Annotated in this window: 55 protein-coding genes and 1 tRNA gene (1 of these 56 only partly in view); 30 read left to right on the top strand and 26 right to left on the bottom strand. The window is 70.7% G+C overall.

The genetic code is table 11. The features are described from left to right. On the top strand, positions 1 to 2,943 hold a 2,943-nt coding region (locus VFH10_RS01300; protein ID WP_325125220.1), incomplete at its 5' end, for an ATP-dependent DNA helicase. A gap of 4 nt (positions 2,944 to 2,947) precedes the next feature. On the opposite strand, the gene deoD is transcribed toward VFH10_RS01300, so the two are convergent. Then, positions 2,948 to 3,670 carry a purine-nucleoside phosphorylase gene (deoD, locus tag VFH10_RS01305; protein ID WP_325125221.1) on the bottom strand — a complete coding sequence of 241 codons (723 nt, stop codon included), beginning with the start codon at positions 3,668 to 3,670 and terminating at the stop codon, positions 2,948 to 2,950. Positions 3,671 to 3,706: 36 nt separating this feature from the next. On the opposite strand from deoD, the gene nudC reads away from it, so the two are divergent. After that, the gene (nudC, locus tag VFH10_RS01310) at positions 3,707 to 4,636 is read left to right on the top strand and encodes an NAD(+) diphosphatase (RefSeq protein WP_325125222.1); all 930 of its coding nucleotides are present in this window, start codon (positions 3,707 to 3,709) and stop codon (positions 4,634 to 4,636) included. A 64-nt stretch (positions 4,637 to 4,700) separates the two neighbouring features. On the opposite strand, the gene VFH10_RS01315 is transcribed toward nudC, so the two are convergent. Further along, a complete protein-coding gene (locus VFH10_RS01315; RefSeq protein WP_325125224.1) occupies positions 4,701 to 5,276 on the bottom strand; it encodes a hypothetical protein in 576 nt (191 codons plus the stop codon). A 166-nt stretch (positions 5,277 to 5,442) separates the two neighbouring features. Then, positions 5,443 to 5,694 (bottom strand): mycoredoxin, encoded by a 252-nt coding sequence (locus VFH10_RS01320; protein ID WP_325125226.1) that lies wholly within the window; start codon positions 5,692 to 5,694, stop codon positions 5,443 to 5,445. A gap of 64 nt (positions 5,695 to 5,758) precedes the next feature. On the opposite strand from VFH10_RS01320, the gene VFH10_RS01325 reads away from it, so the two are divergent. From VFH10_RS01325 to VFH10_RS01350, 6 genes are all read left to right on the top strand, one after another. Then, positions 5,759 to 7,837, top strand: a complete 2,079-nt coding sequence (locus VFH10_RS01325; protein WP_325125227.1) for an ATP-dependent DNA helicase UvrD2 — start codon at positions 5,759 to 5,761, stop codon at positions 7,835 to 7,837. A 181-nt stretch (positions 7,838 to 8,018) separates the two neighbouring features. Further along, entirely contained in the window at positions 8,019 to 8,267 is a 249-nt protein-coding gene (locus tag VFH10_RS01330) for a hypothetical protein (RefSeq protein WP_325125228.1), read from the top strand. A gap of 120 nt (positions 8,268 to 8,387) precedes the next feature. After that, entirely contained in the window at positions 8,388 to 8,678 is a 291-nt protein-coding gene (locus VFH10_RS01335) for a WhiB family transcriptional regulator (protein ID WP_325125229.1), read from the top strand. 134 nt (positions 8,679 to 8,812) lie between these two features. Beyond that, on the top strand, positions 8,813 to 8,977 hold the full coding sequence (locus VFH10_RS01340) for a hypothetical protein (RefSeq protein WP_325125230.1): 165 nt from the start codon (positions 8,813 to 8,815) through the stop codon (positions 8,975 to 8,977). A 50-nt stretch (positions 8,978 to 9,027) separates the two neighbouring features. Further along, a complete protein-coding gene (locus VFH10_RS01345; RefSeq protein ID WP_325125231.1) occupies positions 9,028 to 9,222 on the top strand; it encodes a hypothetical protein in 195 nt (64 codons plus the stop codon). 147 nt (positions 9,223 to 9,369) lie between these two features. Next, positions 9,370 to 9,549: a hypothetical protein gene (locus VFH10_RS01350; protein WP_325125232.1), complete on the top strand. Its 180-nt coding sequence runs from the start codon at positions 9,370 to 9,372 to the stop codon at positions 9,547 to 9,549. A gap of 59 nt (positions 9,550 to 9,608) precedes the next feature. On the opposite strand, the gene VFH10_RS01355 is transcribed toward VFH10_RS01350, so the two are convergent. From VFH10_RS01355 to VFH10_RS01365, 3 genes are all read right to left on the bottom strand, one after another. Further along, entirely contained in the window at positions 9,609 to 10,952 is a 1,344-nt protein-coding gene (locus tag VFH10_RS01355) for an AarF/ABC1/UbiB kinase family protein (RefSeq protein ID WP_325125233.1), read from the bottom strand. Between the two features lie 94 nt (positions 10,953 to 11,046). Then, positions 11,047 to 11,913, bottom strand: a complete 867-nt coding sequence (locus tag VFH10_RS01360) for a TOMM precursor leader peptide-binding protein (protein ID WP_325125234.1) — start codon at positions 11,911 to 11,913, stop codon at positions 11,047 to 11,049. A 127-nt stretch (positions 11,914 to 12,040) separates the two neighbouring features. Beyond that, positions 12,041 to 12,199 (bottom strand): DUF5679 domain-containing protein, encoded by a 159-nt coding sequence (locus VFH10_RS01365; protein WP_011754982.1) that lies wholly within the window; start codon positions 12,197 to 12,199, stop codon positions 12,041 to 12,043. Between the two features lie 264 nt (positions 12,200 to 12,463). Between VFH10_RS01365 and VFH10_RS01370 the strand changes: the two genes are divergently transcribed. From VFH10_RS01370 to VFH10_RS01380, 3 genes are all read left to right on the top strand, one after another. Next, positions 12,464 to 13,309: an enoyl-CoA hydratase/isomerase family protein gene (locus VFH10_RS01370; RefSeq protein ID WP_325125235.1), complete on the top strand. Its 846-nt coding sequence runs from the start codon at positions 12,464 to 12,466 to the stop codon at positions 13,307 to 13,309. Between the two features lie 370 nt (positions 13,310 to 13,679). Further along, entirely contained in the window at positions 13,680 to 14,732 is a 1,053-nt protein-coding gene (locus tag VFH10_RS01375) for a PHP domain-containing protein (protein ID WP_325125236.1), read from the top strand. Between the two features lie 10 nt (positions 14,733 to 14,742). Beyond that, positions 14,743 to 15,330, top strand: coding sequence for a M48 family metallopeptidase (locus VFH10_RS01380; protein ID WP_325125237.1), 588 nt, complete (start codon positions 14,743 to 14,745; stop codon positions 15,328 to 15,330). A gap of 22 nt (positions 15,331 to 15,352) precedes the next feature. On the opposite strand, the gene VFH10_RS01385 is transcribed toward VFH10_RS01380, so the two are convergent. After that, positions 15,353 to 15,907 (bottom strand): NUDIX domain-containing protein, encoded by a 555-nt coding sequence (locus tag VFH10_RS01385; RefSeq protein ID WP_325125238.1) that lies wholly within the window; start codon positions 15,905 to 15,907, stop codon positions 15,353 to 15,355. After that, a complete protein-coding gene (locus VFH10_RS01390) occupies positions 15,904 to 17,310 on the bottom strand; it encodes a zinc-dependent metalloprotease (RefSeq protein WP_325125239.1) in 1,407 nt (468 codons plus the stop codon). Before VFH10_RS01390 ends, VFH10_RS01385 begins: the two co-directional genes overlap by 4 nt. 258 nt (positions 17,311 to 17,568) lie before the next feature. On the opposite strand from VFH10_RS01390, the gene VFH10_RS01395 reads away from it, so the two are divergent. From VFH10_RS01395 to VFH10_RS01420, 6 genes are all read left to right on the top strand, one after another. Then, the gene (locus VFH10_RS01395; RefSeq protein WP_325125240.1) at positions 17,569 to 18,000 is read left to right on the top strand and encodes a molybdenum cofactor biosynthesis protein MoaE; all 432 of its coding nucleotides are present in this window, start codon (positions 17,569 to 17,571) and stop codon (positions 17,998 to 18,000) included. A 79-nt stretch (positions 18,001 to 18,079) separates the two neighbouring features. Beyond that, positions 18,080 to 18,352 carry a hypothetical protein gene (locus VFH10_RS01400; protein ID WP_325125241.1) on the top strand — a complete coding sequence of 91 codons (273 nt, stop codon included), beginning with the start codon at positions 18,080 to 18,082 and terminating at the stop codon, positions 18,350 to 18,352. A 46-nt stretch (positions 18,353 to 18,398) separates the two neighbouring features. Continuing rightward, on the top strand, positions 18,399 to 19,460 hold the full coding sequence (locus VFH10_RS01405; protein ID WP_325125242.1) for a YlbL family protein: 1,062 nt from the start codon (positions 18,399 to 18,401) through the stop codon (positions 19,458 to 19,460). Further along, positions 19,457 to 19,996: a PPA1309 family protein gene (locus VFH10_RS01410; RefSeq protein WP_325125243.1), complete on the top strand. Its 540-nt coding sequence runs from the start codon at positions 19,457 to 19,459 to the stop codon at positions 19,994 to 19,996. Before VFH10_RS01405 ends, VFH10_RS01410 begins: the two co-directional genes overlap by 4 nt. Positions 19,997 to 20,036: 40 nt before the next feature. Beyond that, complete coding sequence (locus VFH10_RS01415; protein WP_325125244.1) at positions 20,037 to 23,084, top strand: UPF0182 family protein; 3,048 nt, start codon at positions 20,037 to 20,039, stop codon at positions 23,082 to 23,084. A 130-nt stretch (positions 23,085 to 23,214) separates the two neighbouring features. Continuing rightward, positions 23,215 to 23,288, top strand: a tRNA-Met gene (locus tag VFH10_RS01420). Positions 23,289 to 23,343: 55 nt separating this feature from the next. Here the strand turns inward: VFH10_RS01420 and VFH10_RS01425 are convergent. The 7 genes from VFH10_RS01425 to VFH10_RS01455 are packed head-to-tail and all read right to left on the bottom strand — an operon-like array spanning position 23,344 to position 31,848. Next, positions 23,344 to 25,041, bottom strand: a complete 1,698-nt coding sequence (locus VFH10_RS01425) for an alpha-amylase family glycosyl hydrolase (protein WP_325125245.1) — start codon at positions 25,039 to 25,041, stop codon at positions 23,344 to 23,346. Next, entirely contained in the window at positions 25,038 to 26,393 is a 1,356-nt protein-coding gene (locus tag VFH10_RS01430) for a glycoside hydrolase family 36 protein (protein WP_325125246.1), read from the bottom strand. Before VFH10_RS01430 ends, VFH10_RS01425 begins: the two co-directional genes overlap by 4 nt. After that, complete coding sequence (locus VFH10_RS01435; protein WP_325125247.1) at positions 26,390 to 27,457, bottom strand: Gfo/Idh/MocA family oxidoreductase; 1,068 nt, start codon at positions 27,455 to 27,457, stop codon at positions 26,390 to 26,392. The genes VFH10_RS01430 and VFH10_RS01435 overlap by 4 nt, the downstream gene beginning before the upstream one ends. After that, positions 27,454 to 28,506 (bottom strand): zinc-binding alcohol dehydrogenase, encoded by a 1,053-nt coding sequence (locus tag VFH10_RS01440; protein WP_325125248.1) that lies wholly within the window; start codon positions 28,504 to 28,506, stop codon positions 27,454 to 27,456. The genes VFH10_RS01435 and VFH10_RS01440 overlap by 4 nt, the downstream gene beginning before the upstream one ends. A 50-nt stretch (positions 28,507 to 28,556) precedes the next feature. Next, positions 28,557 to 29,444: a carbohydrate ABC transporter permease gene (locus tag VFH10_RS01445; RefSeq protein ID WP_325125249.1), complete on the bottom strand. Its 888-nt coding sequence runs from the start codon at positions 29,442 to 29,444 to the stop codon at positions 28,557 to 28,559. Next, positions 29,441 to 30,451, bottom strand: a complete 1,011-nt coding sequence (locus VFH10_RS01450) for a sugar ABC transporter permease (RefSeq protein WP_325125250.1) — start codon at positions 30,449 to 30,451, stop codon at positions 29,441 to 29,443. Before VFH10_RS01450 ends, VFH10_RS01445 begins: the two co-directional genes overlap by 4 nt. Continuing rightward, positions 30,448 to 31,848: an ABC transporter substrate-binding protein gene (locus VFH10_RS01455; protein ID WP_325125251.1), complete on the bottom strand. Its 1,401-nt coding sequence runs from the start codon at positions 31,846 to 31,848 to the stop codon at positions 30,448 to 30,450. Before VFH10_RS01455 ends, VFH10_RS01450 begins: the two co-directional genes overlap by 4 nt. A gap of 139 nt (positions 31,849 to 31,987) precedes the next feature. Here VFH10_RS01455 and VFH10_RS01460 point away from each other — a divergent pair, with 139 nt between their 5' ends. The 5 genes from VFH10_RS01460 to VFH10_RS01480 all read left to right on the top strand — a co-directional run bounded on the left by VFH10_RS01460 (position 31,988) and on the right by VFH10_RS01480 (position 36,883). Then, complete coding sequence (locus tag VFH10_RS01460; protein WP_325125252.1) at positions 31,988 to 33,142, top strand: ROK family protein; 1,155 nt, start codon at positions 31,988 to 31,990, stop codon at positions 33,140 to 33,142. A gap of 58 nt (positions 33,143 to 33,200) precedes the next feature. Next, complete coding sequence (locus VFH10_RS01465; RefSeq protein WP_325125253.1) at positions 33,201 to 34,298, top strand: alpha/beta fold hydrolase; 1,098 nt, start codon at positions 33,201 to 33,203, stop codon at positions 34,296 to 34,298. A gap of 98 nt (positions 34,299 to 34,396) precedes the next feature. Further along, complete coding sequence (locus tag VFH10_RS01470; RefSeq protein WP_325125254.1) at positions 34,397 to 35,023, top strand: hypothetical protein; 627 nt, start codon at positions 34,397 to 34,399, stop codon at positions 35,021 to 35,023. A 56-nt stretch (positions 35,024 to 35,079) separates the two neighbouring features. Further along, the gene (locus tag VFH10_RS01475) at positions 35,080 to 35,643 is read left to right on the top strand and encodes an OsmC family protein (protein ID WP_325125255.1); all 564 of its coding nucleotides are present in this window, start codon (positions 35,080 to 35,082) and stop codon (positions 35,641 to 35,643) included. A gap of 61 nt (positions 35,644 to 35,704) precedes the next feature. Next, positions 35,705 to 36,883 carry an NAD(P)/FAD-dependent oxidoreductase gene (locus VFH10_RS01480; protein ID WP_325125256.1) on the top strand — a complete coding sequence of 393 codons (1,179 nt, stop codon included), beginning with the start codon at positions 35,705 to 35,707 and terminating at the stop codon, positions 36,881 to 36,883. 126 nt (positions 36,884 to 37,009) lie between these two features. On the opposite strand, the gene VFH10_RS01485 is transcribed toward VFH10_RS01480, so the two are convergent. Then, positions 37,010 to 37,408: an SHOCT domain-containing protein gene (locus VFH10_RS01485; protein WP_325125257.1), complete on the bottom strand. Its 399-nt coding sequence runs from the start codon at positions 37,406 to 37,408 to the stop codon at positions 37,010 to 37,012. Positions 37,409 to 37,615: 207 nt separating this feature from the next. Beyond that, positions 37,616 to 38,521, bottom strand: coding sequence for an alpha/beta hydrolase (locus VFH10_RS01490; RefSeq protein ID WP_325125258.1), 906 nt, complete (start codon positions 38,519 to 38,521; stop codon positions 37,616 to 37,618). Between the two features lie 60 nt (positions 38,522 to 38,581). Between VFH10_RS01490 and VFH10_RS01495 the strand changes: the two genes are divergently transcribed. Both VFH10_RS01495 and VFH10_RS01500 read left to right on the top strand, forming a co-directional pair. After that, positions 38,582 to 39,136, top strand: coding sequence for a TetR family transcriptional regulator (locus VFH10_RS01495; protein WP_325125259.1), 555 nt, complete (start codon positions 38,582 to 38,584; stop codon positions 39,134 to 39,136). A 75-nt stretch (positions 39,137 to 39,211) separates the two neighbouring features. Beyond that, on the top strand, positions 39,212 to 39,619 hold the full coding sequence (locus VFH10_RS01500; protein WP_325125260.1) for a hypothetical protein: 408 nt from the start codon (positions 39,212 to 39,214) through the stop codon (positions 39,617 to 39,619). Between the two features lie 46 nt (positions 39,620 to 39,665). On the opposite strand, the gene VFH10_RS01505 is transcribed toward VFH10_RS01500, so the two are convergent. The 3 genes from VFH10_RS01505 to VFH10_RS01515 form a co-directional block, all read right to left on the bottom strand. Then, entirely contained in the window at positions 39,666 to 39,845 is a 180-nt protein-coding gene (locus tag VFH10_RS01505; RefSeq protein WP_325125261.1) for a hypothetical protein, read from the bottom strand. A 97-nt stretch (positions 39,846 to 39,942) separates the two neighbouring features. Continuing rightward, on the bottom strand, positions 39,943 to 41,865 hold the full coding sequence (locus tag VFH10_RS01510; RefSeq protein ID WP_325125262.1) for an ABC transporter ATP-binding protein: 1,923 nt from the start codon (positions 41,863 to 41,865) through the stop codon (positions 39,943 to 39,945). After that, positions 41,862 to 43,721: an ABC transporter ATP-binding protein gene (locus VFH10_RS01515; RefSeq protein ID WP_325125263.1), complete on the bottom strand. Its 1,860-nt coding sequence runs from the start codon at positions 43,719 to 43,721 to the stop codon at positions 41,862 to 41,864. Before VFH10_RS01515 ends, VFH10_RS01510 begins: the two co-directional genes overlap by 4 nt. A gap of 221 nt (positions 43,722 to 43,942) precedes the next feature. Between VFH10_RS01515 and VFH10_RS01520 the strand changes: the two genes are divergently transcribed. Continuing rightward, positions 43,943 to 45,154, top strand: coding sequence for a DUF480 domain-containing protein (locus VFH10_RS01520; protein WP_325125264.1), 1,212 nt, complete (start codon positions 43,943 to 43,945; stop codon positions 45,152 to 45,154). 8 nt (positions 45,155 to 45,162) lie between these two features. On the opposite strand, the gene VFH10_RS01525 is transcribed toward VFH10_RS01520, so the two are convergent. Both VFH10_RS01525 and VFH10_RS01530 read right to left on the bottom strand, forming a co-directional pair. Then, positions 45,163 to 45,432, bottom strand: coding sequence for a zf-TFIIB domain-containing protein (locus VFH10_RS01525; RefSeq protein WP_325125265.1), 270 nt, complete (start codon positions 45,430 to 45,432; stop codon positions 45,163 to 45,165). 87 nt (positions 45,433 to 45,519) lie between these two features. After that, positions 45,520 to 46,563: a uroporphyrinogen decarboxylase family protein gene (locus tag VFH10_RS01530; protein WP_325125266.1), complete on the bottom strand. Its 1,044-nt coding sequence runs from the start codon at positions 46,561 to 46,563 to the stop codon at positions 45,520 to 45,522. Positions 46,564 to 46,666: 103 nt separating this feature from the next. Between VFH10_RS01530 and VFH10_RS01535 the strand changes: the two genes are divergently transcribed. From VFH10_RS01535 to VFH10_RS01545, 3 genes are all read left to right on the top strand, one after another. Continuing rightward, positions 46,667 to 47,743: an alpha/beta hydrolase gene (locus VFH10_RS01535; protein WP_325125267.1), complete on the top strand. Its 1,077-nt coding sequence runs from the start codon at positions 46,667 to 46,669 to the stop codon at positions 47,741 to 47,743. A gap of 141 nt (positions 47,744 to 47,884) precedes the next feature. Next, a complete protein-coding gene (locus tag VFH10_RS01540; RefSeq protein ID WP_325125268.1) occupies positions 47,885 to 48,646 on the top strand; it encodes a class I SAM-dependent methyltransferase in 762 nt (253 codons plus the stop codon). A 150-nt stretch (positions 48,647 to 48,796) separates the two neighbouring features. Next, entirely contained in the window at positions 48,797 to 49,465 is a 669-nt protein-coding gene (locus VFH10_RS01545; RefSeq protein ID WP_325125269.1) for a Type 1 glutamine amidotransferase-like domain-containing protein, read from the top strand. Between the two features lie 91 nt (positions 49,466 to 49,556). Here the strand turns inward: VFH10_RS01545 and VFH10_RS01550 are convergent, their stop codons facing one another. The 3 genes from VFH10_RS01550 to VFH10_RS01560 all read right to left on the bottom strand — a co-directional run bounded on the left by VFH10_RS01550 (position 49,557) and on the right by VFH10_RS01560 (position 52,792). Then, complete coding sequence (locus VFH10_RS01550) at positions 49,557 to 50,069, bottom strand: DUF4188 domain-containing protein (protein WP_325125270.1); 513 nt, start codon at positions 50,067 to 50,069, stop codon at positions 49,557 to 49,559. Positions 50,070 to 50,164: 95 nt separating this feature from the next. After that, complete coding sequence (locus tag VFH10_RS01555; RefSeq protein WP_325125271.1) at positions 50,165 to 51,580, bottom strand: alkaline phosphatase PhoX; 1,416 nt, start codon at positions 51,578 to 51,580, stop codon at positions 50,165 to 50,167. Between the two features lie 249 nt (positions 51,581 to 51,829). Next, positions 51,830 to 52,792, bottom strand: a complete 963-nt coding sequence (locus VFH10_RS01560) for a LysR family transcriptional regulator (RefSeq protein ID WP_325125272.1) — start codon at positions 52,790 to 52,792, stop codon at positions 51,830 to 51,832. 156 nt (positions 52,793 to 52,948) lie between these two features. Here VFH10_RS01560 and VFH10_RS01565 point away from each other — a divergent pair, with 156 nt between their 5' ends. Together VFH10_RS01565 and VFH10_RS01570 are read left to right on the top strand one after the other, a co-directional pair. After that, positions 52,949 to 54,298 carry an MFS transporter gene (locus tag VFH10_RS01565; RefSeq protein WP_325125273.1) on the top strand — a complete coding sequence of 450 codons (1,350 nt, stop codon included), beginning with the start codon at positions 52,949 to 52,951 and terminating at the stop codon, positions 54,296 to 54,298. Between the two features lie 139 nt (positions 54,299 to 54,437). Beyond that, positions 54,438 to 55,304, top strand: coding sequence for a hypothetical protein (locus VFH10_RS01570; protein ID WP_325125274.1), 867 nt, complete (start codon positions 54,438 to 54,440; stop codon positions 55,302 to 55,304). Between the two features lie 149 nt (positions 55,305 to 55,453). On the opposite strand, the gene VFH10_RS01575 is transcribed toward VFH10_RS01570, so the two are convergent. Next, positions 55,454 to 55,554, bottom strand: partial view of a hypothetical protein gene (locus VFH10_RS01575; protein ID WP_325125275.1) — the final stretch only. Its footprint extends 517 nt past the window's final position; the window shows 101 of its 618 coding nt (coding positions 518-618); the start codon falls outside the window, past its right edge — the gene reads right to left on this strand; the stop codon is at positions 55,454 to 55,456.

A 55,554-nucleotide genomic window follows, 5' to 3' on the forward strand; every position in this document is an offset into this window, starting at 1 on the left:
GGCGAGGTCGAGGACGAGCCCGAGGAGCCGACGGTCGCGACCTACAACGCCTACGCCGCCTCGCTGCTCACCGAGCACGGCCTGCGCATCGGCCACGAGCCGGACACGCGGGTCATCGCCGACGCGTCCCGCTACCAGCTCGCCGCGCGCGCTATCGCCCGCTACACCGGCGACGTCAAGCTGCTCAGTGACCACCCGGAGACGGTGATCGGCTACGTGCTGGGTCTCGAGGGCGCGATGAGCGAGCACCTCGTCGACATCGACCGGCTCCGTGACTTCCAGCGGGTCGAGCGCGCGGCGTTCACCGCCGAGCTCGAGACCGCCAAGGCGAAGGCGAAGCTCGCGACCGTCGTCAACGCCCTCGACCGGCGCGACGAGCTGCTCGGCCTCGTCGAGGCCTACCGGCGCCTCAAGCGGGACCTGGGTCTCATGGACTTCTCCGACCAGATCGCGCTCGGCGCCCGGCTGGCGGTCGAGCGGCCCGAGGTCGGCACGGCCGAGCGCGAGAAGTTCCGAGTCGTCCTCCTCGACGAGTACCAAGACACCTCCGTCGCGCAGGCGACCATGCTCAGCCGGCTGTTCTCCGGACCCGCCCCCGAGCAGGGTCGCGGGCACCCGGTGACCGCCGTCGGCGACCCCAACCAGGCGATCTACGGCTGGCGGGGCGCGTCGGTCTCCAACATCCTCAACTTCGGAGAGGACTTCCCGACCGTCGGCGGCTCGACCGAGGTGCCGAGCTACCCGCTCACGATCAACCGACGCTCGGATCGCAGGATCCTCGAGGTCGCCAACCGGCTCGCCGAGCCGCTCTACACCGCCTTCCCGCAGGTGCAGCCGCTGCGGTCCCCCGAGGAGCCAGGCGAGGGCACGGTCCGAGCCGCGGTTCACGAGACCTACGTCGACGAGCTGGCCTGGCTGCCCGGCGAGGTCAAGAAGTCGCACGCCGGGCTGGCCGAGACGTCCTGGGCCGGGATCGGGGTGCTGGTCCGCGACAACGCCCACGCGGCCGACGTGTTCGACGCGCTGACCCGCGAGGAGATCCCGGTCGAGATCGTCGGACTGCAGGGACTGCTGAGGCTGCCGGAGGTCGCCGAGGTGGTCGCGTCCCTGACCCTGCTCCACGACCTGACCGCCAACGCCGCGCTGCTGACCCTGCTGACCGGTCCGCGCTGGAGCATCGGGCCGCGCGACCTGGCCCTGCTCGGCCGTCGCGCCGCCGACCTGTCGGGGGTCACCGGCCGCGCGGCCCGTGACCTCGACCGCGACGTCGCCGAGGAGCTCGCCGCGGCGGTGGCCGGCTCCGACCCGACCGAGGTGGCCTCGCTCAGCGATGCCCTCGACGACCCCGGCACCGGCGAGCGTTGGGCCTACTCACCCGAGGCGCGCGAGCGCTTCGCCCTGCTCTCCGGGGAGCTTCGTGCGCTGCGGTCGCACGCCGGCGAGCCGCTGCTCGACCTGGTCCGCCGGATCATCGACGTGACCGGCATCGACATCGAGCTCGCGTCGTCCGTGAGCCCCGCGGCACAGGCCCGGCGCGAGAACCTCGACCTGTTCGTCAAGGCCGTCGCGGAGTTCCAGGCGGTCGACGGCGACGTGACGCTGCCCGCGCTGCTCGCCTACCTGCAGGCGGAGGACGAGCTCGGCACCGGTCTCGACATCGCGACCCCCACCGAGGCCGACTCGGTCAAGCTGCTCACCGTGCACCGCGCCAAGGGGCTGGAGTGGGAGTCGGTGTTCCTGGTCGGGGTCGTCAACGGCCGGTTCCCCAACACCCGCGGGCGCACCAAGTGGACCTCCGGCCCCGCGGTCCTGCCCACCCCGCTGCGCGGCGACGCCCGCGACCTGCCGAGGCTGGCCGGCCACACCTCGGCCGACCTCGACGCCGTGGCCGAGGAGTGGAAGCGGCACGAGGCCCAGGAGGAGCTCCGGCTCGGCTACGTCGCCTTCACCCGCGCCAAGCAGGAGCTGGTCGTCTCGTCGTACCTCTGGGGGCCGACCCAGCAGAAGCTCCTCGGCCCGTCGCCCTACCAGGAGACGGTGCGCGAGGTGCTCCTCCGATGGGGCAGCGACGCCGAGCGGTGGCTGGACCTGCCCGAGGACGGCGCGACCAACCCGCTGCGGGCCGGAGGCGAGGTCGCGCCCTGGCCGGTGCCCGGCCACACCCCGGAGGTCCAGCGCCGGCTGGTCGCCGCAGACGTGGTGGCGCGGGCGATCGACCGGGCCCGCGCGGGCGTCCAGCCCACCGACGAGGGCCTCGACGTCCTCGAGGCCGCCCGGGTGGCCGAGTGGGACGAGGAGATGGCCCGACTGCTCGAAGAGGCTCGGCGCGACCGCACCGACGATGTCGCCGTCCCGCTCCCGTCCAGCCTGTCGGCGACCGCGGTGGCGCGGCTGCGCGACGACCCCGCCCGCTTCGCGGCGTCCCTCGCGCGGCCGATGCCGCGGCAGCCCTCACCCGCGGCACGGTTCGGCACCCGGTTCCACGCCTGGGTCGAGTCCAGGTTCGGTCAGCAGCTGCTGCTGGATCCCGATGACCTGCCCGGGCGCGGTGACGCGGAGATCGACGACGACGCCGACCTGCAGGAGCTGGTCGAGCGGTTCGAGGCGGGCGCCTTCGCCGACCGGGTCCCCGAGGCGATCGAGCCCCCCTTCGCGCTGGTGCTGGCCGGACAGGTGGTCCGGGGCCGGATCGACGCGGTCTACACCGAGCAGGTGGACGGTGACGACGGCTACCTGGTCGTCGACTGGAAGACCAACCGTGAGCAGACGGCCGATCCGCTGCAGCTCGCGCTCTACCGGGTCGCCTGGGCCGAGCTCAAGGGCGTCGATCCCGCTCGGGTGCGGGCGGCGTTCTACTACGTGCGCAGCGGCGACCTCGTCGAGCACACCGGCCTGCCCGGTCGCGAGGAGCTGGAGCGGCTGTTCGCGACCGACGGCGGCTGAAGGCTCAGCCGGTCTGGGAGTCGAGCATCGCCTCGAGGGCGATCTCGACCATGTGGCCGAAGGTCTGCTCGCGCTCGAGCGCGCTGGTCTGCTCGCCGGTGACGATGTGGTCGGACACGGTGCAGACGGCGAGCGCCCGGGCTTGGTGCTGCGCGGCGAGGGTGTACAACGCACTGGCCTCCATCTCCACCGCGAGCACCCCGTAGTCGACCATCCGCGCGGTCAGCTCCGGGCGGGGGTTGTAGAACGAGTCGCTGGAGAAGATCAGCCCCACGTGCGTGTCGACCGGGAGGTCGCGGGCGACCGCGGCGTCGTGCGCGGCGCGCAGCAGCCCGTAGTCGGCGACCGGGGCGTAGTCGAGCCCCTCGAAGCGGATCCGGTTCATAGCGGAGTCCGTGCAGGCGCCCGAGGCGATCACCAGGTCGCGCAGCTTGACCCGCTGGGTGAGCGCGCCGCAGGAGCCGACCCTGACGACCGTGCGGACGTCGTACTCCTTGAGGAGCTCGGTGAGGTAGATCGAGAGCGAGGGCAGGCCCATGCCCGAGCCCTGCACGGACACGCGCTCGCCGCGGTAGGTGCCGGTGAAGCCGAGCATCCCGCGCACCTGCGTGTAGCACTTGGTGTTGTCGAGGAAGGTCTCCGCGATCCACTTGGCGCGCAGCGGGTCGCCGGGCATCAGGACGTGTGGTGCTATCTCGCCGGGCTCGGCGCCGATGTGGGTGCTCACCCGCGACACGGTAGGGCACGCCGTAGGGTCGACGACGTGACCGCCACGAACCACGCGGACCTGCTCGGCCAGTACCCGCACGTCGCCCCCGTCGCGCTCTCCCTGCACGCCCACAACCGGATCGCCGGCCACCGGACGGACGACGCGTGGCTCGACGAGACCTGGCGCGACGAGCGGACCCGGGTCCTGGTCCTGCACGGCGGCCGGCTCGTCGTCCCGGACGAGTCCGAGGACCCTACGGTGGACTGGCGTACGCCGGGGGAGGCCCCGCCCGGGCAGCGGGTGCTGCTCGGCGAGCAGGACGGCGTCACGCACTTCGCGGTCCTGGTCGAGCACGTGCCCGCCGGCATGCGGGCCGAGGAGCTGCGACGGTTCATCCAGGCGCTGCCGGCAGACGAGGCCGCGCTGGTGGTGCACGCGGTCGCGCTCGGGGAGTGGCACCGGTCCAACCGGCACTGCCCGCGCTGCGGGAGCTCGCTCGACGTGTCCGACGCCGGCCACCTGATGGTCTGCAGCGGCTGCGGTCGGCAGCAGTTCCCGCGCACCGACCCCGCCGTGATCATGGTCGTCACCGACGAAGAGGACCGCTGCCTGCTCGGCCGCCAGGAGCGTTGGCCGGAGGGCCGCTACTCGACGCTCGCCGGTTTCGTGGAGCCGGGTGAGTCGCTCGAGCAGGCGGTCGCCCGCGAGGTGTTCGAGGAGGTCGGCGTCGAGGTCGGCGAGGTCGCCTACTTCGGCAACCAGCCGTGGCCGTTCCCGGCCAGCCTGATGGTCGGGTTCTTCGCCCGGGCCAGGACCACCGACATCGACGTCGACGGCGCCGAGATCAGCGACGCCCGGTGGTTCACCCGGGAGCAGATGCGCGCCGAGGCGGAGGCCGGCACGCTGCTGCTGCCCGGCGGCATCTCCATCTCCCGCAGCCTGGTCGAGACCTGGTACGGCGGGACCCTCCCCGGGACCTGGTGAACAACGATTCGTCTGCGGTCCATGGGGTGATTCACGGTGGCGGATCGCAGACGAATCGTGGTGCTCAGCCGTAGTAGGCGTGCAGCGCGGTCCACTCGTCGGGGCTGGGCGCCGGCTCGAGGGTCAGCGGCGGCTGCGCGCCGGTGATCCCGTCGCCGGCGTGGTGCCGGAAGCCGAGGACGTGCATGAACTCGTGCGCAGCCACCTGCCGGCGGGTGCTGCGGGGGCTCTCGCGGAAGTACGTGTTCAGCGTGATCGTCGCGCCGGTGGGATAGGACTCGCCCGGACCCATCGTGCGCCACTTCGTGAACCCGGCGAACGTGCCGCTGCGCCGGTGCTCCTTCTCGATCGTGACGACGAAGGCGCCCGGGTGCTCGACGGCGGACCCCGACACGACCGTGACGCCGGGCAGTGCCGCGTCCACGCTCTCGGCGAAGTCGCGCATCTGCCACACGTTCGCCGGACCGTCGATCACGACGGTCGTGCCCGCCGGGAGCGGCCAGGTCAGCGCCTGGGTCGCGGGTACGTCGTACGCGCCGCCGCCGTCCTTGGCCGCGATCGCCGGTGCGGGTGCGAGGACGGCGCCCGCCGCGAGCCCCAGAGCGGCGAGCGCGGTGCCTACGGTGCGGGTAGGTCTCATGAAGTCATCACCACTGGTGCAGTTCCCGCCCTTCGCGATATCAGACATCCGGCCAGCCCGTCGACCGTGCTCGCGGTCACGATGGATCACGGCGCGGTCCCTAACGCGGAGGGCGCGCCGGGACACCCGAGAAATGCGGTCGGGCAACCGGTCGAGGCCGGTCCGCTCAGTTGAGCGAGGCGAGCTTGGCCTTGACCTCGGCGACGGAGGGGTTCGTCTGGGCCGAGCCGTCGGAGTAGACCAGCGTCGGGACGGTCTGGTTGCCGCCGTTGACCTGCTCGACCACGAACGCCGCGTCGGGCACCCGCTCGATGTCCACGACCTCGTAGGCGATGCCCTCGCGGTCGAGCTGGCTCTTCAGCCGGTGGCAGTAGCCACACCACTGCGTCGAGTACATCGTCAGGGTCGGGGTGGTCATCCGTGTCCTTCCTCGCGTCTACGCTTGCTGCTACAACGCCGCCCGCAGAGGAGTTTGTTCCCGTATGCCCCCATCCGCTGACCGGCCCCCGTCCGCCGACCAGCTCCTCGACGCGCTCGACCCGGAGCAGCGGCAGGTGGCGACGGCTCTGCACGGGCCGGTGCGGGTGCTGGCCGGCGCGGGCACCGGCAAGACCCGGGCGATCACGCACCGGATCGCCTACGGCGTGGCGAGCGGTGTCTACAACCCCAACGAGGTCCTCGCAGTCACGTTCACCACGCGTGCTGCGGGGGAGATGCGCGGTCGGCTGCGTGCCCTCGGCGCCGGTGGTGTCCAGGCCCGCACGTTCCACTCCGCCGCGCTGCGCCAGGCCCGCTACTTCTGGCCCCGGGTCTACGGCGGCGAGCTGCCGGTGCTCACCGAGTCCAAGCTCGCGTTGATGGGCAACGCCGCGCGTCGCAACCGCGTCGAGACCGACCAGGCCACCCTGCGCGACCTCGCGTCCGAGGTGGAGTGGGCCAAGGTGAGCAACGTCCGCCCCGACGACTACCCCGCCGTCGCGGCCGCGCGCGGCCGCTCGGTGACCGGCCACGAGCCCGACGTCGTGGCCCGCGTCTTCGCGACCTACGAGGACGTCAAGCGCGACCAGGGCCGCATGGACATGGAGGACGTCCTGCTCTGCGCCGCGGCGCTGCTCGCGGAGGACGACCGCGTGGCCGCCGAGGTACGCCGCCAGTACCGGTGGTTCGTCGTCGACGAGTTCCAGGACGTCAGCCCGATCCAGTCCGCGTTGCTCGACCTGTGGCTGGGTGGTCGCGACGACCTGTGCGTCGTCGGTGACCCGGCCCAGACCATCTACTCCTTCGCGGGGGCCAACGCGTCGTACCTCACCGAGTTCGGCCGACGCTTCGCCCGCACCACCTCCATCGAGCTGGTCCGCAACTACCGGTCCAGCCCGCAGGTGATCGCAGCCGCCAACGGACTGCTCGCCGGCACGGCCAGCGCCGGCGTCCGGTTGCGCGCGCAGCGCGACGGCGGCCCCGAGGTGCGCTTCTCGGAGCACTCCGACGAGGTCGCCGAGGCCGAGCAGGTCGCCGCCGACATCCTCGAGCTGACCCGGAAGGGCGTCCCGCCCCGGGAGATCGCGGTGCTGTTCCGGATCAACGCGCAGTCGGAGGCCTTCGAGGAGGCGCTGGCCGCCCGCGGCGTCCCCTACGTCGTCCGGGGCGCCGCGCGCTTCTTCGAGCGGGCCGAGGTCCGCCAGGCGGTGACCCTGCTGCGCGGCAACGCGCGGGGCGACGGCGGATCGGCGGACGGCCTCGTCGACGACGTCCGCGCCGTGCTCGCCGGCATGGGCTGGTCGCCCGAGGCACCCACGGGGCGCGGCAACGTCCGCGACCGTTGGGAGTCGCTGCAGGCGATCGTGTCCCAGGCCGAGGACTTCGCGGCGTCCGGTGACGTCTCGCTCACCGACTTCGTCGCCGACCTCGACCGACGCGCGCAGGAGCAGCACGCGCCGGTGGCCGAGGGGGTCACCCTCGCGACGCTGCACGCCGCCAAGGGCCTGGAGTGGGACGCGGTCTTCCTGGGCGGGATGCACGAGGGGACGATGCCGATCGTCTACGCCGAGGGCCCGGCCGCGGTCGAGGAGGAGCGGCGGCTGCTCTACGTCGGGATGACCCGGGCCCGACGCCACCTCGCGGTGTCGTGGGCGGTGGCACGCAACCCCGGATCCCGCTCGAGCCGCAAGCCGTCACGGTTCCTCACCGGCCTGCGCCCGCAGGTCCGCTCCGACGTGGTCGAGACCGAGCGCAGCCGCAAGCGCAAGGGTGTGGCCAACTGCCGCACGTGCGGCAAGCCGCTCGGCAGCACCGCGGAGCGCAAGGTCGGCCGCTGCGAGGACTGCCCGGCGGCCTACGACGAGGAGCTGTTCGAGCGGTTGCGCACGTGGCGCGTCGAGCGGGCGGCCGAGGAGAAGGTGCCGGCGTACGTCGTGTTCACCGACCTCACCCTCCAGGCGATCGCCGAGGTCAAGCCTGCCGACGCCGTCGCCCTGCGCCGGATCAGTGGCATCGGGGAGGCGAAGATGACCAAGTACGCCGACGACGTCCTGGCCCTCGTCGGAGGACACACGGCGGACTGAGGGTCTGGACGTAGCCCGTCCGGACCATTTCTTGATGCGCGGCAAAACTTTCGCGGAAATACCCAGAAAATAGTTTGCCGCTTACAGCCCCCCGGGGGTACGTTTTCTCTCACCCGCACGACAACTGCGCAGACGGTCCTTGCCAAGACCAGCGCCCGAGGCTCTGAAGGAGGTGCCACAGATGATCAACACCACGATGAAGATCAGCCACCCGGCTGGCTTCGGCATGCCCATGTCGCCGCGTGACCGCGTTGCGTCCGTGCGCGTCCTCCCGGTTTCCACGGGTGTGGTGTGCCTGCCGGCCGCCGGCGCGATCGCTCCCGTGACGGGCATCCAGGGCACCGCTGTGCGCGGTTACCGCCTCGCCACCGATGCCGTTGCCGTCAAGGGAGCCTTCCCGGGTACCTCCGCCTGGAGTCCACCGATCTAGAGTGAGATCTCTGCATCGGCAGCCTCCAGGCCGCGGAACCCGAAACCCGGGATCCGCGGTCTTTTTGTTTCCCAAACGGTCCGACCGACCAAACGAGAACACTCACCAGGAGGTGAAGAGATGAGTATCAGCGTCCTCGACACGTTCGCCGCCACCGCGAACGAGGTCGACGAGGAGCAGCTGCCGTGCCGCAGAGAGGACCCGGAGCTGTTCTTCGCAGAGACTCCGCAGGACGTGGAGCTGGCCAAGGCGATGTGCCTGGACTGCCCGTTGCGGGTCGAGTGCCTCGCCGGCGCCCTCGAGCGTCGTGAGCCCTGGGGTGTCTGGGGCGGCGAGCTGTTCGCGCAGGGTGTCGTCATCCCGCGCAAGCGCCCCCGCGGACGTCCCCGCAAGAACGAGGTCGCGGCCTGAGCCGTAGCCCGAACAGCAGCAACAGCCCGGCCGATCCAGCACCGCAGCACCAAGCATCACCGAGCAGCACTGAGCAGAACCGCAGCACCAGCAGCAACCGACCACCGCCCATAACGCATTCAACGGAGAACGCGATGTCATACGTAACCGAGACCGTGGCTCGGGTGGAGCACACCCAGCGCCTCGGTGAGGCCGAAAGCCTGCGCCGCGGGCACCTCATCGCTCGCGCCCAGCGGAAGTCCCGCCGTGCCGAGCGCGCCGCCCTCCAGGCACGCCTCACCCTCGCCCGCACGCTGTGACCCTGACTCGGGTCTGACACAGCCAACAGGAAACGGAAACCAACACCTCCATGAACACTGACAAGAACCGGAGCAACGAGATGCAACTCATGAATGAAGATCTGGCACGTGCACAGATGTCCGCGCGCCTGGGAGAGGCGCACGAACTGCGACGCGGTCACCAGCTGGCAATGCAGCGCCGGCTGTCCCGCAAGGCCGAGCGTGCTGCCCGTCAGGCACGCCTCGCCCTGGCTCGCTCGCTCTGATCCGAGGTCCCACACCCGGAGCGGACGTAGCCCAGCGCGACATCGGTCTGCACAGCTGAACACCAACGAGAGCCGGACCCGCGGCCACCACCACGCCGCGGGTCCGGCTCTCGTCATGCCTGCGTCGGCCCGGCGTACGCTCGGGCCATGGCGGTGACCTGCGACTTCTGCGGTACGACGGCCCCCGACGACGCAGCGGGCGGCACCGGGATGCCGCTGACCTGGACGACCGCGGTCGAGAACGGCCGTCAGCGGGTCTTCTGCGAACGGTGCTCGCGTGAGCACCTCCGGGCGATCGAGAGCAAGCTCGACAGCGAGTGGTGGTGACCGGGTCGCTGCACCGGTGGTCGAGCCCCTCGGGACTCCCTGGAGGCCGGGCTGTCGGCCTACCCCTCCGGACCTTCGGCGAACCCGGGCAGTGACTCCTCCAGCATCGCCCGGAACGGGAGCTCCGCCTCGAGCTGGGAGAGCACCCCGATGCAGCCCACCCAGACGCGGTGGATCAGCAGGTACGACGGCGGCAGATTGAGCTTGAGCGCCAACGTCGAACCCGGCTGGCGGGGGTCCTGCACGCGCTGGAACTGGGAACGCATCCAGTCCCGGGAGAACTTGAAGCGCTCGACGGCCGCGGGCTCCGTGAACGGGCCGAGGTACGCGCGCAGCTCGTCGGGGTCGATGCGGATGTTGGGCTTGACGAACCCCTCGTCACGGAGCCCGTTGAGGACGTCGTCGTAGTCGTCGTACATCGCGATCCGGAGCAGGCTGCCGATGGCGCGCGGAAGCGTGCGCTCGGGCAGCCGGGCCACCGCGCCGAAGTCGACGACGCCGAGGCCGTCGAGCGACCCGTCGGTGGTGGGCAGCACCCGGAAGTTGCCCGGGTGCGGGTCGGCGTGCAGCAGCCCCACCCGCGCCGGACCGGCGAACAGGAACCGGACGTAGCGCTCGCCGTAGTGGTTGCGCTCCTCCTGGGTGCCCTCGGCGATCAGCCGGGCCAGCGAGGACTTGCTCTCGATCCACTCGCTGACCAGGATCTTGTCGGTCTGCGCGACGACGTGGGGGACCCGGATCTCCGGGTCGTCCTCGAACTCCTCGGCGAACTGCCGTTGGGCGTCCGCCTCCAGGCGATAGTCCAGCTCCTCGGCGACCCGGTCCTGCAGCTCGGCGATCAGCGGCTTGATGTCGATGCCCGGCACCAGGCCGCCAACGGTGCGGGCCACGCGGGACAGCTGGCGCAGGTCCGCCATCAGGGCCTCGCCGGCACCGGGGTACTGGATCTTGATCGCGACCTCGCGGCCGTCGGACCAGCGGCCGCGGTGGACCTGACCGATCGAGGCGGCCGCGGCCGGGTCGTCGTCGAACTCGACGAGCTGCTTGCGCCAGCCGCGGCCGAGCTCCTGGCCGAGCACGGCGTGCACAGTCGTCGACGACATCGGAGGAGCGGCGTCCTGGAGCCGGGTGAGTTGGTCGCGGTAGGGCGCGGCGACGTCCTCCGGGAGCATCGCCTCCATGATCGACAGGGCCTGCCCCATCTTCATGGCACCGCCCTTGAGGTCGCCGAGCGTCCGGAACAGCTGCTCGGCGGTGCGCTGCTGCACCTCGGAGAGGACCGCCTCGGCCGGGGCGCCACCCAGGCGCCGGCCCATGCCCACCGCGGTGCGTCCGGCGTACCCCAGCGGCAGCGCGGCCAGTCTGGCGGTGCGCGATACGGCTCTGCGGGGCAGCTCGGTCACCTGGCCATTGTGGCGGACGGATCCTGTCGGTGTTGCCGAACCGTCGCGGCAAGGGGCTGGTGCCGCACCCGGGACCGGCCGCCCGGGTCCACGGTCACTGCCAGCTGCAGCCGCAGTCCGGGTGCCGGGACCAGGTGCGCGTCTCCACGGCGGTGAGGTCCGCGTCGAGAGTCAGCGTCGTCGACCAGGTCGACGGCCGGCCGCCGTCGACGTAGGTCGCGAGGTCCCGGGCCGCCCACCCCGCCGCCACCGTCGCCAGCAGCGGGTCGAGCGGCTCGGGGATGCCGTCGCGGCGCGGCCCGCGGCACGCCTCGGCGTACTGCCGCACCAGCAGCGGCCAGGTCGGGTCGGCGTCGGTGTGGTGCGCGTCCACGCAGCGCAGGCACGCCGTCGCCCCTGGTACGACGAAGGGGCCGACGGTCGCGCGGCCCTCGGCCAGCCGGACCAGCAGGTGCGGGACCCGCTCCCGCATCCACCCGTCCACGAGCTCACGGTCGGGCTCGCCGAGGCCGACGAGCAACCCGACGGCCGGCTCGTCGGACGAGCAGGTCAGCAGCGCCTCGTCGAGCAGGCCACGCAGACGTTCAAGCAGGCCGGCACCCGACGGGTGCCCGAACTCGACCACCCCGATGCTCCGCCGGGACCGGGCGGCGACGACGTCGGGAGCCCGAGTGCCGTGACGGCGCAGCAGCGAGGCCGCGCGGGCCGTGACCGGCCCGGCGTCGCCGCCGGCGAGCAGCGGGACGACGGCCCGCTCGTCGACGATCAGGCCGGCCTGCGCGAGGACCGCAGCCGGCGCCTCGTCGGCGGGACGGACCTTCGACCCGTCGAGGCGGGCCAGGCAGGACGCCACGGCGGGGGTGTCGGGCAGCACGATCGCGCCGCGAGGGTCGAGCCCCACCTGGAAGGAACCGTCGCGGCGACGCAGCACGTGGGCGCCGGGCACGAGCAGGGGTCGCATGCGCGCAGCCTGCCGGACCGGGCCGCTCGCGGCGACCGGTCGTCCACAGGCGGGGGCGACCGGTGGAAACGGCAGCGGCGGCGCCCCACGTAGTCGTGGAGCGCCGCCGCCGAAGATCGAGTGGCGATCAGGCCTTGCCGAGAATGCGGTTGAGGTTGGTGCCGCAGACGGGGCAGACGGCCTTGGCCATGCGGGTGCCCTTGTCGTTGACCTTGACCTCGCCCTCTGCCTCGCGCTTCTCCTTGCACTTCACGCAGTAGAACTCGCCGCTCCAGGTCTCCGCCATGACGGCCTCCTTGCTGTTTCGTTGTATCGGTCGTCGGCGGGGAGTCGAGGAAGACCCGCCGTGGCCGCCTGTTGCCGGCCGCTTCGCACCCTACGGCAGGCGGGGAGCACATTCATGCTCGCACCGCCCGCTGCGCGGGGTTTCACGCTCAGATGGCCGGCAAAAGATCACTTTTGCCCCTTTTATCCCCATGGGCGATGGCACGTTGCGACCCTTGTCTCACCAACGTCAACCCGACCCCACCCCGTCGGTAGTCTCCGGCGCATGACCGGCTCCATGACCCCGTCCGACCCCGCCGCCACGTCCGCACCGACGTCCGCCCCGGTGCGCGAGCATCTGCGCATCGAGACCCGCGACGACGGCGTGGTGCTGCTGACCCTCGCCAACCCGACCCAGCGCAACGCGATGTCCGAGCAGATGACCGCGTCCTGGAGTGCGGCCGTCGCGGACCTGGCCGGCGACCCGGGCGTGCGCGCGGTTGTTGTCACCGGCGAGGGTTCGGCGTTCTGCTCCGGCGGCAACACCTCCTGGATCGCGGGGGATCCGGAGGCCACCGTCGACGAGCTGCGCACCCGGATGATGGCGTTCTATCGCGCCTGGCTGTCGATCCGCGGTCTCGAGGTGCCGACCATCGCGGCGGTCAACGGCCCCGCGATCGGGGCGGGGCTGTGCCTCGCGCTCGCCTGCGACATCCGGTACGCCGCGGAGGGCGCCAGGCTCGGCGTCCCGTTCGTCAAGCTCGGCATGCACCCCGGGATGGCAGCGACGTACCTGCTGCCCGACGTGGTGGGGCCGGCGCACGCGCGTGACCTGCTGCTGACCGGGCGGGTGGTCACCGCCCCGGAGGCACTCGGACTGGGACTCGTCTCGCGGGTGCTGCCCGCGGAGACGTTCCTCGACGACGTGCTGACCGTGGCCGGCGAGGTGGCCGCGGCCGCCCCGATCCCGAGCCGGCTGACCAAGGTTGCGCTGCGTCAGGGGCACGCGGACTTCGAGTCGGCGCTGCAGTGGGAGGCGCTGGCCCAGCCGGTGACCCTTGCCACCGAGGACCTGCAGGAGGGCATCGCGGCCGCCCAGGCCAAGCGGCCCCCTCGGTTCACCGGCCGCTGACATGAGGCGAGGCCCCCTGCCTCTCCGGCACGCCGCTTGCCTTCCCCTTGCGAGCGCCGTGCCGAATCGGCCGGGGGCCTCATCTGCGAGGACCCTAGGTGCGCCCCGCCACCGCGGTCAACGCACCGGGGACCCACCCTGTGGACGGTCTTGGGGACAGGGTGTGGACGCAGGTGCACAGCCTGTGGAAGAACCTGGGGACAACGGTGTACGACGCTGTGGGGGACACGCCCGGGCGGCGTACTGTCACCGCGCTGACCAGCCAGGACTTCGACCACAGGGTGTGGACGAGAAGAAGTTCCGAGACGATGACGGACGATGAGACCGTGACGACCCCTAGACCCCGGGGACGGTAAACCGAAGGAGACCGATGGCGCACGGCACGGCGAGTGGGGCGGCGCTCGACCCGGTGGCGACGCTGCGCCGGATCGCGTTCCTGATGGAGCGGCGACTGGCCGACACCTACCGGATCAAGGCCTACCGCGGCGCGGCCGAGAGTCTGCTCGCCTGCGCACCCGGCGAGGTGGCCGAGCGGGCCGCGGCCGGGACGCTGCGTCAGCTGCCCGGCATCGGCGCCAAGACCGCAGCGGTGGTCGAGGACTGCGTCGCCGGCCGGCTGCCGGCCACGCTCACCGAGCTCGAGCAGAGTGCCGGTCCGCTCGCCAGCGGGGGTGAGGAGGTGCGCGCGGCCCTCCGCGGCGACCTGCACACCCACTCCGACTGGTCCGACGGCGGATCGCCCATCGAGGAGATGGTGATGACCGCAAGCGAGCTGGGCCACGAGTACGTCGTGCTGACCGACCACTCGCCCCGGCTGCAGGTGGCCAACGGCCTCTCGACCGCCCGGCTGCTGCGCCAGATCGACGTGGTGGCGGCGGTGAACGCGCACCTCGCCGAAGGTGACGGGGGGTTCCGGCTGCTGCACGGGATCGAGGTCGACATCCTCGACGACGGCAGCCTGGACCAGACCGATGACGTGCTCGCCCGCCTGGACGTGGTGGTGGCGTCGGTGCACTCCAAGCTCCGCATGGAGCGGGCGGCGATGACCCGGCGCATGGTCGCGGCGGTGCGGCACCCCGAGACCAACGTGCTCGGGCACTGCACCGGGCGGTTGGTCAGGGGCGGTCGGGGCACCCGGCCGCAGAGCGAGTTCGACGCCGCAGCGGTGTTCGCCGCCTGCGCGGAGGCCGATGTCGCCGTGGAGATCAACTCCCGTCCGGAGCGCAGCGACCCGCCGGACGAGCTCGTCGAGCAGGCGCTGGAGGCCGGCTGCCTGTTCGCCATCGACAGCGACGCGCACGCTCCGGGACAGCTCGACTTCCTCTGGTACGGCGCGGCCCGGGCCCAGGAGCTCGGCGTACCGCTGGAACGGGTTGTCAACACCTGGCCCGAGGACCGGCTGCTGACCTGGGCGAACGGGTAGCGTTCCACTCATGAGCACCGCTCCCGACCCCGGCGACGACCCCGTCGTCGAGGTGCGCCGCTCGCGCAAGCGGCGCCGCACGGTCGCGGCCTACCGGGAGGACGAGAAGGTCGTCGTGCTGATCCCGGCCCGGATGACCCGGGCGGAGGAGAAGGAGTGGGTCCGCACCATGCTGGCCCGGCTGGAGCGCCAGGAGAAGCGGCGCCGGCCCAGCGACGCCGGGCTGATGCGCAGGGCGGAGGGCCTCAACGCCCGCTACCTCGGCGGGCAGGCGACCCCCGACACCGTGCGCTGGGTCGACAACCAGAACAGCCGTTGGGGATCCTGCACCCCGGCCGACCGCGCGATCAGGCTCTCCCGGCGGCTGCAGGGCATGCCGGCCTGGGTCATCGACTACGTGCTCGTCCACGAGCTCGCCCACCTGATCGAGATCGGTCACACCGCGGTGTTCTGGGAGCTGGTCGACCGCTACCCGAAGGCGGAGCGCGCCAAGGGCTTCCTCGAGGGCGTGGCCGCCGCCAGCCAGCTCGGCATCACCGCCGACGATCCGGACTGCTCGCCGGAGGGCGCGGCGCAGATGGCGGCCGACGACGCGTGACCCTGCCCGCTCCGGTGGTAGGTCAGAAGTGCCGGGCCCTGGCGAGCCCGATCAGCGTGTGCATCTCCTCCTCGAGCGTCGGCAACCCGTCGAGCGGCCACCAGCGCACGTCGAGGGACTCCTCGCTGACCTCGTGCGCGGCGTCGTGCGGGGCCACCGCCGAGTAGCGCACGTCCAGGTGCCGCACCGGCCCTCGCGGGTCGCAGAACGTCACGGTGTGCAGGTCGAGGTGGACGGGCACCGGGTCGAACACGAAGTCGTCGAGCCCGGACTCCTCGGCGGCCTCCCGCCGGGCCGCGTCGGCGAGGGTCCGGTCGCCCGGCTCGATGTGGCCGCCGAACGCGAACCACCGGCGGGCCTTGCCGTGCAGGTTGAGCAGCACCTCGCGACCGTCGGCGGAGAGCATGACGGTGCCGGCGGTCAGGTGGTCGGGGAAGCAGGCCCGGTCCGTCCCGTCCGGGTGCTCCTCCAGGTGGGCGACGTAGCGGGCACGCAGCCCCTCCTGCGCGGGCGAGGGCGCGGCCCAGGCCCGCAGCGCGGCGAGGGCGTCGTCGTGCAACCGGGGACCGGTGGTCACTCCCGCGGGGTGTCGCCGGCGTCGTCGCCGTCCGTCTCGGCGTTGCCGGGGCCGCCGTCGTCGGTCGGCCGGGGCTCGGCGTCGGCGTCGTCGCCGGCCTCCGTGTCGAGCATCTGCGCGAGCGCGGCGTCGAACTCGGCGTCGGTGAGCGCCTCCGGCTCGGCCAGGCCCTCGCGGAAGCCCAACGGGTCGTCGAGGTCGGCAGCCGTCGGCAGCAGGTCGGGGTGCGCCCAGACCGCGTCGCGACCCTGCTGCCCCTGCCTGCTCCGCAGCGAGCCCCACAGGGCGGAGGCGTCGCGCAGTCGCCGTGGTCGCAGCTCCAGCCCGACGAGGGCGGCGAAGGTCGATTCGGCGGGTCCGCCCGCCGCGCGGCGTCGTCGTACCGCTTCCTGCAGCTTGCCGGCGGCGGGCATCCGGTTCTCGGTGGCCTGGCCCACGACGTCGTCGACCCAGCCCTCGACGAGCGCGAGGGTGGTCTCGAGCCGGGTCAGCGCGGCCTGCTGGGCGGGGGTCTTCTCCGGCTCGAACAGTCCGCCCTCGAGGGCCTCCTGAAGCGACGCCGGGTTGGTCGGGTCGATGCCGCGCATCGACTCCTCGATCTTGGAGACGTCGATCGTGGTCCCGCGGCCGTAGTCCTCGACCGTGGCGAGCAGGTGCGCCTTCAACCAGGGCACGTGTCCGAAGAGCCGCTGGTGGGCGGCCTCGCGGAGCGCGAGGTAGAGCCGGACGTCCTCCTCGCCGACGTCGAGCCCGTCGGCGAACGCGGACACGTTGAGCGGCAGCAGCGCCGCCTTGCCGCTCGGGCCCAGCGGCAGACCGATGTCGGAGGCGGTGAGCACCTCGCCGGCCAGCCCGCCGAGCGCCTGCCCGACCTGGGTGCCGAACATCGCGCCACCCGCCTGGTTCAGGATCCCCATCAGCGGGCCGGCCATCGCCTTGGCCTCCTCGGGGAGGGCGTTGCCCATCGCCGAGACGACGTGCTCGGCGACCGGCTCCACGAGCCGTTGCCACACCTCGACGGTCTCCTCGATCCAGTCGGCCCGGCTCCACGCGACGGACGTGCTCAGTCCGGAGGGGAGGTCGGTGGCCGAGTCGAGCCAGTGGTCGGCGAGCCGGAGGGCGTCGGCGATGTCCGCGCACTGGCGCTCCGAGGGGGTCGGGTCGGGCTCGGCGGCGACGGTACGCCGGGCGACGTCCTTGGCGAGCTGCCAGTTCACCGACCCCTCGTGCGGGGTCATCATCGCCTGCATCTGCCCGATCAGTGCGTTCAGGTCGGGCATGCCCGCGCCGCCGGCCCCACCTGCGCCGAAGGCGCCCCCGAACGCCTGGAACATCTGCTCGAACGGCGTGCCCTTGAACGGGTTGTTGGGGTCCTCCGGGCGGTCGCCGGGATCGTTGCTCATGGCTTTCACGTTACTCGTGACCAGGTAGCGCGTGACCAAGACCGGCCTTCCGCGGTTGGGGTCGGTGTCAGGCTGACTGCGGTCAAGTGAGTGCCCAGCCCCGCTGTTCCGCGTCGCTGGGTTCGCCGAGGGGTCAGTTGTTCCCGCTCCTCCGCTGCGCTCCTCCGCAGGACCAGCGGACCCCTCGGCTAGCAGTTCTCACGCGCTACACGGGAATGAGCTGCGTTAGCGAATGGCGGGTCCGACTACGCTCGTCACGTGACCGAGCCCCCCGTCGTACGCCTCGTCGACATCCGCGACCAGGCGCTCGACGCCCAGGAGGTGCTCGACGTGCTGGCCGACCAGGCGTCGGGCGGCGTCACGCTCTTCGTGGGGACGGTCCGCGACCACGACGGCGGCAAGGGCGTGGACGGGCTCGAGTACTCCGCCCACCCGACCGCGCTCGACCGGCTCCGCGACGTGTGCGAGGAGATCGCGGGCAAGCACGACGTCCAGGCGGTGGCGGCGGTGCACCGGGTCGGCCTGCTCGCGCTAGGGGATGCCGCCGTGATCGTCGCGACGTCGGCGGCCCACCGCGGCGAGGCGTTCGAGGCCTCGCGTGCGCTCATCGACCGGCTGAAGGAGTCGGTCCCGATCTGGAAGCACCAGCTCTTCGACGACGGCACGGAGGAGTGGGTCGGCACCCCCTGAACCGGGAACTGCAGCGCGATCGTCTGGACCTCCCGCGTGCCTGCCGGGCCGGGAGCGTTCCGCTCCGTAGCCTGGGGCGGTGGAGATCCTGCTCTGGCTGGTCCCGGCCGCCGCGGTCACCGGCGTCGCCATGCTCTGGGCCGCCTGGGCCGGACGGCCCAGGCGAGACGAGCGCGCGGCACGCACGAGCGTCCGCGACGCCGACCAGGAGCGGTTCGCCCGGGCGATCACGCGCGAGCACCCGGGCGCACGAGCGCCCAGGCCGCAGCCGGTCCGCGACCGGAGCACCGGGATCGCCGTACGGCCCTCGCGCCGCCCCCCCGGCAACGGTGACACCCGCAGGTCCGCGTAGCCGCCTGCATGTCAGACCAGTTGGCCGCAAATGAGAAGGTGGCCGCATGAGCCGCCGCACCGTGTCCAGCGTGCTGGTCACCGTGCTCCTCGTCGGGTTGATCTCCGCCGCGGCCTTCCTTCCGGTGCCCTACGTGACGATGAGCCCCGGGCCCACCGTCAACGTCTTCGACGAGGTGGAGGGCGACCGGGTCATCCAGGTAGAGGGTGCGGACACGTACCCGACCGACGGAGACCTGCGGCTGACCACGGTCTCGGTGACCAGACCTGACTCGGAGATCTCGCTGGTCGAGGCGCTGTCCGCGTGGTTCGACGGCACTCGCGCCGTCTATCCCCGCGACGTGATCTACCCGCCCCAACAGACCGTCGAGGAGGTCGAGCGGGAGAGCAGCGTGCAGATGGTCTCCTCCCAGGACACGGCCATCGCGGTGGCGCTCCGGGAGCTCGGCTTCGATCTGCCGTTGCGCACCGAGGTCCTCGGCGTGGCCGAGGGGTCGCCCGCCGACGGCAAGCTCGAGCCCCGCGACTACCTCCTCGAGGTCAACGGCCAGACGATCGAGGACGTCTCCCAGGTCTCGGACGCGATCCAGGAGACCGGCGTGGGGGAGCCCGCCGAGTTCGTCGTACGTCGAGACGGCGACCGGCGCACCGTGACGGTGACGGCCGAGGCCGCGCCCGACGACGCCGAGCGCGCCGTAGTGGGGATCGAGATCGGCACCGGCTACGACTTCCCGTTCGACGTGAGCGTGAACCTCGACGACAACATCGGCGGTCCCAGCGCCGGCTTGATCTTCTCCCTCGCCGTCTACGACACCCTCACCCCCGGCTCCATGACGAAGGGTGCTGACGTGGCCGGCACCGGCAGCATCGACGGTCAGGGCGAGGTCGGCCCGATCGGCGGGATCCAGCAGAAGGTGGTCGCCGCGGCCGACGCCGGTGCCGAGCTGTTCCTGGTCCCGGCCGCCAACTGTGCGGCCGCCCTCGGGGCGAACGTCGGCGAGGACGAGATCCGGCTGGTGCGCGCCACCACCATGCACGAGGCGGTCGAGTCGCTCGAGACCTACGCCGAGGACCCCGACGCCGAGCTGCCGAGCTGCGAGGACCGATGACCGAGCACCCGGACACCCCCGACGTCGACCCCTACCTGCGCTCGGCCGCGCGTGAGATCGAGGCCCACGCCGCCAACTCCGGCTGGGACCAGCCGGCCCGGCTGTTCGCGCTCGTTCCGACCAGCGACCTGCTGTCGCGCGAGCCCGGTCTAGCCACCGCTCTCGGCGTCGCCGAGGCCGAGGCCGGCTCGCTGACGCCGGTCGAGCAGGAGACCCCCGCGGACCATCCCCTCGAGGAGACCCTCGAGGGGATCATGTGGCCCGCCGAGGTGTTCGGCTGCGCCGCCGTGGTCGAGCGACTGGTGCTCCCACCTTCCGCGGACGCCGAGATGCCGGAGGACCACGAGGCGGCCCAGGAGTACGCCGCGTCGCACCCGGACCGGCAGGAAGTACGCATCGTCGCGGCAGCCACGAGGGACGGCGCGGCGTACTGCACGCTCCGGATGCGGGCCCACGACGACGACCAGTCGGTGCTAGAAGGCGTCGACCTTGTGCCGGGCCTTCTAGAGTTGTTGCACGGGACCCTGACCCAATGATCTGGGTCAGCCCACGGGACATGGAGACAGGTAGCAGGTTGTGAGCGGATTCTTCGAGGAACCACCCCAGCAGCCGCGGCGGCCCGCCGCTGCTCAGGCACCCCCGCAGGGACGCTCGCGCGCGCTCGTCGGCACCGCCATCATCCTGGTCGCGGCCTTCTTCCTGGCCTCGGTCTTCACCGGCATCTGGACCGACCGGCTGTGGTTCCGCAGCGTGGGGTACTCCGAGGTGTTCAACACCGTCCTCGGCACGCGGGTGATGCTGTTCCTGATCTTCGGTGTCCTGCTCGGCGCGATCGTGGCGGCCAACATCATGATCGCCTACCGGTTCCGCCCGGTCTTCCGGCCTGCGTCCCAGGAGCAGGTCAACCTCGACCGCTACCGCGAGGTGGTCGAGCCGATGCGGCGCTGGCTGCTGCTCGGCATCGCCGTGGTCCTCGGGATCTTCGCCGGCAGCTCCGGCGCCGGCCAGTGGCGGCAGTTCCTGCTGTGGCGCAACCAGGTCCCGTTCGGGACCGAGGACCCGTACTTCAACCGTGACGTCGGCTTCTACGTCTTCGAGCTGCCCTGGCTGCACTACCTCGTCGACTTCGGCATGGCGGTCACCGTGCTCAGCCTGATCGCGGTGGCGATCACGCTCTACCTGTTCGGCGGGATCCGGCTGCAGGCGCGTGGCGACAAGCTGACCGGCGCGGCCCAGGTGCACCTCTCGGTGCTGCTCGGCCTGTTCGTCCTGATCAAGGCCGTCGACTACTGGCTGGACCGGTTCGACCTCACGACCGAGGGCGGCGGCCTGTTCACCGGCATGGGCTACACCGACCGGAACGCCGTGCTGCCGTCGAAGAACATCCTGATGTTCATCGCGCTGATCTGCGCGCTGCTGTTCTTCGCCAACATCCTGCGCCGCACGTGGATGCTGCCGTCGGTCGGGCTGGCGCTGCTGGTCCTTTCCGCTGTACTGCTCGGCGCGATCTGGCCGGGCATCGTGCAGCAGTTCCAAGTGCGCCCGTCGGAGCCCGACAAGGAGGGCCCCTACATCGCGCGCAACATCGAGGCGACGCGCACGGCGTACGACGTGGCCGACTCCGAGGTGACCAACTACGACGCGACGCTGTCGCTGTCGAGTGACGTGCTCGCCGCCGACGCGTCCTCCATCCCCGGGATCCGGCTGCTCGACCCGAGCCTGGTGTCCGACGCCTACGAGCAGCTGCAGCAGGTGCGTGGCTACTACAGCGTGAGTGACGTCCTCGACGTCGACCGGTACGAGCTCAACGGGGAGACCCGTGACATGGTCGTGGCGGTCCGCGAGCTCGAGCAGAGCGGTCTCGAGGAGTCCCAGCGCAACTGGGCCAACCTGCACACCGTCTACACGCACGGGTACGGCGTGATCGCGGCCTACGGCAACCAGAAGGACGCCAACGACCAGCCGGTGCCCGACGCCGAGGGCAAGCCGATCTGGGCGGAGCAGGACATCCCGCCCCGCGGCGATCTGACCAACATGTTCGAGGACGGCTACCAGCCGCGGATCTACTTCGGCGAGCGGAGCCCGTCGTACTCCATCGTCGGCAAGTCCGACGGTGCTCGCGACGTGGAGCTCGACATCCCGGAGGGCAGCGGCGGCGACCAGCCGACCACCACGACCTACGACGGCAGCGCCGGCGTGCCGGTGGGCGGAATCTTCAACAAGCTGCTCTACGCGATCAAGTTCTCCGAGCCCAACATCGTGCTGTCCAGCCGGGTCAACGAGAACTCCCGCATCCTCTACGACCGTGCACCGCGGGACCGCGTGCAGAAGGTCGCCCCGTGGCTGACGGTGGACGGCGACGTCTATCCCGCGGTGGTGGACGGGCGCGTGGTGTGGATCGTCGACGGCTACACGACGACGGACCACTACCCGAACGCTCAGAAGGACTCGCTCAGCGACATGACCGAGGACTCGTTGCAGCCGCGGACCGCGTACTCCACGCTCCCGACCGACGAGATCAACTACATGCGCAACTCGGTCAAGGCGGTCGTGGACGCCTACGACGGCAGCGTCACCCTCTATGAGTGGGACCGCGACCCGATCCTCGACGCATGGTCCGAGGCGTTCCCCCAGGTGGTCCGTCCGCGCTCGGAGATCCCGCCGAACCTCCTCGCGCACATGCGATACCCAGAGGACATGTTCAAGGTGCAGCGGCACATGCTGGCGACGTACCACGTGAAGAACCCCAAGACGTTCTACGAGGGCAACGACCGCTGGGAGGTCCCGCAGGACCCCGAGATCAAGACCAACAAGCAGCCGCCCTACCGGCTGTCGGTGCGGACGCCGGGCGAGAGCGCGCCAGTGTTCTCTCTGACCAGCGTCTTCGTCCCTCAGGAGAGGCAGAACCTCGCCTCCTTCATCTCCGTCGACTCCGACGCGTCGCAGGAGGACTACGGCAAGATCCGGATCCTGCGACTGCCGAGCAACACGCAGGTGCCCGGGCCGTCACAGATCGCCAACCAGTTCGCCTCGGAGCAGGAGATCCAGGACCGCCTGCTGGCGTTCACACGGACGAACTCCAAGGCACTGTTCGGCAACCTGCTGACCCTGCCGGTCGGTGACGGCCTGCTGTACGTGCAGCCGTTGTACACGCTGCGCCAGGAGGGCGAGGGCCGCTACCCCGTCCTCCGCTACGTGCTGGCGTCCTTCGGCGAGGACGTCGGGATCGGCTCGACGCTGACCGCGGCCCTCGACGACGTCCTCGGCATCACCACTCCGGAGGAGTCCGTCGACCCGGCGGAGAACCCCGACCTCGGTGGTGATCCCGGCACCGGGCCGAGCGCTCCTGTGTCCGGCGACGTACGCGAGCTGCTGCAGCAGGCCGAGGCCAAGTTCGTCGAGGCCGAGCAGGCGTTGCGCGACGGCGACCTCCCTGGGTACGCCGAGGCCAGCCAGGAGGCCCGTGACCTGGTCCAGCAGGCCATCGAGGAGGCCGACCAAGGCGGTGCCGGCAACGGTGCCGGCAACGGAGACGGTGGAGGAGGCGGCGGCTCCGGCGATGGGTCCGGCGATGGGTCCGGCGACGGCTCCGGCGCAGATGGAGACGGACAAGCGAGCGGCTGAGCCACAGGCCGAGCTCCGGTCCGGCGATCGCGACATCCGGTGGCGAGTCCGTCGAGACCAGATGTGATCGCCGTCATGCTGCTCTCGATTTGGACGGCGTCGGCGTCTCCCGTAAGGTTGGCGTCACCGACGCGGGGTGGAGCAGTTCGGTAGCTCGCTGGGCTCATAACCCAGAGGTCGCAGGTTCAAATCCTGCCCCCGCTACGAATTTCAGGCTCGGAATCTACGGATTCCGAGCCTGAAAGTATTTAGAGACCGGTCACTGGGGCCGCACCCAGGCGTAGCCCCACGGGCCAAGGGTCAGTGGCGCGACCACGTGGTCGGCCAGCACGTCGACGCCCGTCACTGTGGGTAGGGTGACGGACTCACTGGTCACGTTGGTCACGCAGAGCAGCTCGTCTGCGGTGCCCACGCCCCGGCGCAGCGCGAAGACGCGGGCGTCGAGCCGCTCGACCTCCTGTGTGCCGAACGGCGAGAACGCCCGATGCCGCCGGCGTACGTCGAGCAGTCGTCGCATCCCGGCGAACACCGCCTGGCGCCGCGGGTCGTCGCGCAATTCCTGAGCCAGCCGGTCGGCGTCGAGGACAGCCCGGTTGATCCGACGGTTGATCCGGCTGGTGACCATCCCCTCCAGGTCGGGCGGCGATCCGACCAGCGAGTGGTAGTAGACGGCAGGCACACCGAGGAAGCCGAACAGGATGCTGTGGGCGGCCAGCGCCTTGGCGGCGACGATCGCCGGGTCACGCGCCTCTTCGACCGTGCACAGGGCGTCGAGGTAGCTGAGGTTGAGCTCGTAGACCCGACGCGAACCGTCCGGCCGGCTGGCCCACGAGACCCGTCCCCCGTGCGCATGGGTTCGGTCGACGAGGGCCGTGCGCTCGTGGTCGTCGAGGATCCCCTCGGTGGCGCGCATCCCGATCCCGTCATGGCTGGCCAGGAAGTTGAACCACGTCGCGGTGTCGCTCACCGGCCCCACACCCGCTGCCCAGTCGCTGAGCCGGACGGTCGAGCCGGCCACGAAGGAGTGCAGCACCAGCGGCGGGAGCGCGAACTGGTATACGAGGTTGGCCTCGTCGTGGCCGTCGCCGAAGTAGGAGATGTTCTCGGCGTGCGGGACGTTGGTCTCGGTCAGCAGCCGGGTCCCCGGCGCGACCTCGTCGACGAGTGCCCGCCACAGCTTGATCACGGCATGGGTCTGCGGCAGGTGCAGGCAGGTAGTGCCTGACTGCTTCCAGAGGAACCCGATCGCGTCCAGCCGGACCGCCGAGGCGCCGCGGACGAGGTAACCCAACAGCACGTCGGTCAGCTCGATCAGGGTCGCCGGGTGGCGCACGTCGACGTCGACCTGATCGTCGCCGAAGGTGGTCCATGCCCACGACTTGGACCCGTCCGGGCGGGGGAACGCGTGATGGAGCGGCGTGGTCCGCGGCCGGACCACGCGGGACTCGTCGAAGTCCGGGTCCTTCTCGACGTAGAACCCGGCGTAGGCCGGATCGCCGGCCAGCCAACCCAGGAACCAGGGGCAGTGGCTGGAGGTGTGGTTGGCGACGAAGTCGAACATCAAGGCGTGCTCGGCCGCCAGTTCGGCCACGTCGTCCCAGCTCCCCAATGACGGGTTCACGGCCCGGTGGTCGACAACGGCGAAGCCGTCGTCGGACGTCCACGGGAACATCGGTAGCAGGTGCACGTCGCTGAGCAGGTCGCCCACGTGGTCGTGCAGGAACGCCGCCAGCGTGTGCAGTGGTGCCTCGCCTCGCCGGCGGATGCCGTCGCCGTAGGTGATCAGGCAGGCGGTCCGCTCGGTGGGCGGTGCCACCTCGCGGCCGGCCAGGGCCGCGGCGTAACGCTGGGCCAGCTCGACCAAAGCGTGCAGCACAGCGCCGTCATCGTCGGGGTAGAGCATCTCGACGTACGGCGCAATCCGGGCGGTCAGCTGCCTCGTGTCGAGCGTGGTCATGCCGACCCCTCGGCCTGGGCGAGCGCGGCGCCCTCGCGAACCCGGTCCGCTGACAGCGGGGCGCTCGAGCCGCCCTCGGCCAGCAGCCCTCCTACGGTGGCCAGGCCCCAGTCGTCGAGGTCGGAGACCCGGTCGGAGAACGACGCCAGACCGCCAAAGCGGCCGGATTCTCTGGCCCACCGTTCGCGCAGCCGGTACGACGGCCGCGCCACGACGCAGTCGGGGTCGTTGACCCAGAGCCTGCCCTGCATCCACGCCCGTGCCGCCAGCGGCATCAGCCCCCGCAGTCCGGCGGACCCGTCCTCGGCGCCCTCGTGAAAGGTATCGGGGGAGACCCGCATCGCATCGACCAGTCCCACGCTCGGCAGCAGCGGTGCCCCGCAGCCGACGAGATACACGTCCGGTCCGACCGCCTCCCGGACCAGCTCGAGCCCGATGCGGTAGGCGGTCACCTCGTCCACGTCGGTGTACCGCGGGCCGGGCAGCGCACCGCCGTAGAGGAAGTCGAGCTTGAGGTAGTCCACGCCCAGGGCGGCCAACCGCCCGAGCACGTCGCGCAGGAGCTCCTGCACCCCAGGGTGGGTGAGGTCCAGGCCGACGAGGTCCTGCCCCCAGTTGTGCCCGGCTGGACCCACCAGCCAGTCGGGGTGCTCGCGGGCCAGCGCGGTCTGAGTTCCGACCAGGAACGGCGCCAGCCACAGGCCCGCCCGACGGCCCGAGTCGCGGATCGCGTCCACCAGCGCCGGCAGCGACCAGAACGCGGGGGAGGGCACCAGCCCTTCACCGAGCCCGGGGCTCCAGCCGTCGTCGATCTGTACGACGTCGACGGCGAGGGCGTGCTGGTCGATGGCGCTCAGGTTCTCGACGACGTCGGCCGCGGTGACTCGCTCGAAGTAGTGGTACCAGGAGCACCACACCGTGGGCGGCTCCGCCAGCGGGAGCCCCTGTCGGCGGGCGGAGTACGTGTCGCCGAATGCCTGCAGCGCAGCCTCACCCCCGGCGGAGTGGTCGGAGACGGCGACCGGTCCGGTGGCGCGGACCAGCAGGGTGCCGTCCTGGGTGGTCGCCCGCACGGTGGGCACGGTCAGCGGGTCCTGCGGGGCGTAGAGACGAGCCGGCTCGCCGGTGCCCGGGTCCACCACGAGAAGTCCCTCGGCCTGCAGGGCGTCGGGAGCGAGGGGGGTCCCCGACCGGAACCGCATCAGGTGCTGCCACTCCTCCTGCGGGACCCGGCTCTCGGCGCCGACGGGATACCAGGTCGCCGGGCTCCAGCTCTGCCACCCTTCGGCGTACACGCGCGCCCGCGCGGGGTCGACGGGGACCTCGTCGACGACGTCCCCGAGGGCGGTCACGACGGGCCCTCCACGGCGACCGGGACGCCGTCCCGCTCCGCAGAGGTGCGGGCGGCCAGCACCACCGCGACCGACCGTGCCGCGTCAGCAGCGGAGTTCTCCGGCTGCCGGCCCTCGGCCACCGCGCACATCAGCTCACCCATCGCGGCGGCGAAGCCGTCGACGAACCAGGCGCCGTGCAGCGGCACCGGGGTCCGCGTGGAGCCGTCGTCGAGCTCGAGCCGGTCAGAGTCCAGGAGCACGCTGCCACGGAGCGTGCCCGTGGTGCCGTGTAACCAGAACGGGCAGCCCGGCTGCGAGGCCACCACATTTCCCACGATCCGCAGGCCGGCCGTGGCCCCCGAGGGAGTGCCCATCGACAGGGTGGCCGACCACGGGTTGCGAGCCCCTGCGGGCTGCCCCGGGACCCGGGAGTCGCTGGCCTGAACCGTGGTCACCGGACCGGCACCACCGTCCTGCAGCCACGAGCGCGTGATGTCGACCCAGTGCAGGAGATAGTCGGTGAGCAGCATGTGGGGTACGTCGTCGAAGGGGGTGCCGGTGAGCGGGGGGAGCGGCTTGTCGTGCAGGTGCGTGACGCCGACGACCTGCCCGACGGCCCCGTCGCGGACGAGCAGGGTCACCGCCCGCCACGGCGGGGCCCAGCGCCCGTTGTGGTTCACCGCCACGCGGACGCCGGCTGTCTCGGCGCGGGCCAGCACGCCGGGCAACTGGGCCAGGTCGTCGGGCGACAGCGTGAGCGGCTTCTGGGCCAGCACGTGCTTGCCGGCGGCCACCGCCGCCTCTATCCACGTCAGCCGGCCCTCCGGTCCTGTGGCGAGGTCCACGAAGCGCACCTCAGGGTCGGCCAGCAGCTCCTCGGCGGTGGCGTAGACCCGGCCGACGAACGGAAACGTGTCCAGCACCGAGGCGGTGGTCTCCTGCCGCCGGCTCCACACGCCCGTCACCCCGACGCCGTACTGCTCGTACGCCGGCAGGTGGGCCGACTGGGCGATCGTGCCGCAGCCGAGGATCGCGACGCCGGTGCGATCGGCGGGAAACTGGGGGGAGGTGTCGACGGTCATGTCGTCCCCGAGGCTGCGGGGAACCGCAGCACGGCCTGCAGGATCGAGGGGTCACCCCGGTCGAGACGCTCGAAGACGGCCGCGACGTCGGCGGCCTCGACGACGTCGGTGACCAGCGAGCGGGCGTCGACCCGGCCGCGGCGGACCTGTTCCATGAAGGTGCGCACGAGCCGGGGCTGGTCCCAGCGTGGTCCGAGACGGACCGGCGTGCCGGCGATCTGGCTGGCCACGATCCGGACCCGGTTGTGGTGGAACTCCTCGCCGAGCCGCAGGTGCTCCGCCCCGCCCTGGTAGAAGCCCGAGGCCACCACGGTCCCGTCGACCACGACGGAGCGGACCGCCTCGTGCAGGGCCCGGTCGTTGCCGCTCAGCTCGATCGCCGAGTCCACGCCGCCGTCGCACCAGGCCCGGATGGCGGCTCCGGCGCCGCCGTCGACGCTGGCGATCACCACCTCGGCGGCGCCCATCGCGCGGGCTGCCTCGAGCCGCTCGGGGACGGTGTCCACTGCGACCACCTCAGCGCCGCTGACGACCGCTAACCGGGTGGCCAGCAGGCCGATCACGCCCTGGCCGAAGACGGCGACCCGGTCGCCGAGTTGCGCCTCGGCGGCCAGCACGGCGTTGAGGGCGATCGACCCGACCCGCGCGAAGGTGCCGGAGATCGCGTCGTCCGCGTTCCACACCCGGTCACGGACGGCGGCGGCCGAGACCACCGCCTCGCTGCGGTGGCCCCAGATGCCGTGCACCACCTGGCCGACGGCCGGGGATCCGACGTCGGCTGCGACCTCCACGACCTCACCGACCTCGGAGTACCCCCACCCCTGCACCGGGTAGCCGAAGGTCGGGTCCCCCTCGACGAAGAGCCGCCGCTCGGGATCCCAGGTGCGGGTCAGGTAGGGATTCGAGCCGCGGTACGCGGTCAGCTCGGTGCCGGCCGAGATGCCGGAGTACCACGTGCGCAGCCGCACCGAGCCCGGCACCAGCGGCTGCGGGTCGCACGGGACCAGCGCGACGTCGTACGGCGCGGCGAACGAGACGACCTCGGGCACGGTTGTCCTCCTGGGTGAGGGTCGGTGAGGCGGGCGAGGGCCCCGCAGAGTCAGCCCTTCTCGGCCCCGGCGGTGAGTCCTCCAGCCAGCCAGCGCTCGCTGAGGAAGAAGAGCACGATGATCGGAAGGGTGAGGATCACCGAGCCGGCCATCAGCACCGTGGTCGGCACCTCGATGCTTCCGGCGAGCTGGGACAGGCCGAGGGAGACCGTCCAGTTCTCCCGCCGCTCCACGAGGAAGAGCAGGGCGAAGAGGAACTCGTTCCAGGCGATCATGAAGACGAACAGGGCGTTCGAGGCGATCGCCGGCAGCGCCAGTGGCAGGCTGACGTGCCGCATCGCCTGCAGCCGTGTACACCCGTCGATCGCGGCCGCCTCCTCGAGGCTGGCGGGGATGGTGTCGAAGTAGTTGCGCAACATGTAGATCGACACCGCCGCCACCTGCGCGACGTAGACGACCAACAGGCCGGTCAGGGTGCCGCGCTGACCCAGCCGGGTGAAGAGCACGAACAGCGGGATCGCCAGCAGGATCGCGGGGAAGAAGTAGACGCCCAGGAACACCGCGCTGATCTGGCGGCGGCCGAAGAACTCCAGCCGGCTGACCGCGTAGGCGCCGGGGATCGCGACGAGCAAGCTGATCACCACGGTGCCGAGGGCCACCAGCATGCTGTTCTTGATGAAGTTCAAGAACCCCTGCCCGCCGTCTGCCGTCGAGGCGAGCACGTTCTTGTACGTGTCGAGGTCGATCTCGCCGAGACTCGGCCAGAGCGCCCCCGGGTCTTGGAGGACGGAGTCGAGCTGGCGGAAGGACAGCAGCACCATGTAGTAGAAGGGGAACAGGCTGATGACCAGCAGGAAGATGATGAAGGCCGGCCTGATCACGAGGAGGAGCCGACGCTCCACGGAGTCGCGGCTGATGCCCGGGGTGGCGGTGCTCATGCGGCCTCCTCGGAACGACCGAACAGCTTGAGGTAGACCGTCACGAGGACGGCCAGGATGGCGGCCAGGACGAGCGCCTGCGCGGCGGCGGCTCCGATGTCTCCCCGGTTGATCAGGTAGTCGTAGACGCGCACCGCGACGACCTGCGTCCCGGCTCCACCGCCGGTGAGCAGGTAGATGTCGTCGAAGTTGTTGAAGGTCCAGATGAAACGCAGCACGGTCAGGACCGCGATGGTCGGGAGCAACTGCGGCAGAACGATGTGGCGGAACCGCTGGGTCGGGGTCGCGCCGTCCACTGTCGCAGCCTCCTCGAGGGACTCCGGGATCGCCTGGATCCGGGCGGTGAGGAAGAGGAACGCGAACGGGAACGAGCGCCACGCCTCGAAGAGCACGCAGCTCAGGAGAGCCACGCTCACGTGGGTGTCGAAGCCGAGGATCGAGACAGGCTCAGCCGAGCTGAGGAACGCGACAGGCTCGTCCCACCCGAGCAGCCGGGTGCCGTAGTAGTTGAGGACGCCGAACTGCGGGTTGAGCATCGTCGACCACACGAAGGTCGCCGCAACCACGGGGGCGACGTACGGCACGAGCATGGACGCCCGCACCAGCCCGCGGCCGCGGAACGGCCGGCGCAGAGCGAGCGCGGCAAGCAGGCCGAGCCCGATGGCGAAGGCCGTTCCGGCGACGGAGTAGACGAGAGTCGTCAGAAGTGCGTCGACGAACCCCGACGATCCGAGGACGTTGCTGAAGTTCTCGAGGCTGTAGTCGCCGATGACCCCGGCCTGGCGGAGATTGAGCAGCCGCACCTGCTGGAATCCCAGCGAGATCGTCCACAGGATCGGCAGCACGACCATGGTGAAGACGATGATCACCGTGGGCGAGATCAGCAGGTAGCCCGTCCGGCGGTCCTCGCGGGCCCGCGCGGACTCACCATGGCGGGGTCGAGGAGGAGGCTCGCCGTCACCCCGCTTCGACGCCAGCATCGGTGACGAGGGTCCGGCCAGGCTCACTGGACGGACCCTGCAGCCTCGGTGATGGCGTCGGCGGCCTGCTGGGCGGCCTCCTCGGCCGGGGTGCCGTTGGAGACCTCGTTGACCGCGTTGGCCACCGGCTGCTCGCCCTGGATGGCGCCGAGAACGTCACCCTGGCCCTGCGGGATCGCCCAGCGTTGCAGCGTCTCAGTGCCGGTGGTCAGCGCGTCGATGACCTCGGGACCGTAGAAGTCGGACAGCGGCGCCTTGGTGTCCACTCCGACTGGCATCTTCGCCCAGGCGTCGGAGTAGTTGGTCGCGCCGGGGGAGTCCCCTGCCCGCACCGGGATCTTGCCCTCGGGGGCGATCGCGATCCACGGCTCGTAACCGTCGGACATCATGTACTCGACGAACTGCTGCGCCGGCTCGGTCGCCGAGTCCGCGGTGATGCTCCACGACGTGACCTCGCCGAACGTCGCCGGTGCCGAGCCCGAGGGTCCCTGGATCGAAGTCACCACGCCGCTGTTCTCCGCGAGGAATGCTGGGTTCTTGTTGCACTCCGGGCACGTCGGCAGCGCGTCGTCTCGCAGTCCGGCCATCTCGTCGAGGATGAAGCTCGACCAGATGATCATCGCGGCCTGGCCGGCGAAGTACGACGCGCGCGTGGTGTCCACGTCCTGTGCGCCGCTCACGGAGTAGTCCTGCTGAAGCGTTCCGTAGAAGTCGAGGCCCTCGACGCACTCGGGGCTGTTGAAGGTCACCTGGCCCTCCTCGTCGATCATCTCGCAGGCGTTGCCCAGGCCGATCTCCTCGAAGGTCTGCGACGTGAAGGCGTCACCGGCGACGTTGGCGCCGACAAAGCCGGCGACCTCGGGGCTGTCCAGTGCCTCGGCGGCGGCCAGCACGTCCTCGTAGGTCTCCGGTGCGGCCAGCCCGGCCTCGTCGAACAGGTCCTGCCGGTAGACCATCAGCTGGACCCACGACTCGCTGGGGACCCCGAGCTGGGTGTCCCCGTCCGCGGCCAGAGACATGGCGCTCTCGCTGAACGTCTCGGCGTCGAGGTTCTCCACGACCGCGCTCACAGCGTCGGTGTCGACGAGCTCGTTGCTCGAAAGGGTGCGCAACGAGCCGAGCGGCAGCGCCCCGATCACGTCGGGCAGGTCCCCCGAGGCAGCGTTGGAGGTGAGCACCTGGTTGAACTGGTCCTCGGCGACCGGGACCAGCTCGACGTTGACCCCGCTCTCCTCGGTGAACGCGTCGATGATGTCCTGGGTCGCGTCCACCCGGTCGGGCAGGTCCTCGATGATCCAGACCGTGAGGCTGTCGTCGCCGTCACCGCCGCCTCCGTCGTCGGAGCCGCACGCGGCGAGCGAGGCGACCACGACGCTCGCGAGAACAGCGGCTGCGCTGGCGCGGCGTCGGCGGTGGATGGTCATGGGTCCTCCGTAGGGTCAGCACTTTTGTCAACAGATTGGACCTATGTCATCTAGGCGTCAAGCATTAGATGTCCAGTTGTTACACTCGCCGACGCTCCGGTTCACCCGGCCGGACAGCGGCGCGAGGGGGTGGTCACCGGTGCCCACCGGACCCGGCGACATCCTGGACCTGATCCGACACGGTCGTGCGTCCACGCGGGGTGACGTCCGCGAGGCGACGGGACTGTCTCGGATGACCGTCGCGCAACGGCTCGACGCGCTGCTCGGCGCCGAGATGATCATCGAGGGGGACACGACCGAGGCGACCGGCGGGCGGCGACGGCGGCGGCTGGCCTTCAATACGTCGCAGTCCCGCGTTCTCGTCGCCGCCGTCGATACCACGCACACGCGGATCGCCGTCACCGACCTCGGCGGCGCCGTGCTGGCGGAGGACAACATCGACGTCCCCGTCGAGGCGGGCCCCAGCCAGGTGCTGGACCGGATCGCGGCGGCGATGGCCACCCTGATGCGGACGCACGACGTGACCGCCGCGGGGCTGTGCGGCGTGGGCGTCAGCCTCCCGGGACCCGTCGACCCCGAGTCCGGCCGCCCCAGCCAACCGCCCATCCTGCCCGGCTGGGACGCCTATCCGGTGGCCGAGCAACTTCAAGCGGACCTGCCGGGCGTCCCAGTGCTGACCGCGAACGACGCCGACGCGGCTGCCCTCGGCGAGTACGCCGCCGGCTTCTCACACGTCCGGTCCCTGTGTCTGGTCAAGGTCTCGACCGGTATCGGCACCGGGATCGTCATCGACGGTCGCTCCTACGCCGGGTTCGACGGCGGTGCCGGCGACATCGGTCACGTGCGGGTCTCACCGAAGTCGGACGCGCGCTGCCAGTGCGGCATGCGCGGCTGCCTCGCGGCGGTGGCCAGCGGTCGGGCGGTGGCGGCAGAGCTGACGGAACTGGGCTACCCGGCGCACTCGGGCCGGGAGGTGCACGACCTGCTGGCGGCAGGCAACGCCGACGCCGCTGTCCTGACGCAGCGTGCCGGCCGGCGGATCGGCGAGGTGATGGCCACGGTGGTCTGTCTGCTCAACCCCCAGGAGGTGCTGATCGGCGGCGACCTGGCCTCAGCGCCGTTGCTGGCGGGGATCCGGGAAACCCTGTACAGCCTCGCCCTGCCGCGGGCAACCCGCCACATGGCGCTCCAGCTCGGCGCTCTCGGAGAGGACGCCGCCATCGTCGGCTTGACCCGGCTGGTCGTCGACCACGAGTTCTCCCCCGACGCCGTCAATGCCAAGCTGCGCGGCTGACCCGCACGGCGTACGCGTGGTCCGCCGTGCTGCCGACGCCTGACGGTACGATCGAGGAGTGCCAGCCTCCGATCACGGGACGGCGCCGCCACCGCAAGAGGTGAGGTTCTGCCGGTCGGCCGACGGCGTGCGGATTGCTTATGCGCGGCACGGTTCTGGCCCCCCGCTGGTGATCGCGACCTGTTGGCTCAGTCACCTGCAGCACGACTGGACGAGCCCCGTCTGGCGGCACTTCTTGAACGACCTGGGTGAGATCGCGACGGTGATCCGGTACGACGAGCGCGGGTATGGGCTGTCCGACTGGGACGTCGACGACTTTCGGCTGGAGGCACGGGTCGCCGATCTCGAAGCGGTCGTCGAGCATGCCGGACTCGGCCGGTTCGCGCTCATGGCGATGGCACAGGGTGGTCCGCCCTCGATCGTCTATGCGGTGCGCCACCCCGAGCGGGTGTCCCGGCTGATGTTCTACGGCAGCTACGCGGCGGCCCTCCGCGATCCGACGCCCGAGGACCTCGAGCTCAACGAGACGTTCGAACGGCTGATCAAGGTCGGCTGGGGTCGACCTGAGTCGGAGTTCCGGCGGGTGTTCACCTCGCTGATGATCCCTGGCGCCAGCGAGGACCAGATGCGCTGGCTCGACGAGCTGCAGCGTGTGTCCGCGTCGGCGGAGACCGCCTGCGAGGCCCGTCGTCAACGCGATCGCGACGACGTGACCGAACTGCTGCCGCAACTCGACCTCCCGACCCTGGTGCTGCATTCGCGGCGTGACCGGATGAACGACTTCGAGGAGGGCCGCTATCTCGCCTCGATGATCGCCGGTGCACGCCTAGTGGTGCTGGAGAGCTCGAATCACATCGTGCTCGGCGCCGAACCGGCCTGGCAGGTCTTCGTCGACGAGGTGGCGGCGTTCATGGCCCCGGATCGCCAGCCGGACATGCGGGCAGTCGGTCCCGATCCGGCATCGGTGCTGTCGCCGCGAGAGCTCGACGTACTCCGGCTCGCCGCACAAGGGCAGGACAACGCGGCCATTGCCCGATCCCTCATCCTGAGCATCCGCACGGTCGAACGGCACCTGCACAACACCTATGCGAAGCTCGGCATCCAAGGGAAGTCGGCGCGGGCCGCGGCGGTCGCCAGGCTGATGACTCGCGCCTGACGGGTACGCGTTAACCGACACAACCAGGCGAGGCGAGCCCCTGGGTTTGCGCGCACACACCGACGCGCGGCAGGACGACGTGTTCGTACCGTCGGCTCATGACCATCACCGATCCAGCGACCACGACCGGCGGCACCGGCTTCCTCGAGATACCGCCGACCTCGGCCGACGTGCGGCGCCTGTACGACGACAGCATCGCGCAGCAGGGCTTCCTGATGAACCTGACTCGGTTGTGGGCACATCACCCGTCGCTGCACCGCGGTCTGTTCGACTTGGTCGGCCAAGCGGTCCGAGCCGGCGAACTGACCTTCCGGCAGCGCGCCATTCTGGTTGTCGCCGCAGCCTCAGCCTTCGGCGACGGGTACTGCTCACTCGCTTGGGGCGAGAGGCTCTCCGGCGTGGTCGGTGGCGACGTGGCCGGCCAGGTGCTGCGCGGCGATGACGGCTGGCTCGACCCCGCCGAGCGCGCCCTGGCGGGATGGGCCCGCAGTGTGGCACGGGACCCGAACGCGACCGAGGCCCGCGACGTCCAGCCACTGCGCGATGCCGGGTACGACGATGCGCAGGTATTCGCGATCACCGTCTTCGTCGCACTCCGCCTGGCCTTCGCGACCGTGAACGAGGCGCTCGGCGCACGGCCGGACACCGAGCTGCTGGCGACCGTTCCGGCGTCCGTCCTCCATGCCGTCACCTACGGAAGACCGGCCGTCGGTGCCAGCTCGTGAGCGCAGCACGGGGGCGAACAACTCGCCCGAACCAACCACAGTTGAGGAGCAAGTCCATGACCATCGCCGAGAACCCCATCCGCAACGGCGTCGACACCGCGACGTTGTTCGGCACGCTCGACGCCGTGAAGGGCGACACCGACATCGCAAAGTTCCGCTTCCGGGCCACCAACACCTGGCTGAGCGGGACCCACAATCGGTCGGTGATCCACGGTTTCCACGGCGCCAAGCAGGAGATGACGCACCGTGAGCCGTTCACGTTCGACGCGGACCACCCGCCGGTGCTGGTCGGGTCCGACCAGGGTCCGACGCCGGTTGAGTACCTGCTGCACGCACTGGCCGCCTGCCTCACTGCGGGTATCGCCAACATCGCAGCGGTACGTCGGGTGAACCTGACCGAGGTCTCCTCGACGGTCGAGGGTGACATCGACCTGCTCGGCATCCTCGGGCTGTCCGACGAGGTTCGCAACGGCTACCAGCAGGTCCGGGTGAGCTTCACGCTGCGGGGCGACGACCCGGCGAAGCTGCGCTCGGTCGTCGAGCAGTCCCGACGGCGGTCCGCCGTGTTCGACGTCCTCACGAACGGTGTGCCCGTCTCCATCGACGTCGACGCCGGCTGACGTCACGTCCACCCCGCCCTAGCGGATCACCAATCACGAACAAGACCCACCAGGAGATGAGATGAGCCGCATCGAGCCGAGCTACGAGGTCGTAGTCGTGGGCGCCCGCGCGGCCGGCGCCGCCACCGCCTACCTGCTCGCTCGGCACGGCCTGCGTGTCCTGCTGGTCGACCGCGGCCGATACGGCACGGACACCCTGTCGACGCACGCCCTGATGCGCGGCGGCGTGCTCCAGCTCACCCGGTGGGGGTTGCTTGACGAAATCATCGCCGCGGGGACCCCGGCGGTGCGGCGGACGACATTCCGGTACGCCGACGACCTGGTGCCGATCACCCTCAAGGAGTCGCACGGCGTGGAGGCCTTGTATGCGCCGAGGCGCACGATCCTCGACCCGATCCTGGTCGACGCGGCCGCAGCGGCCGGCGCCGACGTGCGGTTCGGCATCGCCTTGACCGGCGTCGCGCGGGACCGCCACGGCACGGTCACCGGGATCACCGGCCGGGCCCGCGACGGCGAGACGGTGCGGGTCGCGGCACGCATCGTTGTGGGTGCTGACGGCATCAGGTCAACGGTCGCCGAGGCTGTGGACGCGCCGTACGAGCGGGTCGGAAGGTCGGTCGCCGCCGTCACCTACGGCTACTGGACCGGGCTCGAGACCGACGGCTACGAATGGAACTTCCGGCCCGACGCCGCGTCTGGCGTGGTCCCCACCAACGCCGGACAGGCCTGCGTGTTCGCGAGCGCGTCGCCGCGCCGGATAGGCCGCGGTGGGCTGGGACCGCTCACCCGCATCGTCGCCGAGACGCCGGGAGACCTCACGACCCGGCTTGCTGCCGCCGGGCCTCCGGCCGCACTTCGGACCTTCACCGGCAGACCCGGCTACATGCGCCGGGCGTGGGGCAATGGTTGGGCGCTTGTCGGCGACGCCGGCTACTACAAGGACCCGCTGGGTGCGCACGGGCTGACCGACGCACTGCGGGACGCCGAGCTACTTGCCCGCGGGATTGTGGCCGTACTCCGCGATGGTGCGGGTGAGCGCGACGCCCTGTCCGGCTACCAGGCGATCCGCGACGCGCTGTCGACGGCGTTGTTCGACGTGACGGATGTGATCGCCGGCCACCGATGGACCGACGCGGAGATCCCCGGCCTGCTGCTCCAGCTCAACACATCGATGGCCGACGAGCTCGAGACGCTCGCCGCTCTCCCTCCACTTCCGGCCCTCCTCCACGTGCCGTGCTGAGAGCACAGAGGAGTAGGTGCGCGGGTTCGCTTGGGCCACCGAATGTCGGTGGCCCAGCGGGTGACATGTGCCCTGGCACGTGCCCTGCGTGGGCGGAGGAGAAGCGAGGTCGTAGGAGCGGGAGGATCAGGCCGAGGCGAGCGCCCTTGCCTTGATCTGGTCGAACTCCTGCTGGGTGATCGCTCCTGAGTCGAGAAGGGCCTTCGCCGAGGCGATCTGATCAGTCGGGCTCGATCCGGCGGAGCCGCCGGCAACAGACTTGATGTACTCCTCCTGTCGCTGCTGCATCTCCCTGTGCGCCTCGAGCGTGCGGTCATTCATACCCCGACCTCGAACAATGAGGTAGGCGAGCAGACCGATGAACGGCAGCACGATGATGAACAGCACCCACAACGTCTTGGCGAAGCCACCCAGGTCCTTGCTGCGGAAGAGATCACCGAAGATCCACCACAGGCACATGAACCATGCCAAGAAGATGAAGAACTCGAACATGGCAAGCAGGAACGAGCCGTTGTCGTCGAACATGTGCTGACTGCCTCCCGACTGGTTGACGCTGGACGACCGGTCCACGCGGACCCCAGCGCACGACGGGTCGAAACAAGGCGGTGCCCGGCCGTCGCGAAACCACGTTAGCGGTTCACCGGGGTGAGTGCCTTACCTCTGGCCAGCCCGTCACCGCCGTCCAATCGTGGTCGGAGGACGTCACCCGCGGACGCCCCATGCAGCAGTCCGTCATGCGGCTCGTGCGAGCCAATCGATCGCGAGATCGGCGACCGCGGTGGGGGCGTCGTCGGTGATGAAGTGCGCTGCGTCGTCGACGTAGGCGAACTCGATGCGATCGGCGTACCGCTCCGGGTCGCGGCAGATGCGCCCCAGGTGCTCGGCCCACGGGTGGTCCTGGCGGCCGAAGACGACGAGGGTCGGCACCGTGAGCCGCCGGCGCCGGTAGACGCCCCCCGCCAAGCGCATGGCTTCGGGCAGGATCATGCCGCGGGTGAGTGGCCGCACCGCGCCGTCGATGTCGTCTCGGCGCATGGGGGCGAGGTGCGCTTCGACGGTTGCCTCCGACAGCGGGTGGGCGACGTACGCCTCGGAGAACACCCCGCGCAGCGAGGCGCCCGGGCGGTGCCAGATGAACGGGGGGAGGTGCCGGAATCCCCGGGCGACCTTCGGGCTGAACTTCATGAAGGCCGGCGGCACGGAGAGCTGCACGGCCGACCGAACCCGCTCGGGGTGGTCGTAGGTCAGCTGCATCGCGGTGATGGCGCCCATGTCGTGGGAGACGAGGTGGGCGCGCTCGATGTCGAGGACGTCGAAGAGGGCGAGCAGGTCGCGCAGCCTGGTCTCGCGTTCGACACGCGGATCGTCGGCCACGGTCCAGCCGGCCCCGCGCAGGTCGGGGCAGATGGCTCGGTAGCCGCGCGCGGCGATGGCCGGAGCTACGGTGCGCCACTGCCACCAGTGCTGGGGAAATCCGTGCAGGAGCACGACTGGCTCACCTTCGCCGACAGTGGCGACGTGAGTATGCAGGCCGGGCGTCTCGACGACGAGATGGTCGAAGCCGGGGGTCGCCGGCAGCCAGGGTGACCAGGCCGAGGTGTCGACGTGACGGGTGATGCGGGTCTCGGGCGTGTCCATGATGACCCCTTCGCGCTGCGGGATACTATGTTCATAGTAGACCGGGTGGAAGGGATGTCAATGCCGTCGACGACCCGGGAGCGGGCCCTCGAGGCGGCCGTGCAGCTGCTCGGCGCCGAGGGTGTGCGCGCGCTGACCCACGCGCGCGTCGACGAACGGGCGGGCCTTCCGCCCGGTTCGACGTCGAACTGGTTCCGCACCCGGCGCGCGCTGCTCGGCGGGATCGTCGACTGGATCGCCGAGCACGAGCGCGCCGAGTTCGACCCGGCCGCGATGTCGGCGATCGAGGGCGTCGACGGGCTGATCGAGGGACTGTGCGCCGTGACCGAGCTGCAGGCCGGGCCGTTCGCCGCGCGCACCCGCGCGCGCTACGCCCTCTTCCTGGAGCTCTCCGACGACCCTGAACTGGGCGAGCCGCTGCGGCGCCAGCGCCGCGAGTTCGAGCGGTGGACCGAGAGCATCGTGACCGCCGTCGGCATCGCCGAGCCCGTTCCGGCGACGAGGGCTCTCATGGCGCTCGGCGACGGACTGCTCCTGCACCGGCTCACCGTCGACCCCACGCTGGCGATGCGCCCCGCCATCGAACGCGCAGTGCGCGCCCTTGCTGGGTCCTGACCTGACGCTCCGGCGCGCCGCGGCTGTGTCGACACGCGCTGAACGGGTACGACGAGACCAACGGATGGGAGCAACATGACCTCGACCGCAACGCCCGCGAGCGCAGGGGTCCGTGCCGGTCACGGTCCTGCTGGCGCATTCACCTCGATCGTCACCGCTGCGGTCGGGGGCGCGGCAACCAAGCTGGAGCACGAGATCGCCGGCTGGACGCACAAGCTGCATGCCGTCGCAGGCCGAGGCGGGGGTGCAATGGAGACGGCAGGTGCCGAGGGCGTCAAGGCGACCCTGCACGGTCGGAACCCGGTGCGGGCAGCCATCAAGGGCGCGTGGCAAGCGGGCACACCCGTTGTCAGGGCGGCCATCATCGCAGCGGTGGCATCCGTGATCCTGCTACTCGCCTTGTCCCCAGTGCTGTTGCTGATCTTCCTGGTCAGCCTGCTCATCCTTGCCGCCGTCCACCGGGCTCGTGCATCCAAGCCGTAGCCGCACTCCCGGGCCCCGGTGCCCCCCGCACTGAAACGGCCCGCTCTCAGGCAAGGGCACCGAAGGCTTCGTAGACCATGAACGCCGGCCAGAAGAACCCTTGGATGACGGCCAGGACGTACTCCCAGAAAGCGTCCGCCTGCTGCCAGAAGTAGACCAGCGCACCGAAGATGCCCAGGCCGTAGATCGCACCGCTGCCAGCTGCGGCGCCCGTGTTGTTACTCATCCCTCACTCCCTTCGCTTCAGCTCATACGTGGTACCGGGACCGGGTCCGCTCCGTCGATCGTCACTGGTCGGATCCGCGGGCCGCCGGAGGCGATGGTCATGAGGTCCAGGCACGCCAGAGCGCGGCGTACTCGCCATCCTGGCGGTCGACCAGCTCGTGGTGGCTGCCGAGCTCGACGACCCGGCCGTCGATGACCACGGCGATCCGGTCGGCGTCGTGGGCGGTGTGAAGGCGGTGCGCGATGGCTACGACGGTGCGTCCCTCGAGGAGGGCGTTCATCGACCCCTCCAGGGAGCGCGCGGTGCGCGGGTCGATCAGCGAGGTGGCCTCGTCGAGCACGAGCGTGTGAGGGTCGGCGATGATCAACCGCGCCAGCGCGATCTGCTGTGCCTGCGCAGGCGTCAGGGACTGCTGGCCCGAGCCGATCCGAGTGTCCAGGCCGCGCGGCAGCCGCTCCACCCAGTCCCGGGAGCCGACTGCCGCCAGGGCAGCCCAGACCGCCTCGTCGGGTGAGTCCTCGCGTGCGAGCACGATGTTGTCGCGCACCGTGCCGATGAACACGTGATGCTCCTGGGTGACCAGCGCGACCTCGGTGCGCAGGACCTCCAGCGGCAGGTCGACCAGGTCCACCCCGCCGACGGCGGCCGAGCCGGTGCGTGGCCGGTTGATCCCGGACAGCAGCCGTCCCAGCGTGGACTTGCCGGAGCCGGACGGGCCGACGATGGCCAGCCGCTCGCCGATCCTCAGGTCGAGATCGATGCCGTGCAGGACGTCGTGGTCCTGACGGTAGGCGAAGCGCAGGTCACGACCGACCAGCCGGCGCCCGTCGGGGCGTACGTCGAGCGGGGTCCGGTCCGGCGGCACTTCCGCGATGCCGAGCAACCGCGCGGTCGACGTCGCGCCGACCTGCAGCCGGTCAAGCTCGCCGACCAGCCGGTCGAGGGGCCCGCTGAGAGCCTCGACGTAGAGCACGGCCGTCGTGATCTGGCCGAGCGAGACGTAGCCGTACGCGTAGCCCCAGGCGCCGACCACGAGCGTGACGACGCGCGGGGTGTTGAAGGCGACATCGATGACGGAGAAGAGCAGGTTGCGCAGCGACATCGTGTAGCGCTCGGCTTGCGCGGAGACCTCGATGTCGTCGTCGCCCTGGGCCACCCTGCGACCGGACAGGCCGAGGGCCTCGACGGTGCGCGCCCCCTCGACGGTCTCGGTCAGCGTCGTGTTGATCCGGGAGTACGTCGCCCCCTCCGTGATGTAGCCCCGGGGGGCGCGGCGCAGGTAGCTGCGGATCGCGAAGTAGCTGGTGCTGATCACCAGCAGGGACGGCACCGCGAGCAGCACGGAGTTGAGCAGCATCGCGACCACAGACATCGCGACGGTCAGCAGCGAGATGATCGCCATCGGCAGGCCGAACTGCACCGCCCGGGACATGGTGCCGACGTCGCGAGTCACCCGCGTGACGAGGTCGCCGGTGCTGGCACCCTCCACCTGGCCGAGCGGCAGCCGCAGGATGGTGCGGACGATGTACTCCCGTGCCGATGCGAGCAGGTCCTGCCCGAAGATCGTCGAGGTCCACTGGGCCAGGAACGTGAAGAGCGCCTGCGCGATCACCACGCCCACGACCAGCAGCGCCACCCGGTCGAGGCCGACGCCGTCGGCGTCGACCGTGATGTCGACGAGGTTGCCCAGCAGTCGCGGAACGACGAGCGCGGTGGCCGCGGCGAGGCCGTTGAGCAGTACCAGGGCCACAAAGGTCCGGCGGCGGTCGACCACCAGCGCCTTGGCGAAGTCGAAGACCGCGCGGTCGCCGGCCACCGGCCAGCCCCGGTCGGGACGCCGCGCCGACTCGTAGACGCGGTCGGCCTCCTCGCGCCTGAGGTGGTGTCGCATCCGCCAGGCCGCCAGCCGCTCCGCGGGAGTCGCTCCGACCGGGGGTCGCAGACGCGGGTCGACTGCGGGTGCGTCGTCGCCGTGGTCCGCCCAAGTGGCGGCCGAGGTGTCGAGCAGGTCGGAGGTCACGTCGCCACCTCCTCGTTCATGGCGCGGGCCACGACCCCGCGGTAGGTCGGGTCGTGCGCCAGCAGGTCGTCGTGGTGGCCGTCGGCGACGACCCGGTCGTCGGCCAGCACGACCACCCGGTCGGCGTGGTGGAGCCAGAGCGGCGAGACGGTGCACACGACCGTCGTACGGCCGGAACGCAGGCGGGTGACCCGTTCCGCGATCCGCGCCTCAGTGTGGGCGTCGACGGCGGAGGTCGGCTCGACCAGGACCAGGATCGGGGCGGCGGTAGCCAGGGCTCGGGCCAGCACCACGCGCTGACGCTGACCTCCCGACAGGCCGCGGCCTCGCTCGTCGAGCTCGCCCTGCCAGCCGCCGGGCAGGGCGTCGTACACGTCCTCGGCGTTCGCGGCCAACAGCGCCTCCTCGGCCTGCCTGCGCGTGAGCCGCCGGTGCGGATCGACGGCATCCTGCAGCGTCCCGGCGAAGAGCTGGCTCCCGGTGTCGCTGACCAGGATCGTGGAGCGTACGTCGGCGAACGAGGCGTCCGCGAGGTCGACGTCGCCGAGCCGGACCCCCCAGTCGCCACGCGCGCGCTCGGCATCGCGGACGGCGATCTCGGCGCGCCTCCGGGCCCGCTCGGACCTGGCGACGCGCGCCGCCCGGCCCTTGAGCCCTTCGTCGGGCGCCTCGCTGACCGGCTCCGTGTCCGGCGGCAGGTACCGCCCCAGCCGGTCGGCCAGCCCGGCGGTCTCCTCGGGGACGGCGCTGACCACGACCGTCAGCTCGCCGGGGCGCACGGTCAGGCCGGTCAGCTCATCGGTGAGGCCGTCGTGGTGGTCGAGCTCGGCGGGGACGGGTCGGTCGCGCCACGGCGGCTCGGGCTCGAAGATCGCGATCGCCTTGCGGGCGCTGACCATCGACCGGGTGATCTTCTGTGCGAACTCGAAGAACGTCCGGATCGGGCCGATGAGGTACAGGCCGTAGCCGAGGAAGCTGATGAGCTGGCCGATGGAGAGCCGGTCGGCGAGCACCTCCTGGGTGCCGAGCCACAGCAGCAGCACGAGGAAGACGCCGGAGAACAGCACGCCCAGTGCCTCGATGACGGCCTGCCAGATACCGGCTGAGACGCCGGCGGCGCGCGAGCTCTGCGACTGCTGCGCGTAGTTGCGCCCGAAAGTGCGCTCGCCGCCGATGCCGCGCAGGATCCGCAATCCGGCAACGATGTCGGTCGCCATCGACGTCAGCTCGGAGTTGCGGGAGCGCTCGCGCTCCTGGCGGCGATGCAGCGGGCGCAGGAACGGCAGCGCCACGCCGACCAGAATGGGCGCGGCGACCAGCACCACGATGCCGAGCCGGAGGGAGGTCGCCATCACGATCGCGGACACCGCGAGGAACGAGACCAGCTGCGAGCCCGCGCGGGCGATGATCTCCGTCATCGCACCGAACTCGTCGGAGTCGCTGGACGCGACGCTGAGGATCTCTCCGGTGGGCGAGCGCCGCGGCAGCACGTGGCCCATCTGCGCCGCCTTGCGGGTGACCGCCATCGTGGTGCCGTAGAGGCTGATCAGCCAGCTACGAACCACGAGTGTGTGCAGCAGGATCCCGAAGAGGGCTCCGATCAGGGTGACGGCGAGCAGTGCCCCGGCGCCGGTCGCGATCGCACCCGGGTCGTTCCCCACGACGCCCGCGTCGATCGCCCGCCCGAAGATCCACGGTCCGACGATCAGCGGAAGCTGCCAGAGCACGCCGATCATGACGCCGACGACGACCAAGTTGCCTTGCTGGCGCAGGACCCACCGCAGGAACCGGAGCGGGCTGCGGGTGTCGGGGGCCTCGCCGACCGGCTCTCCCTCGGGGGTCCAGAACGTCGTCACGAGGGGAGGGAAGTCACGCATGGCACCTGCGAGCCTAGGGCCGACGGCCTGGGCGCGGCGAACCGTTTTCGCTCGTCCGTCGCCGGGCCGCGAGCCTGGAGATCTCTTGCCACTCGCCAAGAGCGGCGGTCACGCCGGCTCAGCGTCTGTCAGGACGCCGCGCTTCGCTGAGGTCCTGGCACAGGCCGGGTAGCGACACGGGGAGGCCTAAGGTCGTGAGCATGACCGAGCTGCCCGTCCTGGCCAGCGAGGAGCAGCGCCTCCTCGGGAGCCTCATGGAGAAGCAGAGGACCGTTCCGGGGTCCTATCCCCTCACTGCCAATGCGCTGCGCGCGGCCTGCAACCAGGCCAGCAACCGGGATCCGGTCGTCGACTTCGACGAGCGCTCGGTGGAGCAGATCGCGCAGGCTCTTAAGGCGCGCGGCCTGCTGCGGGTCGTCTGGGCCGACACGGGTCGCCGCACCTTGAGGTACCACCAGGTGCTCGACGAACACCTGGGGCTCGACGCCGACGAACGGGCTCTCCTGACGGTCCTGCTGCTCCGTGGCGCCCAGACACCGGGTGAGCTGCGGACGCGAACCGAACGGCTGCACGCGTTCGCCGACCGGGCCGCCGTCGAGGCCAGTCTGCGCAGGATGGCGGCCCGCCCCCAGCCGCTGGTTCGGGAGCTCGAACGGCGACCGGGACAGCACGACCGTCGCTGGATCCACCTGCTCGGGCCCCTCCCGGCCGAACCCGGCCCGGCCGGCGCGGCCGCCGTCGACCGTGACGCGGTAATCGCCGAGGGGGCGGCCGCCCGCGACGCACGCGTCCGTCTGTCGTACGACGCGGTTGCCGCCTCGTACGCCGACCATCGGGTCGACGAGCTGCAGGACCAGCCGTTCGAGTGCTGGCTGTTGGACCGTGTGGTCGCTCACACGGAGGGACGGCCAGTGGTGGAGGTCGGTTCGGGTCCGGGACACATCACGGCGTACCTGACGGCCGGTGGCGCCGATGCCACGGGGATCGACATCTCGCCCGCGATGGTGGACGAAGCTCGACGGCGCTTTCCGGATTCGCACTTCGAGGTCGGCGATCTGCGGCGGCTCAGCCGTCCCGCCATGAGCTCCGCGTGGGCCGCCGTGCTGGGTTGGTACTCACTGAGCCACCTCGCTGCGTCCGAGCTGCCCGACGCCGTCCAAGCTCTGGTGCGCCCACTCGCCCCTGACGGCTGGTTGGTCCTCGGGTTGCAGGCTGGCGCGAACGTCCAGCACCTCGACGACTGGTTCGACCACGAGGTCGACCTCGACTTCGTGTCACACGAGCCGTCGCAGGTCGTCGAGGTCGTCGAGGCGGCGGGTCTGGTCGACGTGGAGTGGTTCGTCCGCGGGCCCGTCGCCGCCCGCAACGAGACATCCCAGCGGTTGTACGTTCTCGGTCGCAGGCCTGCCTGAGTCGGAGATCAGCCGAACAGCTCTCCGAGCCAGTGTTCCTTCTTCTTGGAGCGATAGCTGTCCCGGCTGCCGTGGTCCCGGTCATGGTGAGTCGACGTCGGCGTGCCGGCGGGTGCTGAGCGCTGGGAGCCGCCGCTCTGCTCGCGTTCGGCGCGGTCCAGGATCTTGTCGAGCTCGCCACGATCCAGCCAGATCCCCCGACACTCGGGGCAGTAGTCGATCTCGACGCCGGACCGTTCGCTCATGACCAGGGTTGCCGAGTCATTGGGACACTTCATGGTTCCTCCTCAGGCGGTGAGTTCCCACCCTATGGACACGCCATGAGGACCCGTGCTCGCCGACCTCGATCTCAGGCTCCGCCCTCGCTAGAGCTCGGCGCGCAGGATCGACGCAGCACCGGCCATGGCGCGCAGCTTCCCCTCGGCACTCGCGCGGGGGAGGTACTTCATCCCGCAGTCGGTGGCGATGGTGATCCGGTCCGGCGAGGTGTAGGCGAAAGCTCGGCGCACCCGGTCGGCGACCAGCTCGGCGGACTCGACCTCGTGGTCGGACAGGTCGATGACGCCCAGGATGATGTGCTTGTCGCTGAGCTCTTTGAGCACGCCGAGATCGAGACCCGACTGTGCGGTCTCGATCGAGATCTGGTCGGCCGAGCAGTCGGCCAGCTCGGGAAGGAAGGAGTACCCCTCCGGCCGCTCGTGGATGATCGCGGCGTACCCGAAGCAGATGTGCACGGCGGTGGTGCCGGTGACGCCGTCGAGCGCGGCGTTGAGCGCGGCGAGGCCGTACTCGCGGGCCGCCTCGGGCCGTGCCTGCATGTACGGCTCGTCGATCTGCACCAGGTCGGCACCGGCGGCGTGCAGGTCCTTGATCTCGGCGTTGACCGCGGCGGCGTACGCCAGAGCCGCCGACTCGAGGTCGGGGTAGTGGTCGTTCTGTGCCTGCTGCGACATCGTGAACGGGCCGGGCACGGTCATCTTGACCGTGTGGTCGGTGTTCGCCTTCAGGAACTCGACGTCGCGGACGCCGATCGGCCGCGGCCGCACGATCGGTCCGGCGATCCGGGGCACCGGGTTGGGATGTCCGCTGCGATCGAGGGCCGTGCCAGGGTTGTCGATGTCGACGCCGTCGAGGGCGGTGGCGAAGTGGTTGCTGTAGGACTCCCGCCGCATCTCGCCGTCGGTGATGATGTCGAGTCCCGCCCGCTCCTGGGCGCGGATGGCCAGCACCGTGGCGTCGTCCTGTGCCTGCTCGAGATGCTCCGGCTCCACCCGCCACAGCTCCTTGGCGCGCACCCGCGGAGGGAAGCGGCCGGCCAGCTTGGCCCTGTCGATCAGCCAGTCCGGCTGGGCATAGCTGCCCACCAGCGAGGTCGGCAGGATCGGCAGCGGGGACGAGGTCGCAGTCATTCTGGTGACTCTACGACGGACGCTGCCGGTTGAGGAGGCCGGCCGATCCCGCAGTGCGTGCCTGTCGCGCGGCCGATCCCAGCTCAGGTCGCATACTGTCCGGGTGGACGACAACGCCGGAGCGGACGTCGTGGACACTGCTGGCGCCGCCACGCAAGGCGACGAGCTCGACCCGGTGGCCGTGGTTGCCGACCTCAACCGGATCACGAGCCCGACGGGCGTCGAGGAGACCTGTGTCGTCGAGCTCGGCGGCGTACCGCATGTGGTCTCCATCCGCGGCCGCCGGCGCCAGAACCCCGTCCTCCTCGTGGTCCACGGCGGACCGGGAACGCCGCTCGCACCTACGGGCTGGATGTGGCAGCGCCCGGTCGAGGAGTACTTCACCGTCGTCCACTACGACCAGCGGGCCGCCGGCCGCACCCATGCACTCACCGACCCGGAAATCGTCCGTCCGACGATGCACCCGGCGCAGTACGTCGCCGATGCGGTCGAGCTCACCGCCTGGCTGACCAACAAGCTGGGTGTGGAAAAGGTTGCCGTCTGCGGCCACAGCTGGGGCACGGCCGTGGCGACGCTCGCGGTGGTCGAGCGGCCCGACCTCTTCAGCGTCTACGTCGGCGTCGGACAGATGGTGTCGCTGGCGGAGGGCGAACCCGCGAGCTGGCGCTGGGTCCGCGAGGAGGCACGGCGCCGTGGGCTCGTGGACGCGGTGGCGGAGCTCGACGCGCTGCTGCCCTACCCGGGCGACCAGGGCACGCTTCTCGAGAAGATCCTCGTCGAACGGGCGTGGGTGCAACGCCTCGGCGGGTTCGGCGCGGGGCGGGACGGGTGCGCCTTCTTCATGGACGGCGACGTGCTCTCACCCGACTACACCAGCGCGGACCGGGTCGCCCTCGAGGCGGGGAACGCGCTCACCGCAGAGGTGCTGCTCCCGAGGTTGGCCGATCTCGACCTCGGGATCATCACGTCGTTCCCGGTCCCGATGGTGCAGCTGCTCGGCCGTCACGACGCCATGACGCCGCCCGGTCCGGTAGAGAGCTGGGTGGCCCGCCTCGAGGTGCCGAGCCTGGTCGTGGAGTGGTTCGAGGACTCGGCCCACATGGCGATGTTCGAGGAACCCGGGCACTTCTTCCTGGCCCTGTTGACCCACGTGCTCCCGCACGCCCGACCCGCGGGCTAGCTCTTCGAGGTGTAGTCGGCCCGCGCGACTGAGGGCAAGCCATCGACCGTGGCGCCACCTGCGGCTCGAAGCGCCGCTCAGCGCCGCCGATCGGTCCGCCGTCCTTGGCGACCCGGCCCTGTCGAATCGATACTGATGCTCATGGGTGCGATCACCTGGGGACCGGAGATCGCGGCCGTCTACGACACGGTCAATGCGGCGCAGTCCGCGCCGTCGGTGCTGGGCCCGATGGTCGACATGCTGTCTCAGCTCGCCGGAGACGGCCGGGCGCTCGAGTTCGCTGTCGGCACCGGGCGGGTGGCCCTGCCCCTGAGTGACCGCGGCGTTCCGGTGCAGGCGATCGAGCTGTCACCTCACATGGTGGACCGGCTGCACGGCAAGCCGGGAGCCGATCGCGTGCCGGTGACGATCGGCGACATGACGACCACCAGGCTCCCGGGCCAGTTCCGGCTCGTGTACCTGGTGGCGAACACCATCATGAACGTCACGACGCAGGAGGAGCAGCTCGCGGTCTTCGTCAACGCCGCGGCTCATCTCGAGCCCACGGGCTGTTTCGTCCTGGAGGTGATCGTGCCGCAGCTGCGTCGGGTGCCTCCCGGCGAGGTCGCCCGGGTGTTCTGCCTCGATCCCGAGCACGTGGGGATCGAGACCTTCGACGACGTCGTCGGGCAGGTCGCGTGGTCACATCACTGGTTCGAGGTCGACGGTCGCCTGGTGCGCCACTCTGCGCCGTACCGCTACGTGTGGCCGTCCGAGCTGGATCTCATGGCTCGGCTCGCGGGTCTACGGCGACGCGCGCGTTGGGCCGGGTGGGATCGGCAACCGTTCAAGTCGGACAGTGAGAGCCAGGTGGTTGTCTACGAGAAGCCCCTGGCCGGCGAACCGGGCGCCCCACCTGGCTGAACGCCGCCGCGACTGCCGATGTGAGCGCGCGGGGGACGAGGGGATCCAACGGGCGATGAGTTTCGTTGCGGTGCACGGTCGGTATGCGCATGCAACCGTTGTCCCGACCCTCGAGGAGCGCATGTTGACCACCAAGCACAGGAGCCAGGCGTGAGACTTCTGCTCACTTCCGCCGGCGTGAAGAACGCGAGCATCCACACGGCGCTGGTCGACCTGCTGGGCAAACCGATCGCCGACTCCAACGCCCTCTGCATCCCCACCGCGACGTACGCGCACCCCATGGCCGGTTCCGGCGCGGCATGGCGCTTCATCAGCGGCCGAGAGCCCAGAACCCCCATGTGCGAGCTGGGCTGGAAGTCCTTGGGAGTGCTGGAGCTCACCGCGCTGCCCAGCATCGGCGAGGACGGCTGGGTCCCCACGGTCCGGGAGGCGGACGTGCTGCTGGTGAACGGGGGCGACCCCCTCTACCTGTGCCACTGGATGCGGCAGTCGGGGCTGGCGGATCTCCTGCCTTCGCTGCGCGAGACGGTCTGGGTGGGGCTGAGCGCGGGGAGCATGGTGATGACCCCTCGCATCGGGGAGGACTTCGTGGGCTGGAAGCCACCCGCCGGTGGCGACAGCACCCTGGGCGTCGTCGACTTCTCGATCTTCCCGCACCTGGATCACGAGGACCTTCCGGAGAACACGATGGCCGACGCCGAACGATGGGCGGCCGGGATCCCGGGTCCGGCGTACGCCATCGACGACGAGACCGCCATCAGGGTGGCCGACGGCTCCGTCGACGTCATCTCCGAGGGGCACTGGAAGCTGTTCTCCTGACACCAGGAGTGCGCGCCGCGGCGGCTTGCCTGCCCCACCACTGAGCGAACAGGCCCCGCAACCGTGTGCTTCCTGGGGGTGAGCGGCAGCGTCAGTACCCGGGCAGCGCCGGATCGTCGGTCCGGGTCGCTCCGATCCGAGCCGCAGCCGACTCGCGTCCCGGCCTGATCGGGGCCGATGCGGTCGCGGCGGCCAGCCCGTAGCGCGGCATGTTCCCGTAGATCGTCTCGATGTTCGCGGTCCCGACACGATAGGTCTCGTGCCAGATCCCGACGTCGCCGGAGCGTCCGATGCGTCTGTTGAACTGGCGCCACGGCTCGAGGTGGGGATCGTCACGATCGCGGGCGAAGCGCGCCAGGTCTTCGAACGACCGCCAGTACTCCACGATTATCGGCGAGGGAAGGAACGCCTGCTCATACCCCAGCAGCCCCTTGTCAGGATGCTCGGCGAGGTACTTCAGCATCTTGGGCATCGCGGTGAAGACCGGCCACCAGGCGCGGACCTTCCACGGCTTGTTGATCCTCATCCCGATCAGGAAGACGACCACTTCGTCTCCGAGCGAGCTGACGTCTGCGGTGAAACGGCCCTTCTGCACCTCTGCCACGGCCGGTACCTCCTGACCGCGATTATCAGCGCTTGCTGCACATGTGCGGAATAGCACGATCGGCTACCACCAAGGGTCAAGGTGGCGTGCCACGATCACGTGTCAGCGTTGCTCGGACGGCGCCAGGGGCCGGTGATCGCGAAGACGTGACCCGGTGACTGGATGCAGGCGAACAGGATCCTGCCGTCGGCGCTGAACCCCGGCCCGGTGAACTCGCTGTCGTTGAGGTCGTTGCGGGCGATCGGGTACGTCTTGCCCTGGTCGGTGACGCCGACCAGGTGCTGGATGCCCGCGCCGTTCTCGGCGAGGATCAGCCCGCCGTAGGGCGAGACGGTGATGTTGTCGGGCCCGTCGTAGCTGTCGGTGTCGACGGTGGGGTCGGGGTTGACCCCGAAGAGCGTCTGCAGAGTGACGGACTCGGTGGCTGGGTCGTAGAGCCAGATCTGGCCGTCGTGCTCGTTCAGGCTGCCATCGCTGCTGCGGGCGAAGCTGGAGACGAAGTAGGCGCCGCCGTCTCCCCACCATGCCCCCTCGAGCTTGCGGCCGCGGGTGACCTGTTCGTCGGTGAGCTGACTGCGCACCGAGGCAGTCGCGGCGTCGCGGTCGGGCACGTCGACCCACTGCACGGTGTAGCGGGTTCCTGGCGTGGTCGCCGCGCTGAGGTCAAGGATGTGCCGGCTTCCGCGATAGCAGCTCATCGCCTGCAGCCGGCCGGCGGTGTCACCGCCGCTGTCCAGGGCGAGCGTGCGTAGCGCGTCTTTGCCGGCGGAGAATCCCTCCGGCGGCACCCAGCGGTAGAAGAGGCCGTTCGGTTCGTCAGCGTCCTCGGTCTCGTAGATGACGGTCGTCGCCGGGTCGATCGCGACCGCCTCGTGCGCGAAGCGGCCGAGGAACTTCAAGGGCACCGGGCTCTTGCCTACGTTCGCGGCTTGGCTGCTCGGGTCCACCTCGAACACGTAGCCGTGGTCCTTCTGACGCACGCGACCCGCCCGGTCCTCGGTCTCCTCGCAGGTGAGCCAGGTGCCCCACGGGCTCACCCCTCCCGCACAGTTGGTGCTCGTGCCGGCCAGGCTGACGTACTCGGCGATCCGGTTCCCCTCGGCGTCGACCTCGATCGTCGACGTTCCGCCGCGGTTCCCGGGGTCGTAGGTCAGACCGGGCAGCGGCGGCACCCCGAACGCCTCGGGTCCCGGCGGTTGTGCGATCGTGCGCCCGATCTCGTGGTTGTTCACCAGCACCCATCCGCTCCCGGCAGCGAACACTCCGGTGCCGTCGGGATCGCTGGCGGTCTTGGCTCCGTCGGTGGTCGTGGTGACGCCCGTCCTGGCCACGAGCTTGTAGGAGAATCCGGCCGGAAGTGACAGCAGGCCGTCAGGGTCGTCGACGAGCTCGCCGTACCCCTCGGAGGCACGGGTCCCTGCTACCGCAGCGATGTTGCCGGTGATGGCGATCCCGAGCCCGGCCGCAGCGGTGCCACTGAGCAATTGGCGTCGGTTGATGGAAGCAGTCATGACTATCCCTCGTGAAGGCGTGACTCCCGCATCCGCCGGACCCACGCAACTGGTCAGACCGGAGCGCCGGGTCCCCGAGACGTCGAGTCGATTTCTCGATGGGGGACGAACCCGCAGCTCTGAATTTCTTTCCATGAAACGTCACAGCTCGGACACGGTCAAGCAAACTGCACCACGAGTACGGGCCCGCGTCCGTCGCCTTGCTGAGGCGTCGTCACGCCGCTGGAGACAGTACGGCGGCCATCGCGGTCATCGGCCGCGAGCCCATTCCCCATCGGCACTCGGCAGCCACGCGCCGTCGGGCGGCTGTCCCCACCCCTCCTTGGCGGCAAGCTCGGTCACGGCCACGTCCAACGCCGTCATGCCGGGGTGGTCGGCGTCGCGTAGGTGCACCATCGCCCATGGATAGACAGGCACCGGCTCGACGAGCGGCCTGAGGACCGCCCCCGGCACTCCCGGGGACTCGCTCATGGTGAGGATGGGGCGCCGGTGCGAGCGGAGGTGCCGCGCGGTCTCGTCCGGCCCGATGACGTGCGGGTGCGGAGCAAACGGCCTCGCGCCGAACGCCTCGAGCAGGGCGGCTCCCAGGTCGACCCACTCGGGAGCGTCCTCGTTACCGGCGCTGGTGTCGATCTCCATGCCGCGGAGCCGGTCGAGCGGCACCTCGTCGAGTGCTGCCAGGGGGTGGTCGGTCAGCACCATCAGCCCCAGCGGTTCGTACCGGACCAACCGACGGTCCAGCTCGGGGGGAAAGGGCAGCGGAAGCCCTTCGGTCCTGCCGAACGCGACGTCGAGGCGTCCGGCGAGCAGCTGGGGGAGGGCCGCACCTAGTCCGCCCCCATAACGCACCGTGAACTCCTGCTGCGGGGTGGCCAGGCGCGCGGCGTCGACGATCCGGCCCGCCGTCAGCCCCTGACCGATGACGTCCACGAGGAGCGGACGGGTCGCGTCACCCAGGTCTCGGAGGGCCGCATCGTTGAGCGCGAGCAGCGCTCGGGCGTGAACCAGGAGACGCTCGCCGTCGTTAGTGAGCGAGACGTTACGGGTGCTGCGCACGAACAGGCGGACGCCGACCTGCGACTCCAGCCGACGGATGTCGCGGCTCAGCGCCTGCTGCGCCACGAAGAGACGGTGGGCGGCCCTGGTGAAGTGAAGTTCTTCCGCGACCGCCACGAAGGCTCGGAGAAGGCGGAGATCGAGCTCTTGCCGCACCCTGTCACCGTACTCGCGGAGCTTCGCATTGACGCAGTCAGCGGGTGAAAGTGCCCCAGGTCTGCCTCCACCTGCGTCCATTCACGCATCCGAGCTGTCAATCCCCGCCAAAGAGGTGTTGGACGTCGCGCGGTGACGAGGGTGACCGTTGATGCCATGAAGAGCGTCGCTCCCGGTCCCGGACCGGCCTCCCTGGCGGAAGCCTCGGCCGCGCACGATCGGCCGGGCCAGGTACCCCCGCCCTGCTCGCGGATCCGCTCCCCACTGACCCCCCTGGTGCTGGCGAACGCCGTGTCGCTGAGCGGCAACGTGATCATGACCGTCGCGATCCCATGGCTGGTGCTGACCACGACCGGCAGCGCCGCGCTCGCCGCGATCGCGGTCTTCGCCGGCGTGGTGGGCGCGGCCGTCGGTGGGGTGGCGGCCGGCCGGGTCGTGGACGCGATCGGCGCGGTCCGCACGAGCTCGGCCGCCGACCTCCTCAGCGGCCTCGCGGTCGTACCGCTTCCGATCCTCCTGACGCTCGAGGTGCTGGAGATCTGGCACGTGGTCCTGCTGGCCCTGGTCGGCACGCTCGCCGACTCGGCCGGCTCGACCGCGCGGCAGAGCCTGGTGCCGGCGGCGGCGGACGCCTGCGGGAACGCGCGAGAGCGCGCCAACGCGCTGTTCACCTCGGCGGAGCACGTCGGATACCTGCTCGGCGCCCCGGTCGCGGGCCTGCTCATCGTTGCCTTCGGCGTCGGCGGGGCGCTCTGGGTGACGGTTGCCTCGTTCGCGTTCGCGGCGCTCCTCGTCGGGTGGCTGGTCCGCCTTCCGAGCCCCGGCGCCGTGCACGCGACGGGGGCAGGGAAGGTCGGACTCCGTGAGACGTTCGACTTCATCTGGCGCGACCCGGCGCTACGCGCCCTGGTCCTGTTCCCGACGGCAGCGGTGCTGATGGTCGGCCCGCTCACACCGATCGTGCTGCCGGTCCTGGCTCGCGAGACGTTCGGTGATCCGGTCATGCTGGGGGTGATGGTCGCAAGCTACGGCGCCGGCGGCCTGATCGGGACGGCAGGCTTCGGGATCTTCGGCTCGCGCGTCCCGCGGCGAAGGCTGTACGTCGGCGTCTTCATCGTGCTGCCCTGCACGTTCGCCGGGGTCGCGCTGGTCCCGTCGCTTCCGGTGATCGTCGCCATGCTGGTCACGCTCGGAGCCGCGGCCGGTGCGCTGGTGCCGCTGCAGGCCACGATCCGCCAGGAGCGCTCGCCCGCGCGGCTGCTACCTCGCGTCGTCGGGCTCAGCACCGCAAGCATCCCGGTCGCCGCGCCGATCGGCGTCCTCGCCACCGGCTTCCTGATCGACGGGTTCGGACTGCATCACACCCTCCTGCTGATGACCACTGGCGCCGCGGTGCTCGGCACGGTCGTGCTGAGCAGCAAGGGGACCAGGGCCTTCGACGCGGACCCGGTCCTTCGGCCGAGCAAGGTCGCCCGGCCGGTCCCCGTCACGGCTGGCGGGTGCTGAGGCCCTCCTCTCCATCAGGTGCGCGGGCGGCTCATGTGTGAGTCCGGCACGGTCGCGCCGAAGCACAAATTCGGTACGGCGCAGTTCTACTACCAACGTCCCATGTCGGCACCGACTTCCGAGCCCATACGTTTCGGAAATGCGGACCTTCAAATCATTCCTCGTCCTCGCGTCAGCCACCGCCGCGGTCGCGGCCGTCCTGGTCGCGCCAGCCCACGCCGCCGTACCGGCGGACTGCGCCCCCGACGCCTGGGAGCCAGACGGCGACTGGGGGTTCTCCGCGAGCATCGCGGCCCCGGTCACGGTCGGCGGCACGGTCACCCGTGCCATCTGCCAGGCACCCAACCCGTTCCCGCGCACGAGCGCGGGACAGGACTTCGACTTCTTCCGCTTCACCGCGACGGGGGGCAAGGCCTACGCCGGCGAGATCACCGCCGCCGGCTCCGCACTCGGCCTCGGCGTCCAGGGCGGGCTGCAGATCGGCGGCCTGTACCGGGTCAATGAGGACGGCTCGGGCACGTCGATCAACAACGTGACGATGTCCAACAGCTTCGAGCGCTTCACCACGGACGTGCTCCCGGCGGGCGAGTACGGCTTCCTGACCTACACCCCGGACAACCAGATCTACCCGAACTTCGTCATGGACATCAAGACCGTCTCCGGGCAGGCCGGGGCCTACACGGTCAGGGTCTCCGAGTCCTCGGTCGACGTCCCGTCGGTGGCCTCGGTCACGCTGCGTTCGACCTCGGTCAAGTACGGGTCGACCGTGCAGGGCACGATCACGATGAGCGGCCCGGCCCCCGAGGGCGGCATGTTCCTCTTCAGCGACTCGAGCTCACGGTTCACGGCCAACCCGAGCTCGCCGTACCTGCCCGCCGGCGCCAGCTCCGTGGGCTTCACGGTGACCACCACCAGCCAGCGCCCGAGCCGCGACACCAAGGTGACGATCTCCTACAACACGACGACCGGCACGCCGAAGTCCGTCGTCCTGACCGTCAAGCGATAGCCGGCCGCTCGGGCCCCGTCCCGCCGGGAACGGCAGAGGACGGGGCTCGAGCGCTGGAGCACGGCGCCCCGCAGGCACACCCACCGCCGGCTGCGGCTCTTGCACGTGCCGCACGATGCCTTGGCGATGGGGCCGAGGGGCGGCCGTCGTCAGACTGTGATGGGCTCGGCTGCCGTCTGAACGGCCGTCCGGGACCTGACCATCCAGACTCCGAGGGTCACCAGAGCCAGCGCCAGGGCGACGCCGTACG

The sequence above is a fragment of the Nocardioides sp. genome, from assembly GCF_035697785.1.
Classification (GTDB): Bacteria; Actinomycetota; Actinomycetes; order Propionibacteriales; family Nocardioidaceae; genus Nocardioides_B.

What these genes read in the sequence shown, in the direction of transcription:
- VFH10_RS01470 (WP_325125254.1), top strand. Translation starts at nt 34,397, where the DNA reads ATGACCATCACCGATCCAGCGACCACGACCGGCGGCACCGGCTTCCTC.
- VFH10_RS01370 (WP_325125235.1), top strand. Translation starts at nt 12,464, where the DNA reads ATGACCGGCTCCATGACCCCGTCCGACCCCGCCGCCACGTCCGCACCG.
- VFH10_RS01525 (WP_325125265.1), bottom strand. Translation starts at nt 45,432, where the DNA reads ATGAAGTGTCCCAATGACTCGGCAACCCTGGTCATGAGCGAACGGTCC.
- VFH10_RS01445 (WP_325125249.1), bottom strand. Translation starts at nt 29,444, where the DNA reads ATGAGCACCGCCACCCCGGGCATCAGCCGCGACTCCGTGGAGCGTCGG.
- VFH10_RS01530 (WP_325125266.1), bottom strand. Translation starts at nt 46,563, where the DNA reads ATGACTGCGACCTCGTCCCCGCTGCCGATCCTGCCGACCTCGCTGGTG.
- VFH10_RS01570 (WP_325125274.1), top strand. Translation starts at nt 54,438, where the DNA reads ATGCGGACCTTCAAATCATTCCTCGTCCTCGCGTCAGCCACCGCCGCG.
- VFH10_RS01425 (WP_325125245.1), bottom strand. Translation starts at nt 25,041, where the DNA reads ATGACCACGCTCGACACGAGGCAGCTGACCGCCCGGATTGCGCCGTAC.
- VFH10_RS01340 (WP_325125230.1), top strand. Translation starts at nt 8,813, where the DNA reads ATGTCATACGTAACCGAGACCGTGGCTCGGGTGGAGCACACCCAGCGC.
- VFH10_RS01405 (WP_325125242.1), top strand. Translation starts at nt 18,399, where the DNA reads ATGAGCCGCCGCACCGTGTCCAGCGTGCTGGTCACCGTGCTCCTCGTC.
- VFH10_RS01540 (WP_325125268.1), top strand. Translation starts at nt 47,885, where the DNA reads ATGGGTGCGATCACCTGGGGACCGGAGATCGCGGCCGTCTACGACACG.
- VFH10_RS01455 (WP_325125251.1), bottom strand. Translation starts at nt 31,848, where the DNA reads ATGACCATCCACCGCCGACGCCGCGCCAGCGCAGCCGCTGTTCTCGCG.
- VFH10_RS01390 (WP_325125239.1), bottom strand. Translation starts at nt 17,310, where the DNA reads ATGAGCAACGATCCCGGCGACCGCCCGGAGGACCCCAACAACCCGTTC.
- VFH10_RS01360 (WP_325125234.1), bottom strand. Translation starts at nt 11,913, where the DNA reads ATGCGACCCCTGCTCGTGCCCGGCGCCCACGTGCTGCGTCGCCGCGAC.
- VFH10_RS01375 (WP_325125236.1), top strand. Translation starts at nt 13,680, where the DNA reads ATGGCGCACGGCACGGCGAGTGGGGCGGCGCTCGACCCGGTGGCGACG.
- VFH10_RS01345 (WP_325125231.1), top strand. Translation starts at nt 9,028, where the DNA reads ATGAACACTGACAAGAACCGGAGCAACGAGATGCAACTCATGAATGAA.
- VFH10_RS01485 (WP_325125257.1), bottom strand. Translation starts at nt 37,408, where the DNA reads ATGTTCGACGACAACGGCTCGTTCCTGCTTGCCATGTTCGAGTTCTTC.
- VFH10_RS01330 (WP_325125228.1), top strand. Translation starts at nt 8,019, where the DNA reads ATGATCAACACCACGATGAAGATCAGCCACCCGGCTGGCTTCGGCATG.
- VFH10_RS01335 (WP_325125229.1), top strand. Translation starts at nt 8,388, where the DNA reads ATGAGTATCAGCGTCCTCGACACGTTCGCCGCCACCGCGAACGAGGTC.
- VFH10_RS01365 (WP_011754982.1), bottom strand. Translation starts at nt 12,199, where the DNA reads ATGGCGGAGACCTGGAGCGGCGAGTTCTACTGCGTGAAGTGCAAGGAG.
- VFH10_RS01325 (WP_325125227.1), top strand. Translation starts at nt 5,759, where the DNA reads ATGCCCCCATCCGCTGACCGGCCCCCGTCCGCCGACCAGCTCCTCGAC.
- VFH10_RS01475 (WP_325125255.1), top strand. Translation starts at nt 35,080, where the DNA reads ATGACCATCGCCGAGAACCCCATCCGCAACGGCGTCGACACCGCGACG.
- VFH10_RS01315 (WP_325125224.1), bottom strand. Translation starts at nt 5,276, where the DNA reads ATGAGACCTACCCGCACCGTAGGCACCGCGCTCGCCGCTCTGGGGCTC.
- VFH10_RS01520 (WP_325125264.1), top strand. Translation starts at nt 43,943, where the DNA reads ATGACCGAGCTGCCCGTCCTGGCCAGCGAGGAGCAGCGCCTCCTCGGG.
- VFH10_RS01565 (WP_325125273.1), top strand. Translation starts at nt 52,949, where the DNA reads ATGAAGAGCGTCGCTCCCGGTCCCGGACCGGCCTCCCTGGCGGAAGCC.
- VFH10_RS01320 (WP_325125226.1), bottom strand. Translation starts at nt 5,694, where the DNA reads ATGACCACCCCGACCCTGACGATGTACTCGACGCAGTGGTGTGGCTAC.
- VFH10_RS01380 (WP_325125237.1), top strand. Translation starts at nt 14,743, where the DNA reads ATGAGCACCGCTCCCGACCCCGGCGACGACCCCGTCGTCGAGGTGCGC.
- VFH10_RS01500 (WP_325125260.1), top strand. Translation starts at nt 39,212, where the DNA reads ATGACCTCGACCGCAACGCCCGCGAGCGCAGGGGTCCGTGCCGGTCAC.
- VFH10_RS01555 (WP_325125271.1), bottom strand. Translation starts at nt 51,580, where the DNA reads ATGACTGCTTCCATCAACCGACGCCAATTGCTCAGTGGCACCGCTGCG.
- VFH10_RS01480 (WP_325125256.1), top strand. Translation starts at nt 35,705, where the DNA reads ATGAGCCGCATCGAGCCGAGCTACGAGGTCGTAGTCGTGGGCGCCCGC.
- VFH10_RS01490 (WP_325125258.1), bottom strand. Translation starts at nt 38,521, where the DNA reads ATGGACACGCCCGAGACCCGCATCACCCGTCACGTCGACACCTCGGCC.
- VFH10_RS01410 (WP_325125243.1), top strand. Translation starts at nt 19,457, where the DNA reads ATGACCGAGCACCCGGACACCCCCGACGTCGACCCCTACCTGCGCTCG.
- VFH10_RS01435 (WP_325125247.1), bottom strand. Translation starts at nt 27,457, where the DNA reads ATGACCGTCGACACCTCCCCCCAGTTTCCCGCCGATCGCACCGGCGTC.
- VFH10_RS01505 (WP_325125261.1), bottom strand. Translation starts at nt 39,845, where the DNA reads ATGAGTAACAACACGGGCGCCGCAGCTGGCAGCGGTGCGATCTACGGC.
- VFH10_RS01350 (WP_325125232.1), top strand. Translation starts at nt 9,370, where the DNA reads ATGGCGGTGACCTGCGACTTCTGCGGTACGACGGCCCCCGACGACGCA.
- VFH10_RS01495 (WP_325125259.1), top strand. Translation starts at nt 38,582, where the DNA reads ATGCCGTCGACGACCCGGGAGCGGGCCCTCGAGGCGGCCGTGCAGCTG.